The sequence below is a fragment of the Aeromonas sp. 600724 genome, from assembly GCF_049175135.1.
GTDB classification, from domain to species: domain Bacteria; phylum Pseudomonadota; class Gammaproteobacteria; order Enterobacterales; family Aeromonadaceae; genus Aeromonas; species Aeromonas veronii_A.
This window is the reverse complement of record NZ_JAAKUM010000008.1, coordinates 57,672-115,342: the sequence shown is the minus strand read 5'-3', so window position 1 is coordinate 115,342 and position 57,671 is coordinate 57,672. Positions and strand designations below refer to the sequence as shown.

General features: G+C 60.2%; 45 protein-coding genes and 1 tRNA gene (2 of these 46 cut by a window edge). 17 read left to right on the top strand and 29 right to left on the bottom strand.

Annotated features, from left to right (window positions below; genetic code table 11):
• Positions 1 to 580 carry the 3' portion of a GGDEF domain-containing protein gene (locus G5168_RS09530; RefSeq protein WP_421173156.1) on the top strand. The gene continues 554 nt to the left of window position 1, outside the view, so 580 of the gene's 1,134 nt are visible here — the last part of the coding sequence; its start codon lies off the left edge, out of view; its stop codon occupies positions 578 to 580.
• Between the two features lie 92 nt (positions 581 to 672).
• On the opposite strand, the gene G5168_RS09525 is transcribed toward G5168_RS09530, so the two are convergent.
• From G5168_RS09525 to G5168_RS09490, 8 genes are all read right to left on the bottom strand, one after another.
• A complete protein-coding gene (locus tag G5168_RS09525; RefSeq protein WP_421173157.1) occupies positions 673 to 2,007 on the bottom strand; it encodes an MFS transporter in 1,335 nt (444 codons plus the stop codon).
• 27 nt (positions 2,008 to 2,034) lie between these two features.
• Positions 2,035 to 3,555 (bottom strand): signal transduction histidine-protein kinase/phosphatase UhpB, encoded by a 1,521-nt coding sequence (gene uhpB, locus G5168_RS09520; RefSeq protein WP_227340821.1) that lies wholly within the window; start codon positions 3,553 to 3,555, stop codon positions 2,035 to 2,037.
• Positions 3,552 to 4,142 carry a transcriptional regulator UhpA gene (uhpA, locus tag G5168_RS09515; RefSeq protein WP_005334071.1) on the bottom strand — a complete coding sequence of 197 codons (591 nt, stop codon included), beginning with the start codon at positions 4,140 to 4,142 and terminating at the stop codon, positions 3,552 to 3,554. The genes uhpB and uhpA overlap by 4 nt, the downstream gene beginning before the upstream one ends.
• Before the next feature lie 192 nt (positions 4,143 to 4,334).
• Complete coding sequence (rnk, locus tag G5168_RS09510) at positions 4,335 to 4,730, bottom strand: nucleoside diphosphate kinase regulator (protein WP_005334070.1); 396 nt, start codon at positions 4,728 to 4,730, stop codon at positions 4,335 to 4,337.
• Positions 4,731 to 4,975: 245 nt separating this feature from the next.
• Entirely contained in the window at positions 4,976 to 5,713 is a 738-nt protein-coding gene (locus G5168_RS09505; RefSeq protein ID WP_421252135.1) for a substrate-binding periplasmic protein, read from the bottom strand.
• An 82-nt stretch (positions 5,714 to 5,795) separates the two neighbouring features.
• Entirely contained in the window at positions 5,796 to 6,482 is a 687-nt protein-coding gene (locus G5168_RS09500) for a hypothetical protein (RefSeq protein ID WP_421252150.1), read from the bottom strand.
• Between the two features lie 72 nt (positions 6,483 to 6,554).
• Positions 6,555 to 7,946: an alkaline phosphatase gene (locus G5168_RS09495; protein WP_421252134.1), complete on the bottom strand. Its 1,392-nt coding sequence runs from the start codon at positions 7,944 to 7,946 to the stop codon at positions 6,555 to 6,557.
• Between the two features lie 11 nt (positions 7,947 to 7,957).
• A complete protein-coding gene (locus G5168_RS09490) occupies positions 7,958 to 9,355 on the bottom strand; it encodes an alkaline phosphatase (RefSeq protein ID WP_421208172.1) in 1,398 nt (465 codons plus the stop codon).
• A 323-nt stretch (positions 9,356 to 9,678) separates the two neighbouring features.
• On the opposite strand from G5168_RS09490, the gene ylqF reads away from it, so the two are divergent.
• Positions 9,679 to 10,629 (top strand): ribosome biogenesis GTPase YlqF, encoded by a 951-nt coding sequence (gene ylqF / locus G5168_RS09485; protein WP_113738707.1) that lies wholly within the window; start codon positions 9,679 to 9,681, stop codon positions 10,627 to 10,629.
• Between the two features lie 158 nt (positions 10,630 to 10,787).
• Here ylqF and G5168_RS09480 read toward each other — a convergent pair whose 3' ends face one another.
• The 3 genes from G5168_RS09480 to dinG form a co-directional block, all read right to left on the bottom strand.
• Complete coding sequence (locus tag G5168_RS09480) at positions 10,788 to 11,684, bottom strand: histone deacetylase (RefSeq protein WP_421252133.1); 897 nt, start codon at positions 11,682 to 11,684, stop codon at positions 10,788 to 10,790.
• 99 nt (positions 11,685 to 11,783) lie between these two features.
• On the bottom strand, positions 11,784 to 12,443 hold the full coding sequence (locus tag G5168_RS09475; RefSeq protein ID WP_216954052.1) for a DUF2057 domain-containing protein: 660 nt from the start codon (positions 12,441 to 12,443) through the stop codon (positions 11,784 to 11,786).
• A gap of 142 nt (positions 12,444 to 12,585) precedes the next feature.
• Positions 12,586 to 14,658: an ATP-dependent DNA helicase DinG gene (dinG, locus tag G5168_RS09470; RefSeq protein ID WP_421252132.1), complete on the bottom strand. Its 2,073-nt coding sequence runs from the start codon at positions 14,656 to 14,658 to the stop codon at positions 12,586 to 12,588.
• 394 nt (positions 14,659 to 15,052) lie between these two features.
• Between dinG and G5168_RS09465 the strand changes: the two genes are divergently transcribed.
• Positions 15,053 to 16,102, top strand: a complete 1,050-nt coding sequence (locus tag G5168_RS09465; RefSeq protein ID WP_088869706.1) for a porin — start codon at positions 15,053 to 15,055, stop codon at positions 16,100 to 16,102.
• Between the two features lie 567 nt (positions 16,103 to 16,669).
• Here the strand turns inward: G5168_RS09465 and tyrA are convergent.
• From tyrA to hinT, 12 genes are all read right to left on the bottom strand, one after another.
• On the bottom strand, positions 16,670 to 17,797 hold the full coding sequence (gene tyrA / locus G5168_RS09460; protein ID WP_005334049.1) for a bifunctional chorismate mutase/prephenate dehydrogenase: 1,128 nt from the start codon (positions 17,795 to 17,797) through the stop codon (positions 16,670 to 16,672).
• Positions 17,798 to 17,929: 132 nt separating this feature from the next.
• Positions 17,930 to 19,003, bottom strand: coding sequence for a 3-deoxy-7-phosphoheptulonate synthase (locus G5168_RS09455; protein WP_021231016.1), 1,074 nt, complete (start codon positions 19,001 to 19,003; stop codon positions 17,930 to 17,932).
• Positions 19,004 to 19,412: 409 nt separating this feature from the next.
• A complete protein-coding gene (gene glgC / locus G5168_RS09450) occupies positions 19,413 to 20,714 on the bottom strand; it encodes a glucose-1-phosphate adenylyltransferase (protein ID WP_421252131.1) in 1,302 nt (433 codons plus the stop codon).
• Positions 20,715 to 20,997: 283 nt separating this feature from the next.
• On the bottom strand, positions 20,998 to 21,915 hold the full coding sequence (gene secF, locus G5168_RS09445) for a protein translocase subunit SecF (RefSeq protein ID WP_005334046.1): 918 nt from the start codon (positions 21,913 to 21,915) through the stop codon (positions 20,998 to 21,000).
• Positions 21,916 to 22,066: 151 nt separating this feature from the next.
• Positions 22,067 to 23,869 carry a protein translocase subunit SecD gene (secD, locus tag G5168_RS09440; protein WP_421252130.1) on the bottom strand — a complete coding sequence of 601 codons (1,803 nt, stop codon included), beginning with the start codon at positions 23,867 to 23,869 and terminating at the stop codon, positions 22,067 to 22,069.
• Positions 23,870 to 24,027: 158 nt separating this feature from the next.
• Positions 24,028 to 24,462, bottom strand: coding sequence for a hypothetical protein (locus G5168_RS09435; RefSeq protein WP_421252129.1), 435 nt, complete (start codon positions 24,460 to 24,462; stop codon positions 24,028 to 24,030).
• A gap of 96 nt (positions 24,463 to 24,558) precedes the next feature.
• Positions 24,559 to 25,416 carry a DUF6279 family lipoprotein gene (locus G5168_RS09430; RefSeq protein ID WP_160881458.1) on the bottom strand — a complete coding sequence of 286 codons (858 nt, stop codon included), beginning with the start codon at positions 25,414 to 25,416 and terminating at the stop codon, positions 24,559 to 24,561.
• Positions 25,417 to 25,419: 3 nt separating this feature from the next.
• Positions 25,420 to 26,265, bottom strand: a complete 846-nt coding sequence (locus tag G5168_RS09425; protein ID WP_330125176.1) for a phosphotransferase — start codon at positions 26,263 to 26,265, stop codon at positions 25,420 to 25,422.
• Positions 26,255 to 26,851 carry a penicillin-binding protein activator LpoB gene (gene lpoB / locus G5168_RS09420; RefSeq protein ID WP_421252128.1) on the bottom strand — a complete coding sequence of 199 codons (597 nt, stop codon included), beginning with the start codon at positions 26,849 to 26,851 and terminating at the stop codon, positions 26,255 to 26,257. The genes G5168_RS09425 and lpoB overlap by 11 nt, the downstream gene beginning before the upstream one ends.
• On the bottom strand, positions 26,851 to 27,249 hold the full coding sequence (locus tag G5168_RS09415) for a YcfL family protein (protein ID WP_021231011.1): 399 nt from the start codon (positions 27,247 to 27,249) through the stop codon (positions 26,851 to 26,853). Before G5168_RS09415 ends, lpoB begins: the two co-directional genes overlap by 1 nt.
• Positions 27,250 to 27,332: 83 nt before the next feature.
• Positions 27,333 to 28,727: a COG3014 family protein gene (locus G5168_RS09410; protein ID WP_421252127.1), complete on the bottom strand. Its 1,395-nt coding sequence runs from the start codon at positions 28,725 to 28,727 to the stop codon at positions 27,333 to 27,335.
• A 29-nt stretch (positions 28,728 to 28,756) separates the two neighbouring features.
• On the bottom strand, positions 28,757 to 29,107 hold the full coding sequence (hinT, locus tag G5168_RS09405; RefSeq protein WP_266133813.1) for a purine nucleoside phosphoramidase: 351 nt from the start codon (positions 29,105 to 29,107) through the stop codon (positions 28,757 to 28,759).
• Positions 29,108 to 29,356: 249 nt separating this feature from the next.
• Between hinT and G5168_RS09400 the strand changes: the two genes are divergently transcribed.
• On the top strand, positions 29,357 to 31,369 hold the full coding sequence (locus tag G5168_RS09400; protein ID WP_421252126.1) for a methyl-accepting chemotaxis protein: 2,013 nt from the start codon (positions 29,357 to 29,359) through the stop codon (positions 31,367 to 31,369).
• A 69-nt stretch (positions 31,370 to 31,438) separates the two neighbouring features.
• Here the strand turns inward: G5168_RS09400 and G5168_RS09395 are convergent, their stop codons facing one another.
• On the bottom strand, positions 31,439 to 32,314 hold the full coding sequence (locus tag G5168_RS09395; RefSeq protein WP_167558073.1) for a 6-pyruvoyl trahydropterin synthase family protein: 876 nt from the start codon (positions 32,312 to 32,314) through the stop codon (positions 31,439 to 31,441).
• 80 nt (positions 32,315 to 32,394) lie between these two features.
• On the opposite strand from G5168_RS09395, the gene G5168_RS09390 reads away from it, so the two are divergent.
• From G5168_RS09390 to G5168_RS09370, 5 genes are all read left to right on the top strand, one after another.
• Entirely contained in the window at positions 32,395 to 33,738 is a 1,344-nt protein-coding gene (locus G5168_RS09390) for a dihydroorotase (RefSeq protein ID WP_421252125.1), read from the top strand.
• Between the two features lie 112 nt (positions 33,739 to 33,850).
• A tRNA-Pro gene (locus tag G5168_RS09385) sits at positions 33,851 to 33,927 on the top strand.
• 216 nt (positions 33,928 to 34,143) lie between these two features.
• Positions 34,144 to 34,575 (top strand): CC0125/CC1285 family lipoprotein, encoded by a 432-nt coding sequence (locus G5168_RS09380; protein WP_421252149.1) that lies wholly within the window; start codon positions 34,144 to 34,146, stop codon positions 34,573 to 34,575.
• 204 nt (positions 34,576 to 34,779) lie between these two features.
• Positions 34,780 to 36,039, top strand: a complete 1,260-nt coding sequence (locus G5168_RS09375) for a dicarboxylate/amino acid:cation symporter (protein ID WP_005334018.1) — start codon at positions 34,780 to 34,782, stop codon at positions 36,037 to 36,039.
• 104 nt (positions 36,040 to 36,143) lie between these two features.
• Positions 36,144 to 37,763, top strand: coding sequence for a methyl-accepting chemotaxis protein (locus tag G5168_RS09370; protein ID WP_421252124.1), 1,620 nt, complete (start codon positions 36,144 to 36,146; stop codon positions 37,761 to 37,763).
• Positions 37,764 to 37,830: 67 nt separating this feature from the next.
• Here the strand turns inward: G5168_RS09370 and G5168_RS09365 are convergent, their stop codons facing one another.
• Positions 37,831 to 38,433 (bottom strand): DUF924 family protein, encoded by a 603-nt coding sequence (locus G5168_RS09365; protein ID WP_421252123.1) that lies wholly within the window; start codon positions 38,431 to 38,433, stop codon positions 37,831 to 37,833.
• 251 nt (positions 38,434 to 38,684) lie between these two features.
• Here G5168_RS09365 and G5168_RS09360 point away from each other — a divergent pair, with 251 nt between their 5' ends.
• The 3 genes from G5168_RS09360 to G5168_RS09350 all read left to right on the top strand — a co-directional run bounded on the left by G5168_RS09360 (position 38,685) and on the right by G5168_RS09350 (position 41,667).
• Positions 38,685 to 38,825 (top strand): hypothetical protein, encoded by a 141-nt coding sequence (locus G5168_RS09360; protein ID WP_021231002.1) that lies wholly within the window; start codon positions 38,685 to 38,687, stop codon positions 38,823 to 38,825.
• A 1-nt stretch (position 38,826) separates the two neighbouring features.
• Positions 38,827 to 39,747, top strand: coding sequence for a DUF808 domain-containing protein (locus tag G5168_RS09355; RefSeq protein WP_421252122.1), 921 nt, complete (start codon positions 38,827 to 38,829; stop codon positions 39,745 to 39,747).
• Between the two features lie 123 nt (positions 39,748 to 39,870).
• Complete coding sequence (locus G5168_RS09350; RefSeq protein ID WP_421252121.1) at positions 39,871 to 41,667, top strand: M3 family oligoendopeptidase; 1,797 nt, start codon at positions 39,871 to 39,873, stop codon at positions 41,665 to 41,667.
• Between the two features lie 63 nt (positions 41,668 to 41,730).
• Here the strand turns inward: G5168_RS09350 and G5168_RS09345 are convergent, their stop codons facing one another.
• Positions 41,731 to 43,137 carry a nucleobase:cation symporter-2 family protein gene (locus G5168_RS09345; protein ID WP_421252120.1) on the bottom strand — a complete coding sequence of 469 codons (1,407 nt, stop codon included), beginning with the start codon at positions 43,135 to 43,137 and terminating at the stop codon, positions 41,731 to 41,733.
• A gap of 510 nt (positions 43,138 to 43,647) precedes the next feature.
• Between G5168_RS09345 and ycfP the strand changes: the two genes are divergently transcribed.
• Both ycfP and G5168_RS09335 read left to right on the top strand, forming a co-directional pair.
• Positions 43,648 to 44,187: an alpha/beta hydrolase YcfP gene (ycfP, locus tag G5168_RS09340; RefSeq protein WP_005334000.1), complete on the top strand. Its 540-nt coding sequence runs from the start codon at positions 43,648 to 43,650 to the stop codon at positions 44,185 to 44,187.
• A gap of 74 nt (positions 44,188 to 44,261) precedes the next feature.
• Positions 44,262 to 45,554: an NAD(P)/FAD-dependent oxidoreductase gene (locus tag G5168_RS09335; RefSeq protein ID WP_421252119.1), complete on the top strand. Its 1,293-nt coding sequence runs from the start codon at positions 44,262 to 44,264 to the stop codon at positions 45,552 to 45,554.
• An 84-nt stretch (positions 45,555 to 45,638) separates the two neighbouring features.
• Here G5168_RS09335 and G5168_RS09330 read toward each other — a convergent pair whose 3' ends face one another.
• The 3 genes from G5168_RS09330 to G5168_RS09320 all read right to left on the bottom strand — a co-directional run bounded on the left by G5168_RS09330 (position 45,639) and on the right by G5168_RS09320 (position 50,167).
• Positions 45,639 to 46,280 (bottom strand): energy-coupling factor ABC transporter permease, encoded by a 642-nt coding sequence (locus G5168_RS09330; protein WP_005361550.1) that lies wholly within the window; start codon positions 46,278 to 46,280, stop codon positions 45,639 to 45,641.
• Between the two features lie 87 nt (positions 46,281 to 46,367).
• Entirely contained in the window at positions 46,368 to 47,165 is a 798-nt protein-coding gene (gene pflA, locus G5168_RS09325) for a pyruvate formate lyase 1-activating protein (RefSeq protein ID WP_005333994.1), read from the bottom strand.
• A 65-nt stretch (positions 47,166 to 47,230) separates the two neighbouring features.
• Entirely contained in the window at positions 47,231 to 50,167 is a 2,937-nt protein-coding gene (locus G5168_RS09320) for an EAL domain-containing protein (protein WP_421252118.1), read from the bottom strand.
• Positions 50,168 to 50,302: 135 nt separating this feature from the next.
• On the opposite strand from G5168_RS09320, the gene G5168_RS09315 reads away from it, so the two are divergent.
• The 3 genes from G5168_RS09315 to G5168_RS09305 form a co-directional block, all read left to right on the top strand.
• Entirely contained in the window at positions 50,303 to 51,991 is a 1,689-nt protein-coding gene (locus tag G5168_RS09315) for an FAD-dependent oxidoreductase (protein ID WP_421252117.1), read from the top strand.
• Positions 51,992 to 52,205: 214 nt separating this feature from the next.
• Entirely contained in the window at positions 52,206 to 52,865 is a 660-nt protein-coding gene (locus tag G5168_RS09310; protein WP_421231492.1) for a DedA family protein, read from the top strand.
• 165 nt (positions 52,866 to 53,030) lie between these two features.
• Positions 53,031 to 57,671, top strand: partial view of an alpha-2-macroglobulin family protein gene (locus tag G5168_RS09305; protein ID WP_421252116.1) — the 5' portion only. 243 nt of this gene lie beyond the right edge of the window; the window shows 4,641 of its 4,884 coding nt (coding positions 1–4,641); it begins with the start codon at positions 53,031 to 53,033; the stop codon falls past the right edge of the window.

The window sequence follows — 57,671 nt, the reverse complement described above, 5'->3', positions numbered from 1 at the left end:
CCCGTTCCAGCGTCAGTTGTTCAACGTGTTGCCCTATGTCTCCATGCTGGTGGGTAGCTCCATGCTTACCTTCGGGGTGCTGCTGCTCTGCAACCAGCACCGGGCGCTGGAGCTGCGCTATCAGGCCAGTCATGACCCGCTGACCGGCTTGTTCAATCGCCGTGGTTTTATGGAGCGTCTGGCCCGGGGACGCCCTGCACAACAGGGGGCGTTGGTGGTGCTCGATCTGGATGACTTCAAGCAGATCAACGATCGGCATGGTCATGAGGTGGGTGATCGGGTGCTGGAGCGGGTCGGGTTGGCACTGCGCGAGCTGGAGGGGGTATTGGCGGGCCGCTTTGGGGGTGAGGAGTTTGTGCTGCTGTTTCGCCATGTCGCCGCAGAGGAGGCCATCGCCCGTTGCCAGTCACTGCTGGTTCAGCTTGCGGCCAGCGAGGTGGAGGGGATTCATATCACCGTCAGCATGGGTATTGCTTACTGGCAGGGGGAGTGGCACTTTGACAGCCTGTTCAGCCGTGCGGATGACGCTCTCTATCGGGCCAAGCGGGAAGGAAAGAACCGGGTCTGTCAGGCTGCCTGATGCAGGAATAGGTTCAGGAATAAAATCAGGGCGCGGTGATCCGCGCCCTGATTGTTTCTGTTTGCCGGATATAGCTCGTCAGCTGCCGTCCATTACTCTGACGCAGCTTGAGCTGTTCTCGGTGCCTGCGCCTTGAGGAAGGGGAGCAGCAACAGGGCCGAGACGCCCGCTGCCACCGAGATCACCACGAAGAAGCCGTTCCAGTGCCAGATCTCCATCACCTTGGCCAGCGGATAGCCTGACAGCGCCGCCCCCATGTAGGCAAACAGGCCGACAAAGCCGGTGGCGGCCCCCGCCGAGTTTTTGTGGGAGCACTCCGCTGCCGCCATGCCGATCAGCATCTGGGGGCCGAACACGAAAAAGCCGATGGTGAAGAAGCAGGCCGCCTGCATCACGTAGCTGAAGAAGGGCATCAGCCAGAGCGATCCCACCGCCAGCAGGATCCCCACCGCAAAGATGAGGTTCATCGGGCCACGGTTGCCGTTGAACAGCTTGTCCGATCCCCAGCCCGCCACCAGGGCGCCGATAAAACCCCCTACCTCGAACATGGAGATGGCCGAGTTGGCGCTCATCAGATTGAAGCCGCGCTGCTCGGTCATGTAGAGGTTGCCCCAGTCGTTGATGGCGGTGCGCACCACATAGACCAGCACGTAACAGCAGGCCAGCAGCCAGATATAGGGGTTGCCGAGCACATATTTGCGCAGGATCTGGCGATGGGAGAGCCCCGCATCCTGGGTCTGCTGGGCCAGCTCCATGGCATCCTTGCGCCACTCGCCCACCGACGGCAGTCCCATGGCCGCCGGGGTATCCCGCAGCCGCCAGCAGAGCAGCAGACCGGCTGCAATGGCGATAAGGCCGGGCACTATCATGCCGTAGCGCCAGCCATGCTGCAGGGCCAGGGTGCTGACGATAAGGGGGATGAGCGCCCCGCCGGCGTTGTGGGCTGTGTTCCAGGCCGACCACCAGACGCCCCGCTCGCTGCGCGAATACCAGCTGGTGAGCAGTTTGGAGCAGGGTGGCCAACCCCAGCCCTGAAAGAAGGCGTTGGCCACCCAGAGGGCGGCAAACATCCAGAGAGCGGACGAGAGGCCGAACAGGATATTGATGACGCCGGTGGCCATCAGTCCGACACCCATAAAGTAGCGCGGGTTGGCGCGGTCACTGATGATGCCGGAGAAGAACTTGGAGCAGCCGTAGGTGATGTAGAACAGGGTCCAGAGCATGCCGATGTCTGACTTGTCCAGCATGTCGCTCGCCAGCATGTCCGGCATGGCGAAGTTGAAACTCTTGCGGGTGAAGTAGAAGACCGCATAGCCCAGATACATGGTCAGCAGCAGATGCAGCCGCCAGTGACGATAGGTGGCGTCGATCTCGGCCTGCTCGCGGATCGGCGGTTGCGCCGGTGCGCTTCTCATAAAGCTCAGCATGGGGCTCCTCCCTGATGAAGGGCGAGGTTACTCATGGCTCTCCTCCCGCTTGCGGCAGGGGAGATTGACCGTCAACTGGGTGCCGTGGACGCAGGAGAGCTGCAAGGTGCCTCCCAGCGCCTGCACCCGCTCGCGAATACCGAGCAGACCATAGCCCTGCGCCGCGCGGCTTTGCGGCAAGCCGCGACCATCATCCTCCAGCACCAGCTGCAGCTGTTCTTCACCGTGCCGCGTCCGGATTGTCACCGAGTGGGCGTTGGCATGCTTGACCACGTTGTTGAGCCCCTCCTGACAGACCCGAAACAGGGTGACCCGCTGGGCATCAGAGAGATCGCTGTCCGCCAGCTGCCACTCCAGCCGGGTGACGATGCCGTGGCGCTCCAGCTCCAGCTCTCTGAGCAGTGCCCGTACCGCTTGCTCCAGGGTCATGTCGTCGAGCTGGCGCGGGCGCAGGCGACCGAGCAGACCGCGCACCGCGTCGTAGATGCCAAGGGAGAGGGTATCGATCAGGGCGCTGCTCTGGCCCACACCCGCATTGTCGGGGGCGAGGCGGCGAACAATACCGGCCTGGGTACGAATGGCTGTGATGGTCTGGCCGATGTCGTCGTGCAGCTCGCGCGCCACCTCCTTGCGGATGCTCTCCTCGGTCTCCAGCAACCGCTCGGTGAGTTGGCGATTGTGGGCAAGCTGGCGGGTCAGCGCCTGATTGAGCTCGCGCTGGCGCTGGATCCCGGCGCCCAGCAGCAGGCCGGTGAGACTCTGGGCCAGCAGGGAGAGCAGCAGATCGAGGGGGTGATCGTGCCAGGCCTGGCTCGCCAGCAGGGCGATGGTGTTCATCAGGGTTGCGAGCAGCGCCCCCTGCCAGCCGTAGCGCCACGCCATGGCGATGATAGGGATGGCCAGACAAAACGGGGTAAATCGCACCAGCGAGTTGGGCAGTCCCAGCTGAAGCCATAGGCTCAGCACGAATAACAGCAGATACCAGACCAGATGGCGAAAGCGCCAGTCTACCGGCTGATCCACCAGTGCAGGACCGAGCGGCACCCAGGTGGCGCGGGTAAGGTAGTGCCAGATCAGCATGCAGGTGGAGGTGAGGGTGAGCCCGCCGGTGAGGGTGAGCAGCAGGGCCGAGAGGCCATCTTCTCCCGCCAGATGCCAGAGCAGGGATTGCAGCAGGGCTGCCACCGAGACGGTGGCGAGCAGCAACAGCAGTTGCTGCCAGTCGTTGCGCACCGGCTGGCGGCGGGCAATCAGCAGGGGGAGCAGGGTGAGCAGGCTGCCGGTCAGCAACCACTGCCAGTGGGGCAGCCCAACCTCCAGATTGATCCAGTAGAGCAGCCCCCCTTCACAGAGCAGCAGCGGCAGCCAGTAGCGACCGGGACTTTGCAACAGCAGGCCGAGACGCAGGCCGAAGGGGAACAGCAGCACCGCCAGTGCCGGGCCGCCCGCCAGATGCAGGCTGATGCTCCACAGGCAAAACCAGCCGGCGGCAAAGATGAAGCAGGCCGCCAGCGCGATGGCGACATAGCTGGCAAAACGGGAGATCACCAGCTATCCAGCATGCGGTGGGCCAGCTCGACGTTGTTGCTGACCTTGAGCTTGTCCATCAGGTTGGCGCGATGGACGTGAACCGTCTTGGGGGAGAGTCCAAGCTGCTCGGCAATGGCCTTCACCTCCAGCCCCTGTGCCAGCAACTGGGCAATCTCCCGCTCCCGATTGGTGAGGGGATCCCGGCTGCTGCTGGCCAGTTTCTGGGCGATGTCCGGCGTCAGATAACACCCCCCCTGGGCGGCGGTACGCACCGCGGCGATCAGCTCGTCCGGACTGCAGCGTTTGGAGAGAAATCCCTTGGCGCCGGTTTGCAGTGCCTGCTCGATGAGGGCCGGGCTGTCGTGCACCGAGAGCATCACCACGGCCAGACCGGAGGGGAGCTGCTTGAGCAGATCCAGCCCCGATTGGTCGGGCATCGAGATGTCGCAGACGCAGACGCGCGCCCCGCTGCCGGGCAGGCCGGCAAGGGCATCGCTGGCGGAGCCGAATTCGGCGACCACCTGCAGGTCGGGCTCCAGATTGAGCAGTTGGGCAAAACCGGATCGGACGATCTGGTGATCGTCGATGAGGGCAATTTTTATCATGATGTCAGCCTGAAATTCGGTGCGTCATGACCATGACGCGGCCAACAAGATACCTGCCCCCCGAGTCAGGCTCAAGCAGCAGCAGGAAAAGGGGCTAAAAACCGGGGGGCAAGGTGCGCAAAGCTTGATCGGGATCAGCTGGCAAGGGCAAGCAAGCGGGCTGATCAACAGCGGATGACCAGCCCGGGGGACTCAACGGTGCAGCTCGCCGGCGCGTTCCGGCTGATAGACCACTTCCAGAATTTCTACCTCGATGGTGCGACCGGCCGGGCCCGGCCAGGCGATGCTGTCGCCTACTTTCAAGCCGAGCAGGGCGCTGCCCACCGGCGCCAGTACCGAGATATTGCTCTCGTCGCCCTTGGCATCGCGCGGGTAGACCAGGGTGAGGCAGAACTCGTTGCCGCTGCTCTGCATCTTGAAGCGCACCTTGCTGTTCATGGTGACCACGTCCGGCGGCATGTCGGCCGGTTCGCGGATCTCGGCGCGGTCCAGCTCCTCTTGCAGGGCCAGATGCTGCGGATGGTTGCCGAGCAGTTGTTCGATACGGTCCAGATCAAGGCTGGAGATAACCAGATGAGGTTGTTTCATAAGATATTCCTTATCAATAGCGGATAGGCCCATACCGGCGGGTGCAGGTTGGCCATCACGCAAAGTGTTACAAAAATGGATTCAACAGGTTCAATCGATTGAAAATGCCATGCCCCCAAGCGACTCGCGGCCGAAGGAGCGAGGCGGGGGCTCAGCAGGGTGTGAGCAAATGCGAGGAAATAGCGAGTATTTTCATGGGGCTACCATAACCATTCTGGCCGGCCTTGGCAACCGTGATTGAGTGACTACTCAGGAGCCTGATAGTTGTACTGACGGATGATCCGCGCCAGTGTGCCATCATGGCGCATCTCGTCGATTACGGCTTGCCAGCGACGCCCTTCGGTGAAGGGAAAATCCTTGCTGGCCGCGATAAATAACTGGGTACGCATCAAGGATTCGCCTTTTACTATCTCATCGATGGAAAATCCGCCCGTCTGCTGGTTGTAGAGGATGACGTTCCAGGCTGCGACCCAGGCATCGATGCGTCCTCGTTGCAGTTTGAGGGCATTGAGGTCTTCGGTGGCGACGGTTTGGCTGGCGAGATTCAGCCTCTGCTTGAGCAGATACTGGCCGAAGGAGTGACGCAAGGTGCCCACCTTGAGTGAAGGAAGCGCGTTTATCATGAGCGGGGTGGGATGCTTGTGGCGATTGCTGACAATGAGGAACTCTTCATCAAGGATGGGGGAAACCCAGTAGTAGAGATGCTCCCGTTGAGAGCTGCGTACTGGCGGTATCAGCAGTACATCCTTGCGATGGGCGGTTTGGGTGAGGGCTCGGGCCAGCGGCATCAGCTCGATGGTGAGCGGCTCTTTGAGGCGCCGGGCGGCCTCCTCCATGATCTCGATGGCGACACCGCTTGGTTTGCCGTGAGAGGAGCGAATGACGTAAGGGGGCAGCTCGGCCGCCACCAGCACAATAGCCTGGGCACCGGTGTTCACCAGCAACAACAGCAGGGTTAAAAAGGGCAGGCAGAGAGCGCGCATCAAGGTCGTGAGCCAGAGTCGAATATGCAGAGTGTAACATTCCTGCCTGCGTTGTCGTTGTGCCCGCTGAGGGGTTGGGATCTCAGTCGAAGAAATCCCGCAGATCGCGCACTTCGTAATCAGCGAGTTGCTGCCAGGGGAGCTGAGCAGGCAGCTTGCGCAGGGTCACCTCCATCCGGTAGCTGCGATAGCCGTCGAGACTGGCTGACTCGACCACCAGCGGGATCTGCCACTGACTCGACCAGAGAATCCGGGTTCGTTGCTGCCCTTCGCGCTTTTCATACCAGCGGGCCTGCTCGGGGGCGGCCTCATCCAGCGGGGTCATCCCCTCGAGCAGCGCCGGGTTGACGAGATGGCGGAGCCGCGGCCAGTCGGGTTTGAAGGCCACCTGGCCATACTCTTCCACCGGCACCTCAACCAGTTGGTTGTGCCAACTGTCGGCATAACGCAGCTGAAGTTCACCCTCATCACTGCGACTGACCCAGCGGGCCGCCATCTGGTGGGTAAAGTGCTTGTGGCCGGGGGGGGCGTCGTGAGTGGCGTGATAGGCACGGGCAAGGGGGAGGGGAATGAGCCGCTGGCTCCACACCTGATTGCCCACGCGCAGCCACTTCTCTTGCCAGACACTCTCTCTGGCGATGCCATCGCTGCCGGTGTTCCGGTCGTGATAGCTGATCCGGGCGGCGAGATCCGGGGGCGTGTCGTCAGCATGCAGGGGGAAGGCGAAGGTGCTGCCAAGCAGCCATAACGAAAGCAAAAGTCGCATCATCATCTGTCGCTCGAAAGAGCCGGGGCCCGGGCCGCTGAGTCGATTGCTCAGATGCACCCGGGCCCCTGCTGCTTACAGGCCGAGCGCCTCCCGCAGTTTGCCAAACACCTTGGTGTTATCCAGCGTGCCCTTGAAGCGGTTGCTGCCGGCGCCATCGGCAAACAGCATCACATCGCCGCCGCCGTGGGTTTCCGATGTCAGTTTGACGCCGGTCTCCTGCAGATAGTCATTAGCCATCACCTGATCGCTGGTGAGGACGGAACGCACATCGGGGCGGTTGGGGCCGTTACCGAACACCAGGGTGGTGAAGGGCTTGCCATCCACGTCGTTCTGGGTCGAGCCGTCGCCATTTTTCACCAGATCCAGCACCGGATTGCCCTTGGCGGAGTAGCCGTTAATGGTCATGGTGTGGTCATGGTCGGCGGTGACCACGATCAGGGTATTGTTGAGGTCCACTTTACCCAGCGCCGTCTTGACCGCCTCATCCAGAGCCACCGCGTCGGTGAGTGAGCGCTTGGCATTGGTGCCGTGCAGGGCGTGATCGATACGGCCACCCTCTACCATCAGGAAGTAACCCTGGCTGTTCTGGCTCAGCAGGTCGATCGCCTTGGCGGTCATTTCGGAGAGGGAAGGCTGGGTATTGGCAGCCCCTTTGGCGATCCGATCCAGCTCGTAGTCCAAGTGGGATTTGCTGCTGAACAGACCGAGCACCTTGCCGCTGGTGAGCTTGGCCAGTTCACTTTGGGTGGTGACATAGCTGTATCCCTGCGCTTTCATCTCGGCGGTCAGGTCGCGGTTGTCATTGCGACCGCCCTTGTTGCTGGCGCTGTAGGGAGTCCAGTGGTTGGCACCACCGCCCATCAGCACATCGACCCCATCCTTGAGGGCACTGTTATAGCCAGCGCCTCCCGGAACAGCTTGTGCAGCGATGTCATAGGCGGCATCCCGATGGCAGATGTGGGCGTAGGTAGCCGCCGGGGTCGCGTGGGTCAACTCAGTAGTGGTGACGGCCCCGACTGATTTGCCTGCCGCCTTGGCCAGCTCCAGGATGGTGGGCACCGGCTTGCCGTTGTCGCTGCTGCAATTGTTGATGGTTTTGTTGCCATTGACGTCTTTGCCGGGGGCGACGGCTTTGGTGTCGCTGCTCATGGCGATCACCTCGTTATTCATCTTGACCCCGGTGGTGTAGGCCGCCATGGAGGGTGCCGAGTCGGTGGTCTGGGCATCGTTGGAGAAGGTCTTGATGCGGGCACTGCGCGGCAGTTTCATCATCTCCAGATTGCCCTCTTCTCCCACCTTGAACAGGCGGGTGGCGGTGAGCACGGTGGGGCCCATACCATCACCGATAAAGAGAATGACGTTCTTGGCATCACCGGCCTGTGCCTGGGAGGTTGCGCCCAGCGCACTGAACAGGGCGGCGCAGACCAGCGTGTGCTTGATGGATGTGTTCATCTGTTTGCTCATGAAAGTGCTCCTTACAGCTTGGCCGCAGCCTTGATCTTGCCGAACACGGCGGTGTTATCGAGTGAGCCATGGAAGCTGTCAGCCCCCTTGCCGATGGCGCCGAGGAAGACATCGGTGCCGCCGTGGGTCTCGTTGCCGATCTCGCCCACCTTGACCACCACTTCCTGGTGGTAGTCATTGGCGGAGACGGTGGCATCGTCGAGTGGGGCGACGCTGCTGCGCGGGCCATCCAGCCGGTTGTAGCCGTTGCCAAAACCTATGATGGTGTAGGGCATGCCTTCGCTATCCTTGCTTGGCTCGCCAGTCTCGTAGTTCTTCACCAGCCCGAGTACGCCGGGGTTGTCGGCAGTGGTCTTGCCGGTGCGCTTGGCATAGCCGTTGAGCACTAGCGTGTGGTCGTGATCGGCGGTGACCACGATCAGGGTGTTTTTCAGCTCGGGGTCGCTCTTTTTCACCTCGTCGATGGCGGCTTTTATGGCGTTGTCGAAGGCGATGGTGTCCTGCAGCGCCCGCTTGGCGTTGGTGTCGTGCAGGGCGTGGTCGATGCGGCCCCCTTCCACCATCAGGAAGTAACCCTTCTCTTTGCCCTTGAGCTGCTTGATGGCGGCCAGGGTCATCTGGGCCAGTGACGGCTCGCTGGCGGGACGGTCCAGGTCATATTTCATGTGGCTGGAACCAAACAGACCCAGCAGCGGCTTGCCCGCATCGGCCTTGTTCAGCTCATCCAGATTGCTGGCAAACTGGTAGCCCTTGGCCTGCATTTCGCTGATGAGGTTGCGGCCATCCTCCCGCTTGCCCTTGTCGGCTTTGGGCAGGAAGAAACTGCTGCCGCCACCGAGCACCACATCCAGCCCCTCCTTGAGGGCGCTGTTGTAGCCTTTGCCGCCCGGTACCAGCTGGACGGCGATATCTGCCTCCAGATCCCGGTTGCAGATATGGGCATAGGTAGCCGCCGGGGTGGCGTGGGTCACCCGGGTACTGGTTACCACGCCGGTACCGCGGCCATCGGCTTTGGCCAGCTCCAGCAGGGTGGTCACCGGCTTGCCGGCGCTCTTGCTGCAGTCGCTTTCATAGGTGGCGTCGCCGTCCATGCTGATGACGCCGTTGTTGCTCTTGACCCCGGTCATGTAGGCCGCCATGGAGGGGGCCGAGTCAGTGACCTGGGCATCGTGGGAGAAGGTCTTGATAAAGGCCGTCTCTGGCAGGGTATCGATGGTGAGATCACCCTCTTCGCCGACACCGTAGATGCGGGCTGCCGTCAGGGTGTTGAGGCCCATGCCGTCACCGAGGAAGAAGATGACGTTGGTGGGTTGGGCTGCGGGCTTGGTCGCCACCGTGTCATTGTCTGATTTGCAGCCGGCAGCCAGGGCGGCGCCGATCATCACTGCAAGTCCTGCCATTTTTCTCATTGGGGTTCGCTCCTTGTAAAACCTGAGCGCAGCCTAGAGGGGGCAGATGACACTTTTACTGACTATCGGTGACGGTTGTGTGAAAAAGTGATGAAAATGTTACACTATATCAATGTGTTATCTATCAATTGAGCCAGTTGGTCCGGTCGCTTCCTGCAAGGTTGCTCCGCCTCGGCGGTTTGCTGATTTGAGGAGGTGATGGTTAGAATGACCTGTCAAAAGAGGCCCGCAGCAGGTAAAATGCGCCCCCTTCGTTCGATGCCCGCGGCAGAGCGCCTGTTGTTCCATGCGCGCGCCCGCAGCCCCCACAGAGAGTAACGGATATGTCCATCAACTGGTTCCCCGGTCACATGCACAAGGCCCGCAAAGAGATTGCCGAGGTCATGCCCCAGGTCGATGTGATCATCGAGATGCTCGATGCCCGCATCCCCTTCTCCAGCGAAAACCCGCTGGTGCCCGAGCTGCGTGGTGATACCCCGGTGATCAAGGTGCTGAACAAGGCGGACCTGGCCGATCCGGCGATCACCGAGCTGTGGGTGGCGCACATGGAAAAAGAGAAGGGGATCAAGGCGCTGCCGCTGACGCAACAAGAGCCGGAGAAGATCAAGCAACTGCTGACTCTCTGTCACGAGATGCTGCCGGAGCGCAATTTTGAGCTGCGCGGCGTGCGGGCGATGATCATGGGGATCCCCAACGTGGGCAAGTCCACTCTGATCAATACCCTGGCGGGGCGCATCATCGCCCGTACCGGCAACGAGGCGGGGGTGACCAAGTCCCAGCAGCGGATCAAGCTGGATAACAACGTTATCCTGACCGATACCCCGGGTTTTCTCTGGCCCAAGCTCAATCCGCCCTCCTGCGGTTATCGTCTGGCCATCACTGCGGCCATCAAGGACACGGTTTTCGACTATGCCGATATCGCCATGTTCGCCGCCGATTACTTCATCAAGGCCTATCCGGAGCGGATCAAGGCGCGTTACCAGATTGACGAGTTGCCCGAGACCGAGATCGAGCTGCTAGAGATGATCGCCCGCCAGCGGGCGTTTATGCGCAAAGGGGGGCTGGCCGACCTGCACAAGGCGTCCGAGATCCTGATTAACGAGTTCCGCTCCGGCTTGCTTGGCCGCATCTCGCTGGAGACGCCGGAGATGGTGAGCGTCGAGATTGTCGAAGCCGCGGCAGAAGCCGAGCAAAAAGCCAAAGAGAAGGCCGAGCGGGAAGAGGAGCGTCAGGCCCGCGCCCGTCGCAAGTACGCCCGCAAGCGTCAGAAATAGTTATCCTCAGGCGTCCCGAGCTTGCCTGACAACGAGCGAGCTTGTGTGACCGAGAGGACGAAACACGAAGAGGCGACCCCAGGGGTCGCCTCTTCTGTTTTATCTGGTGAAGTGCCCGCCCGACTCTGATGGGGTGTCCGCGCTATAAAGCCATGCCATCAGCCAAAACGGTGGCGCGCTATTTCAAACAGCGACATATGAAGCGGGATCAGCTGTTGCCAGTCGCGGCGATAGCCGCCACCGGGCACTGCCGCGATGGGCACGCCGTGCAGCAGTGCACAGTCAAACACCATGGCATCGCGCAGGCGAACCCCTTCATCGCTCAGGGAGAGATAACCAAGCTCGTCGGCATGATGCACATCGACGCCCGCCTGATAGAGGATGAGATCCGGCGAATAGAGCCGCAGTGCCAGTGATAGCGCCTGTTGCAGTGTGGTGAGATAGGCATCATCCGTCATGCCGCTTGGCAGCGGAAAGTCGAGGTGAGAGGCGGCTTTGTGATGGGGAAAGTTATGCTCCCCATGGAGGGAGAGGGTGATGATATCGCGCCGTCCAGCGCACAGGGCCGCACTGCCATCTCCCTGATGCACATCGAGATCGACGATCAGCACCTGTTCACAGCGCCCCTCGTCGAGGCAAGCCTGGGCCGCAATCACCAGATCGTTGAACAGACAAAAACCGCTGCCGTGATCCCGGTGGGCGTGGTGGTAGCCACCGGAGATCTGCAAGCCGCAGCCCTGCTCAAGAGCATGGCGGCTGGCGGCAATAGTGGCACCCACCGAGCGCAAGGTGCGCTCCATCAGCATGGGTGACCAGGGAAAACCGATCTTGCGGATGGCGCGCTCTTCAAGCTGGCCACTCAGGGCCGCCGCGACATAATCAGCATCGTGAATGCGACAGATTTGCTCCCGGGTGGCCGACGGCGCTTCGCCAAGGGGGTAACCCTGCACCTGCAAGCGCTCAAACAGCCCCTGATACTTGGCCAGCGGGAAGCGATGGCGTTCGGGCAGGGTCAGGGAGGAGTAGAGGGGGTGATAGAAAATATGCAGTGACATCAGGGCATTGTTCCATCGATGCAGAGATGAACCTAGATATGAAAAAGGGGAGCCAAGCTCCCCTTGTCATTCCCGACGGGTCAGGATGATGTTTCCGGATTACTGCTGCTGGATAACCCAGATCTGGAAGGCTTTGCGGGTTTCCGCATCGGCCTTGTTGTACCAGTTTTGCAGTTGGGTCAGGGCTTCCGGATTGCTTTGCGCCTTGCTGGGCGCGGCTTGGGCCGGTGCGCTGGCGGCAGCCATCACGGCAGCAGAGGAGACGGCAACGGTTTTGGGCTGGTTGAAAGCTTTGCCCATGTTGATCAGCTCTTGCTGATAGTCACGGGTCAGCTGGAAGCCCTCTACTTTCGGCATTACGAACTGTTCACTGCTCACTTGCTGTCCTGTGACCTTGTCTTTCAGCGCCACTTTCTGATCTTTCAGGAACTGTTTGGCTTCTGCTTCATTGCGGGGCTTTTTATAGTCCAGCACCAGCTGCTGATTGTCGGCTGCAGTGAAGTTCAGCACCAGCGGCTCGGCGGTCACCAGCTTGATTTCGTTACGGCTGGAGTAGTTGCCTTCAAAGGCGACGACCAACTGGTGCTTGCCGGCAGAGAGGGGGAAGGTGCTGGTTTTGTCGAGCAGCTGGGGGTTGATGGATTGGCCATCAATCAACTGCACGATGTAAGGGGTGGATACTTCCAGTTTGGCATCAGCCAAGGCGCTACCGGCCCACAACAGACCAGCCAGCGCCGGTACCAGAACAGTCAGTTTCATTTCATCTCCTTGAACAGTCAGGCGATTGCCCACTGAAAACAGGGGCTCATTTTTACAGGTTTGGTCTACTGCGGCAATGGCTCTTTCTGGAGGTGTATGTTCGTGCAGTTGTCAGTTCATTTATCAATAACGGCATGCTTATTTATTCGATCCGCCGTGTAAACGGGGGGAGGGCATCAAGTAACCCCTTGCCATAACGTTTGGTCAGCAGACGCCGGTCAAGAATGGTGACTCGCCCCCGATCGGCCTCTTTGCGGATGAGGCGGCCACTGGCCTGGATCAGTTTGCGCGATGCCTCCGGCACCGTCAGTTGCAGAAAGGGGTTGCCTCCTCGCTGCTCCACCCACTCGGCGGTAGCCTCCTCGACCGGCGAGTTGGGCACCGCAAAGGGGAGTTTGGTGATCACCAGATTGGTGAGGTAGTGACCCGGCAGATCCAGCCCCTCCGAGAAGCTGCCGGTACCAAACAGGATGCTGGCTTGACCGCCATCGCATTTCTGCTTGTGCAGGGTGAGCAGGGCATTGCGGGAGGCTTCCCCCTGCACCAGCAGTGACAGTCCCTTGGCTCGCAAGCCAACGGCCACCTCATTCATCTGGCGGTAGGAGGAGAAGAGCACCAGACTCGCCTCCTTGCCCGCCAGAATACGTGGCAGCACGCTGATGAGTTCATTGGTAAAGGCTGGTGAGTTGGGTTCGTGCTCCATCTTGGGCAGATAGAGCTCGGCTTTCTGGTAGTCAAAGGGGGAGCGCAGGCGCAGATAGCGGGTACCGTCGTGCTCCTTGAGCCCCACCTGATGGCGAAAATAACTAAAGGAAGAGAGTGCTGTGAGGGTCGCGGAGACCAGTACGGCTCCCAGACATTTCGACCAGAGCCACTCCTCCAGCAGATAGCCCACCTCTATCGGTGAAGCGTGCAGCCAGATATCGCCGTCATCGCTCTTGGCCATCCAGCGGGCGAGCGGGGTTTTGCCGGTCGGCACATGGCGCCCCAGCATCTCCCAGAGGGCGCAGAAACTCTCCAGCCGCTGCAGATGAAAACCGCTCTCTGCCAACAGGGGTTCGGCCTCCTTGCGGCGGATCTCGCCATCTTTCAGCGCTTCACCTATGGCCCCTTGCATCCGATCCAGCGCTCGCAGCGCCTTCTTGCTCGACTCCTTGAGATTCTCCGCCAGCATGGGCAGGGGATCCGGCAATACCCCTTCGACGAAGCGGTAGTGGGGTTCCGTGCCAAACAGCCGATCGTTGGCGCTGAGCCACTGCTCGACCGCCTTCAGATCAGGCTGGATGGCGGCCAGTGCATCCTGCAGTTTGAGTTGGGGGTCGAGCAGGCTCTCCTTATTAAGAGTCCGCGCCAGCTTGCCTGCACTTTGTACCAGCTTCTCCAGCCAGCGACGCGAGCCTTTGACGCTGGCCGACGCTGCGCCGTGATCCCGGGCGATGGTGGGCAGGTGATGGGCCTCATCCAGCACATAGATGCACTCATCAGGGGGCGGCAGAATGATGCCGCCGCCCATGGTGAGATCGGAGAGCAGTAGCGCATGGTTGACGACAAGCACATCGGCGCTCTCCATGTCGTTGCGGGCGCGATGAAAGGGGCAGTGCTGGTGATGGCTCAGCGCCTTGTTGCAGGTGTGGCGGTCTGCGGCGATGCGATCCCAGCAAGTGTCGGGAATGGGCTCCGGCCAGTTGTCCCGATCCCCGTCCCACTTGCCATTGGTGTAGGCCTGCCACAGCGCCTGGTAGCGATCCTTGTCGCTGTCCGATGGTTTGGATTTGCTCAAACTGCCAAAGTCGAGCTCGAAGTTGGCCATCTCGGCGCCACTGGCTGCCTGCTCCAGCAGATGCTCGCAACAGTAGCGTTGACGCCCCTTGACCAGCATAAAGCGAAACGGAAGCTCGCTGTGGCGGTGGTAAAAAGGAAGGTCTTTGTGGATCAGCTGCTCTTGCAGGGCCACTGTGGCGGTGGAGATCACCAGCTTCTTCTGGGTGAGTCGCGCCACCGGAATGGCGCCCTGCGCATAGGAGAGGGATTTGCCGATACCGGTACCCGCTTCGGCAACCAGAATACGGCGTTGTTTGTCGTACTCGCCGGTCAGGGTTTTGGCTATCTCGGCCACCAGAAAGTTCTGCTCTTTGCGCGGCACAAAACCGGGTAATCCATCCGAAATCTGGCGATAGGTTTGACGAATGGTTGCTTTGAGGCGAGTAGAGAGCATGAAGAGAAGGCCAGTTAGGGGTTAATCGAAGGACAAGGATACCCGCAACCCCTCGGTGAGGTCGAGGCAACAGCCATTATCACGGAGTTTTACGCTGATCAGACCACTTTGGTTGTTTATCAGGTAGTTAGCGTCATTTGCATGCAAAATAGACTATTTGAGTCCAAATAATCAGCAGGATTCATTGTAAACGTTTTCCTTTTACCTTGCCGTCAGGTGAGACTTGGCTCACATTTTTGCCTCCATGACTATGGTTTCCGTAAAAAGTTCCAAGTTTTTTCATTGCGGTTCAAAAAATCCGGTGCTAGTCTCGGCGGCATAGTGATGCAAAGAACATCGCTAACACAGGGAATAACAACAACTTAGTGTTTAATTACAGTAGGCATTGGAAACTATGAAAAAGACAATTCTGGCTATTGCCATTCCGGCTCTGTTTGCATCCGCCGCTAACGCCGCGGTGATCTATGACAAAGACGGTACCACTTTCGACGTATACGGCCGTGTACAGGCTAACTACTACGGTGAGCACGATGATACCGATGGCGAGCTGATTGGTTCTTCCCGTCTGGGCTGGTCCGGTAAAGTTGCTCTGAACAACACCTGGTCCGGTATCGCCAAGACCGAGTGGCAAGTTGCTGCTGAAAACTCCGACAAGGGCAGTGACGGTAAGTCTAGCAAGTTCGATGCTCGTCATATCTATGCAGGCTTTGACGGCACCCAGTACGGTAAAATCATCTTCGGTCAGACCGACACTGCTTTCTACGACGTACTCGAGCCGACCGATATTTTCAACGAGTGGGGCGATGCGGGTAACTTCTATGACGGTCGTCAGGAAGGCCAGGTTATCTACTCCAACACCTTCGGTGGTTTCAAAGGTAAAGTTTCCTACCAAACCAATGACGACGTAGCGGTCAAGATCACTGACGTTGGTCAGAAGGTCAAAGAAGATGCCATCTTTGGTTCCGACGTTAAGCGTAAGAAAGCTTATGCCGTTGCCGCCGGTTACGATTTTGACTTCGGCCTGGGCTTCAACGCCGGTTATGCCTACTCCGACCTGCAAAACAAAGTTAACGGTCAGACTGGTAAGAAAGACGAGTGGGCTATTGGCGCGCACTACGCTATCAATGGCTTCTATTTTGCCGGTGTTTACACTGAAGGCGAAGTGAAGAACAAGAGCCTGGGTCTGAAAGATGACGGCCGTGGTTACGAGCTGGCTGCTTCTTACAACGTAGATGCTTGGACCTTCCTGGCTGGTTACAACTTCAAAGAAGGCAAGGCCAACGCTCAAGCTGCCGGTTCTACTTACAAGGATCTGGTTGACGAGACCCTGCTGGGTGTTCAGTACGCTTTCACTCCGAAGCTGAAAGCTTACACCGAGTACAAGATCCAGGGTATCGAGAAGCATGACGACGAGTGGACTGTTGCTCTGCAGTACAACTTCTAATAAGTTGAACAAGAGTAATATCCAGGCTTGAGTCTTTGACCAGGCTACAAATGGCCGAGATAATTTCTCGGCCATTTTCTTTTTTGGCGACAGCGGATTGGCGCCATGATAAATCGCCGGATTGCTGTGTTAAGTGATCTTTGGCAAACCATTTGTCTCGGTTAATCTCTCCTGCTTCCTGCTTCCTGCTTCCTGCTTCCTGCTTCCTGCTTCCTGCTTCCTGCTTCCTGCTTCCTGCTTCCTGCTTCCTGTTTATCTCTTTGATGGGGAGTACACCGTTCTCCTTTGCGTCGTACAGCCTTGCTCGCAGCAGTTTGGTTTGACCGTTAGAGTCTGGCAGCCCTTGCAAGGGGCGGTGCTATTTGCGCGGATTGCGTGGATATTGAGGGGGCATACTTGCTGGATGTGAGGCAGCGCCAGGGGAGGGTATTGAGGCCAGTCAGCTGTGGGGGCTCGACGTAGGGCCGAGCGTGACTGACGTCAGTGTTTAAATCGGTAACAAATAAAATGGGAAGATGCCCAGGCATCTTCCCATTCTGGCGATATGAGGTAGCTGCTTTTGCAGGATCAGCCGTGTTGGCGGCGGTCGTTGGCCTGGGCCAGTAGCATGCGGCTTTCACGCAGGAACTGGTCGGCATGCTCGCCGAAGAAACCGGAGACTTGCGAGAAGGCATCGATGAAACCGTCTCTGTCCCCTCGTTCCAGCAGCCCCAGCGCTTCGCCGAAGTTTTGGTAGTAGCGACGGATCATCGCCAGATTCTGCGGTGACGACAAAATGATGTCGGCATAGAGGTGGGGATCCTGAGCGAACAGCCGCCCCACCATGGCGAGCTCCAGCCGGTAGATGGGGGAGCTCAAACTCAGCAGGCGATCCAGATTGGCCTGCTCCCGGGAGAGGTGCCAGCCATAGGCAAAGGTGGCGAAGTGACGCAGTGCCTGAATGAGGGTCATCGCCTCATCGTGGGCCTTGGCTTCTACCTGTTGCAAGCGGGCGCCCCAGATGGTCATCTGATCCAGCAGCCATTGGCTGGCGGCGGGGTCACGACCCTGGCAGCAGACGATCACCTGCTTGGCGAGACTCGCCACATCCGGCCCGAACATGGGGTGCAGTCCCAGTACCGGCCCTTGGTGCACCGCCAGCATATGTTCGAGCGGCGCCGCTTTCACGCTGGTGACATCGACCAGCAGGCAGTGGGCGGGCAGGTTGCCGAGGCGGTCGATGATCTGGCAGGTGATATCGATGGGCACCGCCACCATCACCAGACCGGCTCCGGCGAGGATTTCGTCAGCGCGCGGCCAGTCGGCTTGTTCCAGCGTCTCGACCCGATAGCCTGAGAGGCTGAACATATGGCCGAACAAGCGGCCAAGCTGGCCCTGACCGCCGATGATGACCACCTTGCCAAGATCCGGCTTTATGCATTTGAAGCCGGTATCTTTCTCGCTGGCATAAGATTCACGCATCACCCGGCGCAGCACGTCTTCGATGAGATCGCCGGGCACCCCCAACTGCTCAGCCTCGGCGCGGCGGCGGGCCAGCATGCTCGCTTCCCGATCCGGTGCATAGATGGGCAGGCCGTGGCGGCTCTTTACCTCACCCACTTCTCCCACCAGGGCCAGACGGGCGGCCAGCAGATCGATCAGCTGCTTGTCCACCGCATCTATCTTGTCCCTGAGTACATTCAACTCTTCAGCCATATCCAGTCCCTGCTGGCGCCGCGAGCGGCGCCCTGAAAATCAAGATGCAACAAGGTATCACGGCATGAGCGGCCAGATGCCACCTGCGGTGATACCCAGATTGTTCAATAGGTTACGACAAGATACCACGGCTTACCGTGCAGTTCTGCCCTTGAGGGGGTCAGCCAGCTGGTTGTGGCAGCGGGCGAGCAGGGTAGCGGTGGTGTCCCAGTCGATGCAGGCATCTGTGATGGAGACCCCGTAGCGCATCTGCTCCTTGGGCTGCTCGCTGGACTGGTTTCCCTCGAACAGGTTGGATTCGAGCATCACCCCGATGATGGAGCGGTTGCCCTCCTGGATCTGGTGGATGACGTTGTCGGCCACCTTGGGCTGCAAACGGTGATCCTTGCTGGAGTTGCCGTGGCTGCAATCCACCACAAGGCTCGGCAGCAGGCCCGCTTTCTCCAGCGCCTCTTCCGCCAGCGACACGTTGACCGAGTCATAGTTGGGATGTTTGCCGCCGCGCAGGATCACGTGGCCATCCGGGTTGCCCTGGGTCTGCAGCAGCGCAACCTGGCCCTGCTGGTTGATCCCCATAAAGGCGTGAGGGGAGGAGGCCGCCTGCAGCGCATTGATGGCAGTCCCCAGGTTGCCGTCGGTGCCGTTCTTGAAGCCGACCGGCATGGAGAGGCCGGACGCCATCTCCCTGTGGGTCTGGGATTCGGTGGTGCGGGCGCCGATGGCTGACCAGGAGAAGAGCTCCGCCAGGTATTGCGGGCTGATGGGGTCGAGCGCTTCGGTGGCCAGCGGCAACTCCAGCTCCGCCAGCCAGCAGAGCAGCTCGCGGGCACGGTGCAGCCCCAGCTCCACATCGAAGGTGCCATCCAGATTGGGGTCGTTGATAAAGCCTTTCCAGCCGACCGTGGTGCGCGGTTTCTCAAAGTAGACCCGCATGACAATGTAGAGAGAGTCCTGGTAGGCATCATGCAGCGCTTTGAGTCTGGTTGCGTACTCTTTGGCGGCGTCCATATCGTGGATGGAGCAGGGACCACAGATCACCAACAGCCGGTGATCGCGGCGGTGAATGATGTCGGCGATGGTATTGCGGGCCCCTTGCACGAATGCCAGCGCCTTGTCGGAGATGGGTAACTTCTCCTTGAGCTGGGCAGGCGTGATCATCACTTGTTCGGACTGGATATGGATGTTGTTCAGGGGGTCTCTTTGCATGATTTCATTCTCTCTACTGTATTAAGCCAAAAGCGATTGTACCCATATATTTACACTGGTACCTGCTTTGTTACGCAACCGCCCTCACCTTACCAAGGAAAAACAAACAATCAAGTGAAACTAGTGGGTTTACCACTAAAAAGTCAGATAAAGGAGCTGCTATATAGCGCGAACAGGAATAATACAGAGGGTTTTTCGGAGGGTTAATGGTTTTTGTGTAATTTAATGTTTACGATTTGAGGGCGTGAAGGCTGCGTTGCACAGCTGTTAACCCACAGTAAATGGTATCTCTGGGAGACTGCAACGCGATGGCAGTGATGGTGTGAGGTGGCTATCTGGTCAGCCATAGAAAGAGGGAGCCATAATGGCTCCCTTTGCGGTAGGAAGGGGGATCCCGTCTGGCTGCGGATCAGCGCTTTTGTTTTCCCTGCAGCTCTTTGTTCAGGCGAGTGAGCATCCCCTGGGTGACCAGCACTATGCCCTGCTCGGAGCGGTGGAAGCGACGTGCATCTTCATCGGCGTTCTCACCGATCACCAACCCTTCCGGCAGCTTGCACCCCTTGTCGATCACTACCCGACGCAGCCGGCAGCCGGCACCAATCTCCACACCCGGGAAGATAACGGCCTGATCCAGAGTGCAGAAGGAGTCGACCCGTACATTGGTGAAGAGCACCGAGCTCAGGATGAAGGAGCCGCTGACGATGGTGCCGCCCGAAAACATCGAGTTGATGGTCATGCCGTGCTGACCGTTTCTGTCCTGCACGAACTTGGCGGGAGGGGTCATGTTCTGGCTGGTCCAGATGGGCCACTCCTGATCGTAGATATCCAGCTCCGGCGTGACGGAGGCGAGATCCATGTTGGCTTCCCAGAAGGAGTCCACGGTGCCCACGTCGCGCCAGTAGGGACGGCGATCCGGACAGCAGCCGACACAGGACATGCCAAACGGGTGAGCGAATGCGGTGCCCTCTTTCACCACGCGGGGGATCACGTCCATGCCGAAATCGTGATGGGACTGCTCGTTGGCAATGTCCTCTTCCAGCAGCTGATAGAGATACTCCGCATCGAAGATATAGACGCCCATGGAGGCCAGCGCGGTGTCGGCCTTGCCCGGCATGGCGGGCGGGTTAGCAGGCTTTTCGACGAAGGCGTTGATCTTGCGATCATCATCCACCGCCATTACCCCGAAGGCGCTTGCTTCACTGCGTGGCACCTCGATGCAGGCAACGGTCACCTTGGCGCCCATATTGACGTGGTCGAGCAGCATGGCAGCGTAATCCATCTTGTAGATGTGATCGCCTGCCAGCACCACCACATATTTGGGGGCGTGATCGCGGATGATATCCAGATTCTGGTAGACCGCATCGGCGGTACCCCGATACCAGTTCACCTCATCCACCCGCTGCTGGGCAGGGAGCAGATCGATAAACTCGTTCATCTGGTAGCGCAGGAAAGACCAGCCCGATTGGAGATGGCGCAACAGGCTGTGGGATTTGTACTGGGTCACGACACCGACCCGACGGATGCCGGAGTTGATGCAGTTGGAGAGCACGAAATCGATGATGCGGAATTTGCCGCCGAAATGAACGGCAGGTTTTGCACGGTTGTCGGTTAACTGTTTGAGGCGACTACCCCGCCCTCCTGCGAGTACCAAAGCCATGGTCTCGTTCAGCAACTGTCTGGATTTTGCTGTATTGGCAGGTTGTAACAACATCTCATATCCCTTTGTAGATAAATCACTACAATGTTGCCTCCTTTGAGCCCTCAAGAAAGTGCTTTCAGTCACATTTTATGGTTTCTGACGTAATAAAATGACCTTTTTGTTATTAAAAATGACGGGTTGAGCCGTCATTGCTTTCAATATGGTCAGTTGTCAATTGAAGCGAGCCGAACGACAAAATGGGCGGCGAGAGAGGAGGGATGAAAAAGCCCCTGCCAATGGTTGGCAGGGGGCCCGGTTTGTTGAGGCCCGGTGAGCCGGGCCTGGTTAACAAGGTTCAGGCTGCGTTGGCCAGTGGCTCCTCGCTCTTCTTCTGGTAAGCCTGCGGGGTGAGGCCCAGCAGCTCCTGCACGGTCGAGGCGACGGTAATAGAGGAGACGGTGCCCACCAGGATCCCGGCAAACAGGGTGAAGGAGAAGCCGTAGAGGGCGTCACCACCAAACAGCAGCAGAGCGCCCACGGTAAACAGGGTGGTGCCCGAGGTGATCATGGTGCGACTGAAAGTCGCCTTGATGGCCACATCGGAGCACTCGTGGATGCCCATCTGGGTACGCGAGCTCAGCAGATCCCGCAACCTGTCCGAGATGACGATGCTGTCGTTGAGGGAGTAGCCGATCACCGCCATTAAACCGGCGATGATGTTCAGATCGAATTCGATCTGAAAGAGTGACAGCAGCCCCAGCGCCACGATGGCGTCATGGACTACCGAGAGCAGGATGCCGATGGCCTGACGCCACTCGAAGCGAAACGCCAGATAGGCCGACATCGCCAGCGAAGCGACCAGCACGGCCAGCATCCCCTGCTGGAACAGCTCGGCACCCACCTGAGGGCCGACGATGGTGGTGCGCAGCAACTCGACCGGCATCCCCAGCTGTTGGGTCAGCATGGTGGCGAGATCCGCCGCGGGCCAGGGTAGTTCGTGGGGGGGCAGTTTGATCAGCCACTCGCCGGGAATACCGGCCGAGCTCAGCTCAACGGCTCCCGCCAGCGGGGAGACCAGCATGGCATTGAGCTCATGGGCCTCTTTCAGGGTCTGGATATGAAACTCCAGCAGGATCCCGCCGGTAAAATCGAGCCCCAGTGTCAGGCCGTTCACCAGCAAGATGGCGACGCTGGCCACGGTCAGCAGGATGGAAGCCCACAGGCCGATATAGCGCCAACGGGTCAGTCCCATGGCAACGATCATTCTCAACATAATTCTCTCCTTGGCCAGCCAGCATCAGGCTGTTGGCCCATCACGACGTGTCGCGACACGCCGGGAAAATAGTGTTCTGCTTTGGCCGCTCCGGCCATATCCATGGCCGATGGCGCAGTCAAAGCCGCTCATCAGAGGGACTGCTGTCCCGTTACACCTTCAGCGTGCGCTCGCTGCTGCGTCCCCACAGGGGGTTGATGATGGCGCGCGTCCCCCAGATCCCGGTGATCATGCTGGAGAGCAGACCCAGAATGAGGGTGATGGAGAAGCCCTGCAGCGGCCCGGAGCCGATGGAGTAGAGCACCACGGCGCAGATGAGCGTAGTGATGTTGGCATCGAAAATGGTGTGGAAGGCCGAGCGATAGCCAAAGTCGATAGCGTTGGCCAGTGAGCCCCCTTCTCGCAGCCGGTCCCTGATCCGCTCGAAGATCAGCACATGGGTATCCACCGCCATGCCCACCGTCAGTACCAGACCGGCGATCCCCGGCAGGGTCAGCACGGCACCCGGCAGCACTGCCAGCATGCCGACCTGCATCAACAGGTTGGCGACCAGCGCCGTGATGGCAACCCAGCCGAATTTGCGGTACCAGGCCATCATGAACAGCATCATGCCCGCCATGCCGAAGGCCAGCGCGGTGAAGCCCGCCTCGATATTCTGCATCCCCAGCGTCGGGCCAATACTGCGTTCTTCCAGGATCTTGAGCGGGGCGGTGAGGGCGCCGGCACGCAGCAGCATGGCCAGCTCTTGCGCCTCCGGCAGACTGCCAATGCCGGTGATGCGGAACTGGTTGCCAAGGGCGGTCTGGATGGTAGCGACGTTGATCACCTCGCTCTGGGCGCGCAGTTTGCCCTGAGCGTTGGTTTTGTACTCGGTGAAGACGGTTGCCATCGGCTTGCCCACATGCTGGCGGCTGAACTGGTTCATCTTGCTGCCACCCAGGGTGTCGAGCACGATGTTGACCTGGGGTTGACCCATCTCGCCCATGTTGGCGCGGGCATCGACGATGTGCTCGCCGGTGAGTACCGGCTTGCGTGCCATGCCGACGGCCTGACCGTTGCGATCGGCGATATAGAAATGGCTATCGGCTTTGGCCTCGTAGAAGGCCAGCGAGGCGGTGGCCCCGATCACCTCTTTCGCCTGCTTGGGGTTGTGCACCCCGGGCAGTTCGATACGGATGCCATCTTGGCCCTGACGCACCACCGAGGCCTCGACGATGCCGAGTTCGTTGATCCGTTTTTTCAGGATCGACAGGTTCTGGGTCACGGCGTTGTTGACCAGCAGGGTGCGCTCAGCATCGCTCAGCACCAGTTTCAGATCATTGCCGGAGCGGGTCAGCTTCCACTGATCCTGACGGGTACCGGCACTCTCTTTGATGATAGAGAGCCAGCTCTCCTGTTCGGCCACCTCCGGCAGGGTGACGGCTACGGCGCCCTGTGTCGTGCGCGTGACGCTGGCGCCGCGCAGGTTGGCTTCACGGAAACGGGTGCGCAGGGTATCCACCAGATTCTTGGTCTGACTGTCGATGACAAAGTCCACGTCCACCCCGATCAGCAGTTGGGAGCCGCCACGCAGATCGAGCCCCAGCCTGATGGGGTCGGCGCCGAGGCGGGTGATCCAGGCCGGCGCGTTGGAGTGAAACTCCAGGGTCAGGGCGGCACTGTCGACCCCTTGCTGCTCCAGCAACTGCTTGGCGCGCTGCTGTTCGCCCTGGCTGGCAAAGACCAGCTCGACTCGCTCGGGTTGCTCAATTACCTTGATCGGGGTCAGGTGTTTGTCGTTCAGCAGCATCTGTTGCTGGGTGGTCAGGCGCTGCTGTCCGTGCAGACCAAGGGAGGGCTGCTCACCGAAAAAGGTGGGCAGGGAGTAAAAGGTAAAGGTCAACAGCATCAACAGCAGCAGTGCGTACTGCCACTTGCTCATGCGGTTGAGAACGGTGCGATTGCTCTTTCTCATGGCAAACAAGCCTCTGTCAGGAGAATGGTGCCTAGGCCGATAGCAACAAGGCTCGGCAAGGCGCAAAAAATGGGATGCATCAGATGAGGATCAGGCAGCCGCCGGATCCGTCAGGAAGAGGAGATGAGCAAACAGTGGATGTGCCAGCCCCTCCGGGGTCAGGCGTTCAGATAGCTCTGGGTGAAGCGGTACTGCAGATGTTGGCGCTGTAGATGGCGCCGATGGATCGCACCGAAGCGATCGCGAAAACTCTGTTTGTGATAGAGCTCGGGTGCCAGCATCAGCCAGCCGAGCAGCAACAGCAGGATGGCTTGGGCCGACCAGCTCTGGATCAGCTCGTAGACCACACTCTTGGGCTGGTTGTCACTGCGCAGGGATTGCTCAAAACGCAGCAGGTGATTCTGGTTGGTCGCAACAAACTTGATGATGCCATCATCGCTGTCGCTAAGCTGATTGAACACCTGAGTCTGCTGCTGTTCACTCTGGGGAGATGCGGGTAGCAGCGGGCCTTCCATTCGGGCGATGGAACAAAGCAGGGTGAGGGCGATAACCAGAGTTACCAGCACCAGTTTTACTTTGTCGATAAGGCGCAAAAAGTTAATTCCCGATAAATAGAAAGGGCAAACTACCACATGCGCCCGGTTTGAACAAGGTTGCCCCGGGCGCATGGCACCATTCGGTGCTGGCTGTCAGCTGCCGCTCATCTGCTTGAAGTCGCGGGCATAACCCTTGAGCAGGGAGTAGAGATGAGCCCGCTGGGAGATATCCAGCGACTGGCTCATGGCGCTCAGCCAGTTGACGGTACGCTGGCGCGACTGTTCGGTATAGCCGGTAAAGCGGCCATCCATCAGCCCATCCCCCTCGGCCAGCAGGTCGGTCAGTTCACGGGTAAAGTCGGGACTCTGGCGCTGCTTCATCAGCCTGTCCAGCTCCTGGGTCCAGGACTCCTGAAACTCGAGCCAGGGGGGCATCAGCTCGTATTGCCATTCGGCCCACTGGGCCACCAGTGGCGCCTGTGCCGGTTTCACCTCACCAATCCAGAACTCGAGTCGCTTGTTCATCTTGTCGCGAAACTCTGCCAGCATCTGCTCTTTGGGCTCAGTGGCAAAGTCCTTTTGTCGCTCCTGTTGCCGCTTGACCCGATCGGTCATAAAGCGGGCCACCTGCTCGTCGGTCAGGGTGCGCGCCAGCCTGACCGCGCGGGGGATAGTGTTCTCCAGCGTGCGGGTCAGGCTCTGCTGCACCGCATCGAGATTGGTCGAGATCTGCTCCGGCGTCATGGGGCTGGCCACCGCCTTGGCCAGTACATCGAGATCCTTGGCGTAGCGCGGCAGCTCGTGCTGGCGGTGCCAGGCCATCAGCCCCTTCACTTCGCGGCTGAGCAGATCCTTCTGCGAATAGGAGAGGGCAAAGTAGTCATCCAGCTGCCAGATGATGGCGGTATCGAGCCAGTAGTAGATCACCCGGGTGGAGCAGCCGGTCAGCAGCAGGCCGATCAGCAGCAGACCCCAGGTTTTCGGCTTGTGCCAGCGCACCTTGTTTATCATCTGTTACTCCAGTCGTTGCCGGTTGATGGCGATCAGGGTGTCATAGTCGAGTGAGGGCTGTTGCTCTGCCATCAGCAGGGCCCAGAGCAGGCCGATATAGTCGACCCAGGGTAAAAATGCCTCGCTCTGAAAATCGGGCCACTGGTGGCGCGGCAGGGCCTGCAGATAGTGCGCTTCCAGCTCGTCGCGCCGCTCGGCGGGCCACTCATGGGTGCGCTGGATGCTGGCGAGCTCAAAGCCGGGGTGACCTGCCGCGCCATACTCCCAGTCGATGACCCAGGGTTTGCTTCCCAACAAGTTAGCCGGATTGAGATCATGGTGGCAAGGGCGCCAGCAATCATTTGGCTCACTGCTGGCGAGCAAGCCCCGCTCCAGGGCGGGCAGCCAGGAGGGAATGTGGGCCAGTCGGGCGCGATAGCCCGCGGCGTGGGCTCGCACCGCCATCACCACCGCAGGCAGCGGCAAGCGATGGAGCTTGCGCAGCACCTCAGCCAGCAGACGGGGCTGATCGACTGCCGGTGGCGCCGCGTGTACCCAGTTTGGCTCATCGCACCATTCGAGCAGCATCAGACCGCTGGCGGGATCGCCATAGTGGCAAGGCAGCGCCAACCCTTCGGCCATCGCCCCCTGATAAAGCTGCCACTCGGTGGGACGGTCGATACCAAGGCGCACCGGGTCGGAGTGGCCCTGACGCAAAAAGTAACTGCGCCCCGAGGGGAGGCGCAGTCGATAGTTGCAGTTGGTCAGGCCTAACCCGAGTGGTTCCAGCTGCCCCTCCCGCCAGGGGGCGGGCAGGCTGGCCAGTAGCGGAGCACAGTTGCCCGTCAGAGGGAGCCTGTTACCAGCCAAAGGTGGATTTCTTCGCCTGTTTGCGGAGCTCTTTCTGATCGGCCCACAGCAGTTCGCCGTTTTGCAGGTCCATCAGGTTCATGGTCATCTGGTAGTAGACATCCTTCACCTTGCCATTGTCCTTGACGATGCTGGCGAGGTTGCCATAAACCATGTAGCGGGCACCGGTCTGCTTGCCCAGGCGCACCATGGAGGCAGGATCCACCATGCCGCTGCTCTGCTGGTATTCGAGCTGCTGCTTGACCGCCGCCACCTTGCTCATGTCGACGAAGCGGAACTTGCCGGCGCGCAGCAGCTTGGTGCGGATGGTGTCGGTGATGGCCTCGGTGTCGATGTGCTCGGAGGTCTTGTTGCGGATGGAGTCCATGAACATCACCGGACGGCCGCCGGCGGTGATCTCGCTGGTGGCAGGGGAGGCGAGCATGGAGTCCGCCATCTTGTCGGCGATGGCCTGCAGATCGCTGGAACCATAATCGACGGTGACGGTTTCGGTTTCGGTCGGATCGCCATAGCTGACGGTGGTGCTGGAGCAGCCGCCCAGCAGCAGCGCGCCGGTCAATATCAGCAGGGCATGATTCATTTTCATCAGTAGGATTCCTCAATCACTTCGCGTACGTAAATCCGGTAACCCTGCGCCGCCGGGCTGGGCGCCAGGGCCGAGAGGGTGCGGGTCTGATAGCCATGCAGCTTGATGGGGGTCCAGCCGCGGCCATCGCTGGCGACCTCCTGACCGGCCTCATCATACCAATAGAAGATATATTGCAGCTTGTTATCGCCGCGCTGGGTGCTGGCGGCGGCCACATTGACCTGCAGCAGGCCATTTTGCTGGCGGCGGCTCAGCTCGGTCAGGGTGACGTTGACGTTTTGATGCTGCTCCAGCGTGGGAGCACCGCCCGCCGGGCCATAGAGCGCCACGCCTGAGGTGTTGGTGGCGCAGCCGGTCAGCAGCAGCGCGAGCCCGAGGGCCAACCCGTATGATTTCATCTTGCTCTCCTTGATTGGAGGGATTTGGGCAGCACTGAGGGGCTGCCCGTTAATGGTCTTGCTCATATCTCTTCGCCATCTGCTCAGAGCGGCATCACCCGGGTGGTCAGACCGGCGCCGAGGCGTTGTACCCAGACCAGGGTGGTGCGGCCCTTGTGGATGGTGAGCGGCAATTGCCGCTGCGCTGCCCCCGCGCCCAGGGTGAGATTGATGTCACCTGCCGGCACCATCCCCTGCCAGCTCGATGCCTGAGCTGGCAGCGTCAGCCAGCTGCGGGTATCGGCCCGCTCCGAGAGAGTGTTGAAGATCCCCACCAGAATATTGCCCACATCGCCCCCCTCTTTGGCGGCGGTGCGGCGCATCTGCTCCTTGGCCACTAGTCGCAGCGCCTGGCGGGTCAGCATGCCGGACAGCCGCTCCTGCAGATCTTTGGCGGCCAGCGCTTCCAGCCTGACCAGCTCGCTGGTCTGCTCGACCCGCTTGCCGACTTCCACCGTCAGCGGGCCGGTGTCGCTGGCCCGATTATCGTAATAGGGGATGGCGACGGTAAAGGTGCGAAAATCGCCGCGGGAGGTGGAGATGGGGAGTGGCAGGAACAGTTCGCGCCGTACCGGGATCAAACCATCTTCAAACAGCACCACCAGTTGGCCTTGATCTTTTGCAAGCGGCGGTGCTTTGCGGCCTATCTTTTTCTCGGTCTCGCGGATCTCGTCCGGTGAGCCACGCAGCCGCGCCAGACGCAGCAAGGCATCTTGCAGGCTGCGGTTGTCTGGCGCTATCTGGTAGCCGCGCTGATAGTCGACCCAGGCATCGTTGAGATCCCCGGCCGCCTCATAGAGCACGGCGGAAAAGTAGAAGGTGTAGGCGTTCTGAAAACCGTTCTTGACCTTGCCGATCAACCGGTCGAGATCCGGTGCGCCGCGCGACATCAGCTGGCGTATCTCGCCTTCTGCTTCGGCCTCTTCGCTCTCATCCTTCGCTTTGCGTACCTCATCGGCTCGCCGTTTCAGGGCCTGCTCCTGCACCTGATTGGCCCGGCGTACCTCCACCAAGGCGCCATCGGCATCTCCCCGTTGCAGGTAGTTGAGGGCCAGATAGTGGTGCAGCATGGTGCGTTCGTAATCGGGGGTGAGATAGGCCATCGACTGGTCGTTGGTAAGCAGGCTGCCCACCTGATCGAGCCCGTGACTGAGCCGGTATTCGGCCTGATTGTCTTCCCACTGAAGGCGGCTGTCGGCGGCGGTGAACGCCTGCTTGCTGTCCGCATCTTGCCCCGCCAGCCAGGCGATACGCCCCTGTTCAAGGCGATCGAGGACAAAGGTGTCATCGCCGAGGGTGGAGTCGCGCACTTCGGGCAGCGCCTCGGCGGCATGGCCCAGCAGCAGCTGGTTGCGCAAGGGCACCATCTGGTCGGAGTAGGAGACAAACATATCCTGCCAGTGGGAGGCGCAGCCTCCCAGCAGGAAACTGGCCAGCATCAGGCCGGCCAGTCGAATGCTCGGGAGTATCACAGGCTGAGCAGGGGGCCCAACGGCTCGCCGCCGACCAGATGCAGGTGGATGTGGTAGACCTCCTGCCCACCGTGGCGGTTGCAGTTCATGATGAGGCGGTAGCCATCTTCGGCGATGCCCGCATCGCTTGCCAGCTTGCGGGCCACGGTGAACATCCGGCCAAGGGCCAGTTCATGTTCGGCTTCCACGTCATTGACGGTGGGGATCAGCACATTCGGGATGATCAGGATATGGGTCTTGGCCTTGGGCTGGATATCCCGGAATGCGGTGACCAGATCGTCTTGATAAAGGATGTCGGCAGGGATCTCTTTACGGATGATTTTGCTGAAAATGGTTTCTTGCGCCATGGCTAACTCCCTTATATGAAAAAGAAAATTGAACTTGCATCCCAAGCGGCTCCCGAAAGAAGGCGAGCAGCGCGTCAAGTGTGACACAAGCCGAGATTTGACACAGCTGATGTCCCATTCCCTTCAGTTATTGTTAAGAATACCGATAGCCAGAGGGACGTCATCTGCAGCGCCTGTTCAGGGGTCTGCAGGGTATCAAAAGGACGGGGTACTCAGGCAAGGGACTTTTGCATATACAGCGGGACAATAATGAAACAAACAATGTCGGATCTCTCCATCTTGCAGCGAGTCTACCTTGGCTTCGCGATCCTGGTGGCCGTGATGGTGGCCAGTTCACTACTCACATTTCGTAGTCAGAATACTCTGGGGGGAGCGCTGGAACAGGTGACCCGGCAGTCTATGCCGCTGGTGATTGCCAGCAGCCAGACCCAGATCACCCTGCTCAGTGCCAACAAGTGGCTGGGGGATGTGCTGACCGAGCAGGACCCCAAACAGCTGCCTGCCGAAGTGGCCGAACTGAAACAGGCCAAGGCCGCGGTGGGCAAGAGCCTCGATGCCTTGCGCCAGCAGGTCGCCCACCACCCCGAACTGCAAGGGGAGATGGGCACTCTGAGCCAGCAGGTCGACAGCTACCTGCAACTGACCGATACCCTGCCGGGCGAACACGAGGCGCTGCTCACCCGATTGCACAAGGTCAATCTGGCCAAGGGGCAGTTTCAGGTCAGCTTGCCCCAGTTCAAGAAGAGTCTGGGGGACATGATGATCACCATCGACGACAGCTTCATCAAGATGCTCTCCGAGACCCTGACCACCAAGCTCTCCGCTATCGAACTCTCCACCATGGATGCCCTCAACCAGAGCATTCCGGCCCCCATTGAAGCTGCGCTCAAGCGCAACAGGATGCAGATCGAGGGGTTCAACAGCACCATCAAGGATCTGCAGGGTGAGCTCAAGGATTTCGACAACAACATGGGTCACTACGTCCACGGTTTCGTGCGCGATACGACCGGTAATGAAGGTGTCCTGGCCCAGTATCTGGCGCTGATGCAACAGCAGGAGCAGATGCGGGAGAAGAGCAAGCAGGCGAGTGCGCTCATCGTGGCAATTCAGGATCGGCTTGAGCGGATCACCGATCAGAGCCAGCAACTGATGAACCAGAGCATTCAGCATGCCAAAGCCGCACAGAGCCAGAGCACCCTGACTCAGGGAGCCAGCATAGCGGTCGCCATCCTGATTGCCATGCTGGTGGCTTATACCCTGGGCAAGGCCATTCGCCGTCCGCTCAGGGAGTTGCTGCGGGTGCTGACCGAAGTAACCCAGGGCGACATGACCCAGCGCATCGGTTTTCAGAGCAAGAATGAATTCGGTCAGCTGGGCAGCCAGATCAACCTGCTGATTGCCCAGATGGGGGAGGTGCTGGCACAGCTTTCACAAGCGTCTGCCCAGCTTAACGATGCCGCCCACGGCAACCGTCGCACCACCGAATCGGTGCGGGCGGATCTGGAGAAACAGCGGCAGGAGACCGCCTCGGTCGCCGCCGCCATGACCCAGATGGAGGCATCGGTGCGGGAAGTGGCGCAGGCCGCCAACCAGACTCTGGAGCGAGTGATGGATGTGGAGAAGGCCTCCGAGATGGGACGCAAGGTGATGGCGGGCAATATCACCACCACCCATCAGCTGGCGGGCAAGCTGCAACAGACCGGCAAGGTGATTGGTGATGTGAGCGCCATGAGCAGCCAGATAGGCAACATCCTCGATGTCATTCGCGGCATTGCCGAGCAGACCAACCTGTTGGCTCTCAACGCGGCCATTGAGGCGGCGCGGGCCGGCGAGCAGGGGCGCGGATTTGCGGTGGTGGCGGATGAGGTGCGCAGTCTGGCGGGCCGCACCGCCCAGTCCACAAGCGAGATCCAGACCATGATCGAGAACCTGCAGCAGGGGGTCGCCAAGGCGGTAACCGTGATGCAGGAGTGCTCCCGCGAGATGGACAGTTGCGTCGAACAGAGCTCCCACGCCAACAACGCCATGGAGGAGGTGCAGGGGATTGTGGTGCTGATCAGCGACATGTCGAGCCAGATCGCCTCTGCCGCTGAGCAGCAGCAGGCCACCAGCGCCGATATCGCCACCAACCTCAACCGCATCTCCGATATCTCGGATCTCAACTATCAGGGGATTGAGCGGGTAGCCGAGACCAGCCAGCAGCTGGACTCCCTTGCCGAGCAGCAGGAGAGCCTGGTCAAGCGCTTCCGCCTCAGCGCCTGATGGTCGAGAGTTGAAACAACAAGGCCCCGCAGATGCGGGGCCTTGTTATTGCGGTAGTCAACGCAGGAATTACGCGTAGGCGATGGCGCCCTTGCCGACCCCTTCATAAGCGACAATCTTGACGAACTTGTCGCCCACCATCTTCTTCACTTCGCGGGCGATGTAGCAGGCCAGCAGCTCGACCGTGGTGTCGGTGTCGATCATCTCTACCTCGGCGGTGGGGATGGCCAGCTGGAACAGCCCCTGGGGCGCCATATATTTGAAGCCGGTGTGATGCTCGCCAAGCTGGGCATTGGCGCGGGGGCTCAAGGTGAGCTCGGTCAGTGCCACCTTGTCCTCTTCGGTGCCGAGGTAGATATCGCCCCAGCGTTCGGCCCAGTTGAACTCAAGCTCCTGGTCGCGCTCACCATCGACGTGGATCTCGATGGGGGAGCGGTGGCCGTGGGCGATGCGCTGGCAGTTGCCATCGTGCTTTTTCAGGCCGTGGCTGTAGTGGTAGAAGGCACCGGTGATCGCCTCCTGACGCAGGGTCAGGGAGAGATCCTTGATATTGCCCGGCAGCCGTTTGGCCAGTACCGCCAGCAGGTAGCGGGTCACCGACTCTTTATCAACTTGCGGTGCCGGGATAAAGGCGAAGCCCTGGGATGGGCAGCGCAGATGGATGGAGCGCCCCTGGCGCAGCAGATCCACTGTGCTTTCGTCACCATCCAGTGTCTCGACGTGGATCAGCGGGCACTCTGTCGGCACCAGCAGCTTGTGGTCCACCTCTTCATCGATGATCGACTTGATCAGCTTCTTTACCCGGCCAAAGTCCAGCAGCATGCTCATTTCGTTCAGCTCACCGCTCATTTCGATATCTACCAGCCAGCTCTCGCCCACCATGCCGCGGCGTTCGCACAGGTAGCTGGAGTCGATCACGGTCAAATCTCTTACAAATAACTTCATCAGTCAGGCCTTGCTACAGAGAAAGGGCAGTTTTGCGCTATTATGACCCGCGATTATCGGCAAAGGAACTGGAACCCCCCATGAACAAACTGCTTATCAAAAATGCCACCCTGGTCAACGAAGGCCGCATCTATGCCTCCGATGTGTTGATCGAGGGGGAACGGATTGCCCGCATTGCCCCGGATATCGAGGCGCCCGATGCGCTGGTTATCGATGCGGCAGGTCGCCACCTTATCCCCGGAATGATCGACGATCAGGTCCACTTCCGGGAGCCGGGATTGACCCACAAGGGGACCATCGCCAGCGAATCCCGCGCCGCCGTCGCCGGTGGCACCACCAGTTTCATGGAAATGCCCAACGTCAATCCCCAGACCACCACCCTCGAAGCCCTCGAAGCCAAATACCAGATCGCCGCCAACTCCTCCGTCGCCAACTACAGCTTCTATCTCGGCGCCACCAACGACAACCTTGCAGAGATCAAACGTCTCGACCCCAAGCAGTCCTGCGGGGTCAAGGTGTTTATGGGCTCCTCGACCGGCAACATGCTGGTGGACAACCAGGAGACACTGGCGGCCATCTTCCGCGAGAGCCCGGTGATGATCGTGACCCACTGCGAAGACACCCCGACCATCGCCAAGGCGGAAGAGGTGGCACGGGCCAAGTGGGGCGAGAATGTGCCGATGGGCGAGCACGGCCGCATTCGCAGCGACGAAGCGTGCTACAAATCCTCCAGCATGGCGGTGGCGTTGGCCAAGCAGTACGGTGCCAAGCTGCATGTGCTGCATCTGACCTCGGCCAAGGAGTTGTCGCTGTTTACCGCCAGCCACGACCTGAGCGAGCTGAAGGACAAGAACATCACCGCCGAGGTGTGTGTGCACCACCTCTTCTTCAATGATGCCGATTACGAGACCCAGGGCAGCCTGATCAAGTGCAACCCTGCGGTGAAGAGTGCTGCCGACCAGCAGGCGCTGCTGGATGCGGTACGCAACGATGTGCTCGATATCATCGCCACCGACCACGCCCCCCACACTTGGGAAGAGAAGCAGAACAGCTACTTCAAGGCGCCGTCCGGCGTGCCGCTGGTGCAGCACTCTTTGCAGGCGCTGCTGGAGCTCTACCACAACGGCGTGTTTACCCTGGAGACTATCGTCAAGAAGACCTCCCATGCTGTGGCCGAGCGCTTCCAGGTGCAGGATCGCGGTTATATCCGCGAGGGGTATTTCGCCGATCTGGTGTTGCTGGATCTGGGCAAGCCCTATGTGGTCAACGATGACAACATCCTCTACCACTGTGGTTGGTCGCCCTTCAACGGCTACCGCTTCCACAGCACGGTCGAGATGACGTTGGTGAATGGCCAGATCGCCTGGCAAAACGGGCAGGTGACTGACCAGATCCTGGGCAAGCGGCTGACCTTTAACCGCTGATTGTTCGCAAAGCAGGCGAACGCACCGTGGCCGAGGAATTGGCGGCGTTTCCCTGTTGACAGGGCAGGGTCATCTCCATAAACTCTGCCCCCGTCAGCCGAGCTGACTCCGTCGGTGTGTAGCGCAGCCAGGTAGCGCATCTGCATGGGGTGTAGAGGGTCGGAGGTTCGAATCCTCTCACACCGACCAAATTCCCCGGTAAAGGCCTTGTCAAACGACAAGGCCTTTTCTTTTGCCTGCGATTTGCCGCACAGGCGTGAAGCCAGTGGTGATGCACGCTGGTCGCTGCTGGCGTGAGCAGATTGTACTGCCACCGCGCTTTATGGTGTAGTAACGACTCTGTTGCTCATTTGCCTGGCGAGGCCTCTCGTGTCTGCATCCGTATCTAAACCCTGTTGTCTGCTGATGCTCACCCTGCTGCTGGTGGGCTGCGCCACCCCTTACGAGAGTGAAAAGTCATTCTGGAACGGCCAGACCGGTTTTTCCCAGACCCGGCTTGGCCCGGACAAGTGGCAGCTGGAGTTTGTCGGCAACGATCTGGTGGACAGGGAGACCGCCCGCAAATATGTGCTCAAGCGGGCAGGGGAGCTGGCACTGGCAGAGGGTTACTCCTGGCTTAAGGTCGATGAGCTGACCATTAACCGTGATGCCGTCAGGGTGTCCCCATCACGGCCGATCTTCGGCTTTGACGAAGATGAACCGGATCTCTTTATGGCCCAGATGCAGGTGCTGCATACCATCTCGGCGCTGCTCACTTTTCGCCTGTTGCCACGGGCACTCGATGAGCGAACTCTGAATGCGAAATATCTCGCCGAAATCAAAATAAACAGTGATTAATATTGGTGGTTTGCAAGATCTATATCACATACACCTAATGGCAGGATAAAATTCTGGAGAAAGCCTCTAGATTTACCCCCTGCTTTTAGGCATTCTCCCAGCATACCAGCCGCCAGGAATCAACGGCTCGGATCACAAAAACGGACTGTTGTGGCTCCCATGCCACCGTTTACGGCTTGCACCAATCAAAACCGGGACTCCCCCATGAAAATGAATAAACTGACGGTCGCCATCCTCATCTCCATGATGTTTGGCATCCTCACCGGCCAGGGCTATCGCATGTTTGCCGCAGATCAGGCTGCGGATTTTGCCAATAACATCACGATCCTGACCGATATCTTCCTGCGACTGATCAAGATGATCATCGCTCCCCTGGTCTTCACCACCCTGGTGGTCGGTATCGCCAAGATGGGCGACACCCGCACCGTGGGGCGTATCGGTGCCAAGACCCTCGGCTGGTTTATGCTGGCCTCCCTGATGTCCCTGAGCCTGGGTCTGGTGATGGTTACCCTGATGCAGCCGGGTGTGGGGCTTTCGCTCTCCCTGCCCAATGACACCGCCAGCTCGGGCATTGCTGCCGGTGCCATTACCCTGAAAGATTTCGTGACCCACGCCATCCCCAAAAGCGTGGTAGAGGCAATGGCCACCAACGAGATCCTGCAGATCGTGGTCTTCTCCCTCTTCTTCGGTCTGGCCGCCGCTGCGCTCGGCGATCTGGCCAAGCCGGTAGTGGTGCTGATGGCCAGCGCTGCCGAGATCATGCTGAAAGTGACCGGCTACGTGATGAACTTTGCGCCATTCGCGGTGTTTGGTGCCATCGCCGCCATGGTAGCCAAAGAGGGGCTGGGTATTCTGGTTACCTACGGCAGCTTTATGGCCCAGTTCTATATCGCGCTGGCCTGCCTCTGGCTGCTGCTGATCGCCATGGGCAGCGTCTTCCTGCGTGGTCGCGTCATCAAACTGCTGGCGATGATCCGCGAACCCATCCTGCTTGCCTTCTCGACCGCCAGCTCCGAAGCGGCCTATCCGAAGACCCTGGATCGTCTGGAGAAGTTCGGCTGTGACAAGCGCATCGCCAGCTTCGTGCTGCCGATGGGTTACTCCTTCAACCTCGACGGCTCCATGATGTACTGCACCTTCGCGGTGATGTTCATTGCCCAGGCGTATGGCATCGAGCTCTCCATGGCCCAGCAGATCACCATGCTGCTGCTGCTGATGGTCACCTCCAAGGGGATGGCCGGGGTACCGCGCGCCTCTCTGGTGGTGATTGCCGCCACCCTGAATCAGTTCCATATTCCGGAAGCGGGCATCCTGCTGCTGTTGGGGATCGACCACTTCCTCGACATGGGCCGCTCTGCCACCAACGTGCTGGGCAATGCCATCGCCGCCAGTGTGGTTGCCAAGACCGAAGACAGTCTGGGTGAAACCGTCGCGCTGGGCGAGAGTGAGCCAGCCAAGGCCTGATCACAACGCTATGAAAAATAAACAACAACGGCCCGCCAATGCGGGCCGTTGTTGTTTATGGCTCGTCTACACTGCTAGATAGTTTTCATCTGGAGTGTACGGTTATGAATATTGCTCGTCGACTGCAACTGATCGCGCTGCTGGTGATGCTGACGCTCATTTTTCTCAGTTGGTTCAGTATCAACCGCCTCGATTCGGCCAACCGGGATTTAGGCTATGTGACGGACAATACGGTGCCCAGTATTTCGCTGATTAAGGAAGTGCAGGCCGATTTCTATGAATTGCACTCGCTGGTGCAGACACATGTGCTCAATACCGACACCGGCAAGATGCAGCAGATCGAAACGGGTATCACCGAGATACAGGGACAGATCACTTCACTGCTCGACAAATACAAAGCTGAGATGCTCTCCAATGATGAAGATCGGCGCCTGACCGACGATGATCAACGTATTGTCGCGCAATATTATCAGGAGATAGACAAGGTTCTGCAGCTCTCCAGACAAAACAAGAACGATGAAGCGCGAGACATGCTGGCGGGAGAAGCCACCAGAGTGTTCCAGCAGTTTGCCAAGGCAATCGAGCTTCACGTCAACTTCAATATGGATTTGGGACTGGCGCTCAAGAAGCAGGGCCAGGAGAACTACGACAACAGCCTGCAAACCCTGCTGTTTATCGCCGGTGGCACCATTGTGCTGACGATGGGGTTGTTTGTCTGGTTGTTCAATCAGGTGGCCAATCCTCTTCGCACCGCCATGGATACCCTGACCCGGATCCAGCGCGACCTCAACTTTACCCTCAGAGCGGATGTGAAACAGCAGGATGAGATTGGTCTGACCCTCAATGCGGTCAACCGGTTGCTCGATACGCTGCAACAGACATTTACCGAATTTTCCGTCGGCAGCTTGCAGATCAAGAGCACTGCCGAATCCCTCTCTCAAGCGGCGCAGCACCTCGCCAGCTCGGCCAGTCAGGCCAATGATGCTACCAGTCTGATCGCCGCCGGTGTGGAAGAGATGACTGTCAGCATCACAGATATCTCCCAGCGTACCCAGGAGACGAGCCGTATCACCAATGAGTCAGGGCAGCTGGCTAGCGAAGGAAGCAGAACCATAGATCGTACCGTTCATGCCATCAACGAGATCGCCGACTCCATTCGGCAGGCCTCGGCCGAGGTCATTGCGCTGGGTGAGGGCATTTCGCGCATTGGCGGTGTGGTCAACGTGATCCGTGATGTGGCGGGGCAGACCAACTTGCTGGCCTTGAACGCGGCCATTGAGGCGGCGAGGGCCGGGGAGTCCGGCCGTGGCTTTGCGGTGGTGGCAGATGAAGTGCGCAAACTGGCTGAGCGCACAGCCCAATCCACTCAGGAGATATCTGCCACTGTAGAGGCGATCCAGCAGGAGTCGAACAATACGGTCTCCCGCATGCATCTGGTGGAGGAGAAGGTGAGCCAGGGGGTCACCATGGCTACCGAGAGTGGCGCCATTATTGCCGAGATCCGCAGTGCGTCGCACCGGGTGATGGAGCAGGTGGGCGAGATCACCAATGCCATCCGCGAGCAGAGTTCGGCCGCCGAGTCGATCGCTCACCAGGTAGAGCAGATTGCTCAGGTCGTGCAGCAAACCAGCAGCACAGCGGAGGAGACCTCAGCCGCAGCCGAGGAGCTCAATGTCACCACCGAGAGCATCCACCAGCAGATATCCCGCTATCGCATTCAGTAACGCCGAGAGTTGTTATCCATCTGCTATCCCCGCCAGCTAGCTGGCGGGGATTTTTTATATGGCCTGCTTAGAAGCCCGAGCCCGGTTGCTGCAAAAATGTCGCCTCTTCCGGTGTGCTGGTGCGACCCAGAATGTCGTTGCGGTGGGGGAAGCGGCCAAAGCGTTCGATGATCACCTGATGGCGGCGGGCAAAGTCGGCAAATCCGGCAAAGGTCGCCTGCGCCGATGTGCCAGCTTGCTCGGCAGCCAGTGCCTCGAACAGCGCCACACTTCTGGCCTGCTGCTCCCGGGATTCGGCATGCTCCAGCGGCAGATAGAAGAAGACCTGCTCCAGTGGTGAGAGGGATTTGTCCGCCCCGATGGACAGCCCTTTCAGGCAGAGATCCCGTGCCAGCGGATCCCGGGCAAAGGCTGCAGGCGTGCCGCGATGGATATTGCGGGGCAACTGGTCGAGCAGCAGGATCAGCGCCAGCCGACCGCTGGGGAGATCGGCCCAGTGGGCGAGACTGCCCTTGGCTGCGGCCTCTGCCAGCTCGCCAAAGCGGCTGGCCAGCAGGGCATCCGTTTCGCTGCTTTTTCCCCACCAGAGCGGGGCTTGCCGTGTGGCCCGCAGGACGTCATCGGCTTCGTCGCCAAACCAGAAATCGATCAGAGGTTGCCAGGGTGGCATGGGAACTCCTTGATGTGATTCAGAGGGAACCAGGAACAAATGGCTCAGGGGTGCTGCCGAAACGGCAGCTTCTCGTTACACTGTGCCATCTTTTGCCCGAAAGACGTAACCCCCCGATGGCGAGCGCCGGATTCTTGGCTCGGCCGATGATGGCCTGCCATCGCCATGAGGTGGCCCTCTTGACCCCGGTGGTTATCGGGACGTACACCTCTCTCCCGGGGTTGTTCTCACTGATATAAGGAATCTCTGATATGGCCGGAACCAGTTTGTTGGCCCTGCTCGACGATATCGCCAGCGTGCTTGATGACGTGGCGCTGATGACCAAGGTCGTGGTGAACAAGCGCGAGACATTTTTCGGGAAGACGTTTCTCACTGATATAAGGGATCTTTGATATGGCTGGAACCAGTTTGTTGGCCCTGCTCGATGATATCGCCAGCGTGCTTGATGACGTGGCGCTGATGACCAAGATGGCGGCGAAGAAGACTGCCGGGGTGCTGGGGGACGATCTGGCCCTCAACGCGGAGCAGGTTTCCGGAGTGCGTGCCGAGCGGGAGCTGCCGGTGGTGTGGGCGGTGGCCAAGGGCTCATTTCGCAACAAGCTGATTCTGGTGCCCGCCGCCATCGCCATCAGTGCGCTGGTGCCCTGGCTTATCACGCCACTCTTGATGCTGGGAGGTGCTTACCTCTGCTTTGAGGGGGCCGAGAAGCTGGCCCACAAGTTCCTGCCTCATGAAGTGAGCGAGGGTGAGGCACATACAGCCCCCATTCCTGATGATCTGGTGGCCTTCGAGCAGCAGAAGGTAAAGGGAGCGATCCGCACCGATTTTATTCTCTCTGCCGAGATCATCGTCATCGCCCTTGGCACGGTACAGGGAGCAAGCCTCGCGCTGCAGCTCTCGGTAGTGGCGGGCATCGCCCTGCTGATGACCATTGGGGTCTACGGGTTGGTGGGGCTGATCGTCAAGCTCGATGACATCGGTCTGCATCTGCTGCAAAAGCCTGATGGTAGCGCCCTGCGCCGCGCGGTGGGGCAGGGACTGCTGGTGACGGCGCCCCGCCTGATGCACCTGCTGGCACTGGTCGGAACCATCGCCATGTTTATGGTGGGCGGTGGCATTCTGGTGCATGGCTGGCCTTTTGCCCATCACCTGATTGAAGGCGCAGCCGCTGTTGTCGCCACCCTGCCCACAGTAGGGACCGTACTGGCGGCGGTGACGCCGACGCTGCTCAACGCCGTGGCCGGTGTGGTGGCGGGTCTGCTGCTGGTTGCCGTGATTACGCTGGTGAGCCGTCTTGCCCCGGCCAAGGGATAAGCGAGCTTGCGGGCCATGTTCTCTTTTTTCCTCTCTTCATTTTTTGGCCAGCGGGACGCTCGGTCTCAGACTTGCTGCCCGCAGGTCTGTTGTGCCTCCCGATAAAGGTCTTTGCGAGAAGTTATGTATCAACAACAGTGGAATAATGACCATATCTACCCGGGCCTCGACAGCCCAGAGCTGGAAGCGGACATGCGCGCCGCCCGCCACGCGCTGGAAGAGCTGACCAGCTATATGGCGGGTCTGGACGGGGTACGCGACGATGCAGCTGCGCTGCTGGATTTCTTGCGGGAAGTGCGGCTGCGCGCCCGTGATATTCGCCATATCGGCTGGAACGTCGCCATTCTGGCCGGGTGCCGCGGCAGTCAGGATGCGCGGGATCCGCAGGCCAAACAGCTGGCGTCCCGTGCCCGCGCCCTTAATGCCGATCTGTTCAAGACGCTGGCGCCGGTGGAAGATCTGATGCTGGCGTTGCCGGAAGAGAAATTCGCCGCGCTGATGAGTGATCCGCTGCTCGGTGAGGAGGCGTTCCGCCTGCGCCACGAGCGTCGTTTGCAGGATCAGCGCCTGCCGGTGGCGGCGGAGCAGCTGGTGATCGGTCTGGGCACCGATGGCCTGCACGCTTGGGGCAACCTCTACAACGATCTGGTGGGCAAGATCCGCTTGACCATTGATGGCCGCGAGATGGGGCTGGCCGAGGCGAGCAATCTGCTCTCCAGCCCGATACGTGCGCTGCGTTTAGAAGCCTTTGATGCCATCAGCGCCGGTTGGGAAGGGGAGCAGGAGACGGTTGCGGCTATCCTCAATGCCCTCAACGGCTGGCGGCTGGAGCTGGCCCGTCAGCGTGGCAACACCCGTGTGCTCGATGCGCTGGATCTCTCCTGCCATCAGAGCCATATCGAGCGAGCCACCCTCGATGCCCTGATGAGCGAAACCTGGCGAGCCCGTGGGTTGGGTCAGCGCGCCCTGGGGCTGATGGCCGAGCGCCTTGGTCTCGACGATCTGGGGCCGGAGGATCTCTTTGCGCCGCCGCCTGCTTCCAGCAGCCGCGACATTCCTTTTGATGAGGCGATCGAGTTGATTGCCGATGCCTTTAGCCGATTCGATCCCGAGATGGGGGCGTTTGCCCGTATGATGGCCGAGAAGGGGTGGATTGATGCGGCGCCCACGCCAAATCGCCGCACCGGTGCCTACTGCACCAAGTTTGCCGAACCGGTCGAGCCGCGGGTCTTCGTCACCTATGCCGGCACCATGGACAATGTCATTACGCTGGCCCATGAGCTGGGTCACGCTTGGCACAACTGGGTGATCCGCGATCTGCCGATGAGTCAGCGCAGCTACCCCATGACGCTGGCGGAGACTGCCTCCATCTTCGCCGAAACCCTGGTGCGAAGCGCCCTGTTCGAGCAGGCGCAAAGCCCGGAAGAGCAGCTGGCCATCACCTGGGCCGAGGCCGACGGTGCGGCCACCTTCCTGGTCAATATCCCGGCTCGCTTCGATTTCGAGCAGGCCTTGGTGGCCGAGCGGGCGCAGGGTTATGTGTCGGCAGAGCGGCTCAAGGCGTTGACCGACGAGGCGTGGGGACGCTGGTATGAGGGGAGCCTGACCCGCTATCACCCCATGTTCTGGGCGGCCAAGGCGCACTTCTCCATCGCGGGGCTGGGCTTTTACAACTATCCCTATCTGTTCGGTTATCTGTTCAGCCTCGGGGTCTATCAGCAGTTGATGAGCCGCAAGGCGGCGGGGGAAGAGGGCGTGGCCGAGGCGTATCGCGCCTTGTTGCGCGATACCGGCCGGATGAGCGCCGAAGATCTGGTAGCCAAGCATTTGGGGCAGGATATCCGTGAGGCCGCCTTCTGGCAGGGGAGTCTGGCACAGGTAGCGCATGCGGTTGAGCGCTTCGCGCAGTTGCCTGCCTGATTGGGTCTGCGGTGATATGAACAACAGGCCCCCGGACAGTCTCGCTGTCCGGGGGCCTGTTTGTTATGCCTGCTTTTGTTGCGGTTTGATGGGGCCAACGAACAGGGGGCGGGTCTGGTGAGTCAGATCCGGCTGATAGCCGTTGAAGAAGAGGTTGAGCAGCACCGAACTGATGGTGGCCAGCAGGATACCGCTATGAAAAAGCGGTTGTAGCTGCGCCGGAAGCTGCTGGAAAAAATTCCCGGAGACCGTCGGGATCATGCCAATTCCGAGACTGATGGCGACGATATAGAGGTTGTGGCGGTTGCTGTTGTAATCGGTGCGCGCCAGGATGCGGATCCCGGTTGCCAGCACCATACCGAACATGACGATACCGGCGCCCCCCAGTACGAAGGGCGGGATGGAGGCGACTAGCACCGACATCTTGGGGATGAGGCCAAAGGCGAGCAGTATCCCCCCCGACATCACACAGACCCAGCGACTAGATACTCCGGTCACGCTCACCAGACCGATATTCTGGGAGAAGGAGGTGTGGGGGAAGCTGTTGAATATCCCACCAATAATGGTGCCGATGCCATCCACCCGCAGCCCGCGCACGATATCACCGCGCCTGGCCGGATGGCCGACGATGTCGCCAAGGGCCAGAAACATCCCCATGGATTCGATAAAGGTGATGAGCATGATCACCGTCAGGGTGGCGATGGAGATGGGATCGAAGGTGGGCCAGCCGAAGGCGAAGGGCACTATGGGGGCAAACCAGGCTGCCTCGCCGAGGCCATCGAGGCTCACTTCGCCCATGGCGATGGCCACCACGAAACCGAAGATGATCCCGAGCAGCACCGAGATATTGCTGAAAAAGCCCTTGGTGAAGCGGGTCACCAACAGGATAAAGACGAGCACCAGGAAGCTGGTGCCGATATAGCGCAGGCTGCCATATTCCGGATTACCCTTGCCCCCCGCCATCCAGTCGATCCCCACCTGCATAATGCTGATCCCGATGGAGGTGATAACCACTCCGGTCACTACGGTGGGGAAGAGCGGCATCAACCTACCTATCAGCGGCACCAGCAGGGTCGAGATGATACCGGCTGCAATGGTGGCGCCGAAGATGCCCGTCAGCCCCAGATCCGGGTTGGCTCCGATGGCCAGCATCGGCATCACGGCGGCAAAGGTGACCGACATGATGACCGGCAGCCGGATCCCGGCAAAGCGGCCAATCCCGACACATTGCAGCAGGGTGACGATGCCGCAGCAGAAGAGATCCGAACTGATGAGGTAGGAGATTTGATCCTTGGGCAGCCCCAGACTGCCGCCAATCACCAATGGCACCGCCACGGCGCCGGCGTACATCACCAGCACATGTTGCAGGCCCAGGGTAAAGAGTTGGCCCATGGGGAGCATGCGCTCCACTTCATCCACCGGGTGCTTGCGCGCACCCGGTCGGGGGGAGGGGGGATTGGTCTCGTTCATGAACAGATCACTCCTTGAAGCCCGCGCAACTGCTACAGGCAAGATAGTGAAAGCCGCAGCTTTCCCGGTCATTGATGTTATCGAGTGCGTGGATCGCTGGACTCATCGGGATGGGTAAGAGAAAGGGATCCGGTGCAGGCCATGGTCAGTGCACAAAACATGCACAACGCTGCTCACGAGAGAAAACGTTTGGCGATAACGCCTTGTTTTTGCGGGATGAGTCACATACCGGCCAGATAAGTGTCCGGCTACTGGCAGGGGAAGGAGGTGAGGGCATCTCAGATTGGTAAGGGATTTATCATTATTGGTCTGGCGATCTCACTTTGATAGCCAGGCACCAGAGGGTTGCTCGCAATGCGCCCCTCTGCATGTGACGGCGCTCGCGGGCTGCTGGGCGCAATCGGGGGCGGGGGCGTGATCCAAAGCAAGAAAGTTGGATGTTTTGGTGGCGCACGGGGCCGCCGCTGGGGTAGTTTCGATAAAACCGACACAGATCCTGAGGTCTTATCCATGATCATCTATCTGCATGGCTTTGATGCCACCAGCCCAGGCAATCACGAGAAAGTGCTGCAGTTGCAGTTTATTGATGATGATGTGCGTTTCGTGCACTACAGCACGGTTCACCCCCGTCATGATATGAGCCATCTGCTCAAGGAAGTGAAAAAACAGCTCGATATGAGTACTGATCCCAAACCGCTGATCTGCGGCGTGGGTCTTGGTGGCTACTGGAGCGAGCGGATCGGCTTTCTGTGCGGCATTCGCCAGGTGATCTTCAACCCCAACCTCCATCCGGAAGAGAACATGCAGGGCAAGATCGACCGGCCGGAAGAATATGACGATATCGGTACCAAGTGTGTAACTGAATTTCGTAAGAAAAATTCAGGAAACTGCCTGTGTATCCTTTCCGTTCAGGATGAAGTGCGCGATAATCGGGACACTGAACGTGAATTGAAGAACTATTACGACATCGTGTGGGATGAGCGCGAGACTCATAAGTTCAAAAATATCTCGCATCATCTGCAGCGGATGAAGGCCTTCAAAGAAGCCTGATCCATCACGTCGACCGATTTCGTTTTAGGGAGCCAATGGCTCCCTTTCGTTTTGAGGAACCGAGGAAAATCATCATGATGAATATTGTCGTTGTAGGCGGCGGCGCCGGTGGCCTGGAGCTGGCCACCACTCTGGGTCGCAAGCTTGGCAAGAAGAACAAGGCCAAGATCACTCTGGTCGATCGCAACCGCACCCACCTGTGGAAACCCCTGCTGCACGAAGTGGCCACCGGCTCCATGGACGCGGGCATCGATGCTCTTAGCTACCAGTCTCACGCCAAGAACCACGGTTTCGACTTCCAGCTCGGCACCCTGACCGACATCAAGCGTGACGATAAACGCATCGTGCTGGCACCGATCCACGACGACAATGGCGACATCGTGGTCAACGAGCGCGAACTGCCCTACGACTATCTGGTGATGGCCATCGGTTCTGTCTCCAACGACTTCAACACCAAGGGCATCAAGGATCACTGTATCTTCCTCGATAGCCCCTCCCAGGCGCACCGTTTCCACAACAGCATGATGAACCGCTTCCTGCAGTTCGCCACCGAATATAAGCCGGGCGACAAGGTGAAGATTGCCATCGTCGGCGGCGGCGCAACCGGCGTAGAACTCTCTGCCGAGCTCTACAACGCGGTCGAGCAGCTCTACGCCTACGGCTTCAAGAACCTCACCACCGACAGCCTGAAGGTGACCCTGGTGGAAGCGGGCCCGCGCATTCTGCCGGCTCTGCCGGAGCGCATCAGCGGCGCCGCCCATCAGGAGTTGGTCAAGCTGGGTGTGGACGTGCGTACCGCCACCATGATCACCGAAGCGACTGCCGAAGGTCTGCACACCAAGGATGGCGAGCTGATTGAAGCTGACCTGATGGTGTGGGCGGCCGGTATCAAGGCACCTGACTTTATGAAGGATATCGCGGGCCTTGAGACCAACCGCATCAACCAGCTGGTGGTGAAAGAGACCCTGCAGACTACCCGTGATGAGAACATCTTCGTTATCGGTGACTGCGCCGCCTGCCCGCAGCCGGATGGCAAGTTCGTGCCGCCGCGCGCCCAGTCTGCCCACCAGATGGCCAGCCAGGCGTTCAAGAACATCCTGGCCAAGATGAACGGCGGCGAGATGAAGCCCTACCTCTACCACGACCACGGTTCGCTGGTCTCCCTCAGCCGCTTCTCCACCGTGGGCAGCCTGATGGGCAACCTGATGCGCGGCTCCATGATGGTGGAGGGCTACATTGCCCGTCTGGTCTACATCTCCCTCTACCGGATGCACCAGATCGCCCTGCACGGCTACGTCAAGACCGGCCTCATCATGCTGGTGGGTCGCATCAACCGGGTACTGCGCCCGACCCTGAAGCTGCACTAAGCCGGGATTTGGCACCATGTTGAATACCAAAAGGAGAGGCGATGGCCTCTCCTTTTTTATGGGCGCAGATCAGGAAAGAGAGAGCTACTTGCCCAGATAGGTGCGGTCGAAGAAGGTATTGACCCAGTGAGGGCGGTAGATGGCCAGCACCGTCATCGCCATGCCGTTGAGCAGCGCTTCGGGGAACAGCAGCAGTGGCCAGATGGAGAGGTAATCCGCCGTGATGGTGTGCCAGGGGTAGCTGTCACTTAGCCCCATCAGCAATGCGCTGGCGGCCACCTTGACCGAGATGGTGATGGCGCCGCCGAGAAAGGCGGCCACGAAGATATAGACAAAGAGATGGCGCGGCAGCCAGGCCCAGCTGGCCAGAAACAGCAGCCAGCTGGTGGCCACCGGCAGGGCGATGCCAACCAGTGCCTGCCAGCCAAAATCGGCCAGATTGGTGACGCCGAAGTAACCGAGCACCAGCAGGGTCAGGCAGGGGGCGAGCAGTGCCAGCCGCCAGCCAAGCAGCAGGGTGAGGGAGGTGAGCCCGAGAAAATGGACCTCCAGCCCCTCATGCAGACCGGCCCTTAGATACCAGAGCGGCACCAGCGCGATGGCACTGCCCAGCAGCAGGTGCTGATAGAGGGGGTTGTCATGGAGGGTCTGCCACAGGGAGCGGCGCAGGCTGAAGGCCAGTAGTACCAGCCAGATCAGGAGGGCAGCGAGTTGTCCTTCACTCATCTTGTCGTCCATTCATGCAGTAGAGTCCGGGCGGCCTTCCCAACCGCCCATAGCAGAGCAGGCTGACGAGTCAGCCTGCTTTTACCATCAATATTTGACGTTGTTGTGGTACTTGCCGAGGATGCCCTTGACCCGTTCCATGGTCTCCTTGCTGGGGGGCTTGATCCCGCTCAGCTCGTACGGGTCGCCCAGTACGTCCCACTTGTGTTTGCCCAGCTCATGGTAGGGGAGCAGCTCCACCTTCTCCACGCTCTCGCCCAGCTCGGCGATGAACTGGCCCAGCCCTTCGGCGCTCTCGTCGTCGTCGCTCCAGGTCGGTACCACCACGTAGCGGATCCACATGGTCTTGCCTTTGGCTGCCAGATAGCGGGCAAACTCCAGGGTGTATCTGTTGCTGACGTGGGTCAGCGGAATGTGTTTCTCGTCATTGATCTGTTTGATGTCGAGCAGCACCAGATCGGTCTGGTCGAGCAGCTTGTCCACTTGTTCGTCGAGATGGCGGACGAAGCCGTTGGTGTCGAGACAGGTGTGGATCCCTTTCTCTTTGCAGGCGGTAAAGAGTTCGGTAATGAAAGCCGGTTGCAGCATGGCTTCACCGCCGGACGCTGTCACGCCACCGCCGGAGGCATTCATGAAGTGGCGATAGCTGGTGATGTCACTCATCAACTCCGGTACGGTCACTTCGCGGCCACCTTCGGTATCCCAGGTATCGCGGTTGTGGCAGTACTTGCAGCGCATCAGGCAGCCTTGCATGAATACGATAAAGCGTATTCCCGGGCCATCGACAGTGCCGCAGGTTTCGACGGAATGGATCCGGCCAACGGTGCCGTGAGCTCCGGCTGGCTGGCTGATTTCAACGGCAGGGATCCGATTAATGACAGACATAAACAACTCCAACGATTCGAGCAGGCCGTTATTTTATTACATAAACCCCTATTGATCCTACACCTTTAGTCCGGCGCCCGGCTGCCAAGCAGCTGCTCCAGCCCCTTGACTGTGAGCGGCCGACTGGTGAGAAACCCTTGATAATGCTGGCATCCCAGCGCTTTGAGGATGGCCAGCTGCGCCTCCTCTTCCACCCCTTCGGCGGTGACGGTAAAACGGAAGACCTGGGCCAGATCGAGTATCGCCTTGACGATGGCTCTGTCCTGTTCGCTGTGTACCAGGGTCTGAATGAAGCTTCTGTCCAGCTTCACCTCATCGGCGGGCAGATCCCGCAGATAGGCCAGCGACGAGTAGCCTGTGCCGAAGTCATCGATGGAGATGAGGATACCGAGCTCCTTGAGCTGGCGCATTCTGGCAATACTCTCCTGCCGATTCTCCAATACTACAGATTCGGTCACCTCCAGCAGCAGGCGGGAGGGGGGCACACCGGTATCGCGCAAGATGTACTCCACCTGTTGTACGAAGCCCTGGGTGTGGAACTGGCGGGCACTGACGTTGACCGACAGATGGGGGATCTGCAGGCCACGGTTGAGCCAGAAGCTGTATTGGGCGCAGGCGGTCTTCATCACCCAGTAGCCGATCTCGAGGATCAGGCTGGTCTCTTCGGCGATGGGGATAAACTCCCCGGGCGGCACCATGGTGCCGTCGCTGCGCTGCCAGCGCAGCAGCGCCTCGATACCCGACAGCGAGCCATTGTCGACCCGGTATTGCGGTTGATAGTGGAGTTGCAGCTCGTGATGACGCAGGGCATCGCGCAGCTCATTGGTGAGGGTCAGCCGGTTCTTCTCATGCTGGGCCATCGCCTCGGTAAAGAAGACGTAGTGGCCCTGACCGGCGCGCTTGGCCATGTGGGTCGCGGTGTCGGCCTGTTGCATCAGGACCAGATGATCCGTCTCGTTGCCGGAGAAGAGGCTGATCCCCACCGAGGCGCTGCAGTGCAGTTTGTGATCGCCGATGTCGAACGGGGTGCGAAACAGCCCCATCAGCTCGCGGGCGAAGTGCTCCGCCAGAATTTTGGCGGTGACTTCCCCTTGTCCCAGCTGGGTAAAGAGCAGGGCAAACTCATCCCCCGAGATGCGCGCCTGCACCAGATTGTCCTGGGGCAGCTCCCTGAAACGCTGCACCACGGCTTGCAGCAGCAGATCGCCGCAGGCGTGACCGAGGGAGTCGTTGATCGACTTGAAGTTGTCGAGATCCACCAGCAGCAGGGCACCCCACTGGCCGTTGGAGGCGCTCAGGGTCTGCTGCAAAATATGGTTGAGGCTGCGCCGGTTGTGCAGACCGCAGAGATCGTCGTAGTAGGCGAGCTGCTCGATATGTCTGGCCGCCTCTTTTTCCTGGGTGATGTCGTAGAAGCTGCAGATAAAGTGGCTGAGCTCCCCCTGCTCATCCTTGACGCCGTTCACCATCAAGCGCACCGGAAAGAGGTGACCATCCTTGTGCAGGCAGCGCTCTTCCCCAAGCCAGAACTCCTGCTCGTTGACGGTGCGGCTGACATCCTCCTTGAGATGATCCCCGTAGTAGGTGGGTCGCAGCTTGCGAATGGAGTGACCGATCACCTCTACCTCGCCAAATCCGGTGATCCGGCTGAAGGAGTGGTTGACCTTGAGGATGATGCCGTTGTGATCCATCACGATCAGCCCATCGTGGGTATTGAAGGCCACTTCCGCCAGCCGCAGGGCATCGTCGGTGGCGAGGCGCTTGAGCTCGATGGCTGCCCGCTCGTGCTGGCTGCTCAACAGATCCAGCAGCTGCTCGGGCTCCCCAAGAGGGGTATCGAGCAGCAGGGTGATCTGGCCAATGGGGGCGCCGCTCTGGCCATGGAGTGGAATGCCGATGTAGGCGCTGGCGTTGAGGGCCAGCAGCCGGGTCGCCTTGGGATAGCGCACGGGCAGATCTTCCACATAGATGGCCTGACCATGCTGGAACAGCTCCTGAGCGGGGCCGGGGTCGAGCTGGATGGGCTTGAGGGTGGAGCAGATCTCCTCGTTGATGACGCAGCGGGGGATGATCCAGAGATCCTGACCGCGGGGCTGGAACTCGCCGATCCAGCCCACCCGGGCACCGCTGGTGCTCATGGCCCAGCTTACCAGCGTCTTGCAGTAGTCGATGCCGGTCTGCTGGTGCAGCTCGGGCGGGAGGGCCAGCTCGGCGCGGTGCTCTTCCGGTTGCGGCTGCCAGTGACCGAGCAACTGGGCGCTGCTGCGCACCAGTTGCAACATCTCCTCGCTGAGCGGGGTGGGATCGAGATACTCCAGACTCAGCACCCCGAACAGCTTGTCCTGCTCCAGCAAGGCACCATCGAGGCGTGAGCGCACACCGGCACTGGTCAGATAGAGGTGATTGCTCAGCATCGGTTGGTGGGCCGCCTCCGAGAAACTCAACGATTTGCGGGTACGCAGGGCGCGGATATATCGGCTGTCGCCTCGAATGGGATAGATCGCCTCGACCCCCAGGGTGAACACAGGGGTGAGTTGCTCGCTGCCGAGATCGCCGTTGGCCTGATAGTGCCAGAGGATGAGCCGATCGGCCCCCAAACTCTCTTTAAGGGCCTCGAGCAGGGGCGCATACTGTTGCTGGCTCGCCATCTGGCTGAGGCGCGGCAGTTGCAATGCCAGATCGGCGATGGGCTCCTGGCGAAGGTTCTGCAGACAGATGAGCCAGAAGCCATCCTGCTCGTGAGCGAGGGCGATGTGCCAGAGCTGGCTGGCAAAGCGCACGGTGATCTTGCCGCCATGGCCGTTGGCCAGCAGTTGTTCGATGGGCAGGCGCAGGGCATCGGGTAGCTGGGCAGGCCAGGGGGCGCGCGGTTCGTCGAGCCAGTAGAGCGGGGTTTGCATCACGTCGGTCAGGGCGACCAGCCGTTGACTGCGCAGGTCCAGACGGAAAAAGAGCGGCGTCTGGAGGGCAGGAGGAAGATGACTGAGTGCGGTAGACGACATGAACAAACAACATCCTGTTAAGCAACCGTCGGGGTTGCAAGAATACTGCAAAATGGTGTGAAACAAAATTTCATTGAATTCTAAATTAGAAAAGTCTAATTTATTGCCCATTATCATGTATGAGGAGTCTTGCAGATGAAACGGATCCTGATTATCGGTGGGGTTGCGGGGGGCGCATCGGCGGCTGCCAGAGCACGCCGGCTGAGCGAAGAGGCGGAGATCGTGATGTTCGAGCGGGGCGAGTTTGTCAGCTTCGCCAACTGCGGTCTGCCCTACCACATCGGGGGCGATATCCCCAATCGGGATGCCTTGCTGCTGCAGACTCCCCAGAGTTTCAAGCGCCGTTTCAACGTCGATGTGCGGGTCTTCCACGATGTGATTGAGATCGACAAGGCGGGCAAGACCTTGCTGGTGCGCAACCTGCAAACCGGTGAAGAGCAGCGCGAGCATTACGATGTGCTGCTGCTGAGCCCGGGGGCGGCGCCGATCCGTCCTCCCTTCCCCGGTATCGACAGCCCCCATGTCTATACCCTGCGCAACATCCCGGACATGGATCGCATTCTGGCGGCCCTGCACCACGATCAGCCGCGCCACGTCACTGTGGTGGGCGGCGGCTTTATCGGGCTGGAGATGATGGAGGCGCTGCACCAGCGCAAGCTGGATGTCACCCTGCTGGAGCTGGCCGATCAGGTGATGGCCCCGGTGGACAAGGATATGGCCAACATGCTCCATGCCCGCATCCGGGAAGAGGGGATCGACCTGCGCCTGCGCACCGGCCTCACCGCCATCGAGAGTCTGGATCTGCCTGCCGAGAAAACCTCCGCCGTGCCGACTGCCAAAAGTGGCGGCCTGCGCCTGACCCTCAATGACGGCTCCCATCTTGATACCGGTCTCTTGATCCTCGCCATCGGCGTCAAGCCGGAAACTCTGCTCGCCGCCAAAGCGGGGCTGGAGCTGGGGCCGCGCGGCGGCATCAAGGTGGATGCCGGGATGCGTACCTCGGATCCCTTCATCTACGCGGTGGGGGATGCGGTGGAAGAGATAGACTTCGTCACCGGCGAATCTGTGCTGATCCCGCTGGCGGGCCCGGCCAACCGGCAGGGGCGCATCGCCGCCGACAATATGCTGGGCCGAAGCGAAACCTACAAGAAGACCCAAGGGACCGCCATCTGCAAGCTGTTCGATCTGGCGGTGGCCAGCACCGGCCTCAACGAGAAGCGACTGGTGCAACTGGGATTGCCGTTCGAGAAAGTTTATGTCCATCCGGGCAGCCACGCCGGTTACTACCCGGGTGCCCATCCGGTCAGCCTCAAGCTGCTGTTTGCCCCGGATGGCAAGATTTATGGCGCCCAGGCCATCGGCAAGGATGGCATCGACAAGCGCATCGATGTGCTGGCAGTGGCCCAGCGCGCCGGTCTCACCGTGTTTGACCTGCAGGATCTGGAGCTCACCTATGCGCCGCCCTTTGGATCGGCCAAGGATGTGATCAACATGGCGGGTTTTGTGGCAAGCAACCACCTGAAGGGGGACACCCTGCTCTGCCACGTGGCCGAGGTACAGGCTCGTAACCCCCATCAGCTGGTGGTGGATGTGCGCAATGGCCCGGAGCTCGACAAGCTGGGTCGCATTCCGGGGGCGCTGCATATTCCCCTCGACGAGTTGCGTGGTCGCCTCCATGAGTTGCCCAAAGAGAAAGAGCTGCTGATCAGCTGTCAGGTCGGGCTGCGCGGCCATGTCGCCTGCCGCTTGCTGAGTCAGCACGGCTTTAAAGTGAAGAATCTCTCCGGCGGCTTCAAAACCTGGCAGATGGCCACCGCCGAGTAACCGTTTTATTTCTGTGCCTGTTTGCCCCTCTCCCTTGTGCGTGCAAGATGAGGGGCTTTTTGTTTCTGCTTTTCGCCCTCCTTGCATTCCCTAATTGCAGCAATATTTCGACACACTTTATTTCCTGTGCCGGACAAAATTAACGTTTTGTTCAGGGGATGGGTGCTATAACCCCAGCCTCGTTCATGATGAACCGTGTAGTAGGGAGAGTGACATGCTGGATATGCTGATGGCCATTTGGCATCAGGATTTTGACGCCCTGGTTCAGATGCAGGCGGTACCCCTGCTGATCAGTTGCCTGATGCTGGTACTGCTGCTGGAGTCCGCATTCGTCTTCCTGCCCCTGCCGGGGGACAGCCTGGTACTGCTGGCCGGTGGGTTGGTGGGCATGGGGGTGTTTGGCCCCGAAGTGACTCTTGTCTATCTGCCGTTGGCTGCTGGCGTAGGTTCTGTGCTCGCCTACTGGCAGGGACGGGCACTGCAGCGCACCCGCTTTATGGATCATATCGAACGGATGTTGCCTCCCGACAGCCTGCCCAAGGCGACCCGGTTGCTGAAAAAGTACGGTTTTCTGGCGATGTTCTCCTCCCGTTTTATCCCGTTCGTGCGGGTGCTGACCCCCATGCTGATGGGGATTGGCCGCCTGAGCGTGCTGCGCATGTGCGTGGCCAGCTTTGCCAGTGCCTTTATGTGGGCGCTCTGCCTCAGTTTGGTGGGCAAGCTGGCGATGAATACCCCCTTCTTTCTCCACCACAGCGAACTGTTGACCCGGGCCCTGCTGATTACCTCGCTGGTGCTGTTTCTGGCGGCCGTCATGGCCATCCTGTTTCGCTGGTTCAAAGGCGGAGCAAAAAACGAGACCAGCCACGACTAGATGACAACCCTTGCCGCACGGAATCAGTGGGCAAGGGGGTTCTCGTGCAGTAGGGGCGCGGAATTGTGCCCATTCGGGTAATGAGCTTTGTGTCGGGTGAGCAGGATGCCTTATCCTGTTTCCAGCCACGCTGCGTTTGCAGCGCTCCAACTCGGGATGGAACCTATGCGCCTCTTCGACTCTCCCTCTGCTTTTCACCGCTCTACCGCCGGAACCGGCGCTCTGCGCCGCTGCTGGTCGGCCCTGCTGCTTTGCGGGGTGGTCGGTTTGCTGTCTGGTTGCGGCCCTGACAAGCCTGCCAGCCAAATATCGACCACAGAATCCACAGCGCAGCAGGAGGCCGGGGCGCCAACTTCTGTAGTGCAGGCCAATGCCCGCCAATATCGCGATGCGCCAGCACTGGCGCTGGTCTTCTCCGGCCCCTTGGTGCCCAAGCCCAATTGGCAGAGCTGGCTCGGGGTCAGTGAAGGTGGCAAGCAGGTGCAGGGGGAGTGGATCCTCGCCGACGATGGTCGCACCCTCTATTTCCCGAACGTCCAGCCCGACAAGAGCTATGAAGTGAGCCTCAAGGCGGGGTTGGGCCCATCCCCCCAGAGTTGGACCCTCAAGACCCGCCCGCTGGAGGCGGGGGCCTCCTTTACCGCCAGTGGCATGGTATTGCCGCTGCGCGACGAGCTGCGCCTGCCCATCAGCGCGGTCAATGTGGATGAGGTCAATATCGACTTCTTTCGGGTCGATGCCGAATACCTGCCCCGTTTTCTGGCCGAGTATCGCCCCGGTGCCGGCATGGGCAACTGGGAGCTCGAGCAGATCACCAAGCGGGCCAAGCGGGTGTTCAGCGGCCGCTATGCGCTGGAGCTTGATGCCAACCGGCGCGAGACCCGCCTCATCAATGTGAAGGAGCCGCAGCTGGCTGAGGCTGGCGTCTACTTTGCGGTGATGTCCCCCCTTGGCAACTACGACTGGCGCAAGGAGACCACCTATTTTGCGGTGAGCGACATGGGGCTCAGTGCCCGCCGTTACCGCGATCAGCTGGAGGTGTTCGTCAGCTCCCTGGCCAGCGCCGACCCGCTCAAGGATGTGCAGCTCTCCCTGCTCGACGAGAAGGGTAACCGGCTGCAGGTGCAAACCACCGATCCGCAGGGCCATCGTCGCTTCGATCAGGTGCAGGGGGCCCGCTTGCTGCTGGCCGAACAGGGCAACCATCTGGCGGTGCTGCGCCTCGATGGGGCGGCGCTCGATCTCTCCACCTTCGATCTCGGCACCCAGCCCTGGCAGGCCCAGCAGCTCTATCTGTTCAGCGGGCGCGATCTCTATCGTCCCGGCGAGCGGCTCGACAGCGAGATCCTGCTCAAGGGCCAAGATGGCCAGCTGTTGCCGGGGATGGCGGTGGAGCTGGAGGTGAAACAGCCGGACGGCCAGCTGCTCGAACAGAAACGGCTGCTACCGGACAATTTGGGCGCGGCCCACTACGGTCTGCGTTTGCCGGACGATGCGCCGCTCGGGCGCTGGACCATCAACCTCAAGACCGCCGCTGGTAGTCGCTTCGAGTGGCCCTTTTTGGTGGAGGAGTTTTTGCCGGAGCGGCTCAAACTGCAGCTCGGCAAGGGGCCGGATGGTGAAGTAACGGATCTGGACGCCGCCCTGACTATGCCACTGCAGGGGGACTATCTCTACGGTGCGCCTGCGAGCGCCACCAAGGCGAAGGCGGAGGTAAAAATCAGCCGCGCCACCATGCCCTTTACCCAGTGGCAGGAGTTCACGCTGGGTGACGTGCTGCTCGCCGAGCAGGCCAAGGATCTCGAGGCGCGCAGTCTCACCCTCAATGCACAGGGGCAGGGGACCTTCTCGCTGGCTGATGAGCTCGACGGGGTGCGCGCCCTCGGGCCGCTGGAGGTGGCCTATCGGGTGTCGCTCGCCGAGCCCGGTGGCCGCGCCGTCAATCGCAGCCGCACTCAGTATGGCTGGCCTGCGGGCAGCCAGTGGCCGGCACTCAAGGCCGACTTCGTGGCCGATCGTGTGGAAGGGGGCAAGCCTCTGCCCTTCCAGATCCTCAACCTCGATGAGCAAGGCCAACCGGTGGCGGGGGCGGTGAAGGTGCGCCTTATCAACGAGTACCGCGACTACTACTGGCACTACGCCGATGGCGAGGGGTGGAAGTACGAGTTCAACAGCCAGCCTTATCTGGAGCAGGAGCAGACCCTGCAGCTGGATGGCAAGGGGCCGACCCCCCTAAGCTTGCAACTCGCCGCGGGCTGGTATCGATTGGAGGTGGAGAACAGTCAGGGCCATCAATCGAGCCTGCGGGTGGAGATCGGCAGTTACGCCTGGGGCGGCGGTGGCGAGCAGGCGCGGCCTGACAAGATTGCCATCACCCTCGACAAGCGCGCCTATCAGGCGGGCGACAAGGCCAAAGTGACGCTGGTGGCCCCGCGCCCCGGCAAGGGGTTGTTGCTGGTGGAAGGTGGCGACGGCCTACGCTGGTGGCAGCGTATCGAGCTCAAGGGGGCCGGCGGTGATGCCAAGGATGCCCGCGGCGAGTTCGAGATCCCGGTCAGTCCCGAGTGGCAGCGCCATGACTTGCATATCTCGGCCCAGATCGCCGCACCAGACAGCGCCTCCAAACCGGTCAGCAGCCAGCAGGGGCAGAGCCTGCGCTCGGTCGGTCTGGTGCCGCTCACCCTGGATCGGGAAGCGCGCCGTCTGCCGCTCACCCTGAGCGCACCTGATAAAGCGGTGCCGCTTACCCGGCTGGAAGTGACCGCAACCTCCACCCCCAATAGCCAAGGCCGTGTGGTGCTGGCGGCGGTGGATCGGGGCGTGCTCAATATCAGCGATTATCAACCCCTCGACCCGTTCGAGATCTTCTTTGGCCGCAAGCGCTTCGCCCAAGATTTGTTCGACAACTACGGCCAGGTGATCCCGCCGCAGGATGGCAAGCCGGCCCGCCTCAACTACGGGGGCGATCGGGCGCCGCTGAAAAAGGGTGGCGCGCTGGAGAGCCGGGTCGAGATAGCCGCACTGTGGAGCGGCGAGGTGAGTTTTGACCAGCAGGGTAAAGCGGTGATCCCGCTCGAACTGCCCAACTTCAACGGCGAGCTGGCACTGATGGCGCTGGCCTGGAATGAGCAGCAAGTCGGTGAGGCCGAGCGCGCCGTCAAGGTGGTGGCGCCCTTGGTGGCCGAGATTGGCTGGCCGCGCTTTGGCGCCAGAGGCGATGAGACCCGGGCGCTGGTGCAGCTGCGCAACATGAGCGGCGAGGATCAGTCCCTCTCCCTTGTCTGGACCCTCAACGGTGGGCTCAAGGCAAACGGCGAGCTGCCCCGCACCCTTGCCCTTAAAAACGGCGAAGAGCAGTGGTTGACCCTGCCGCTCACCGTGACCGGGGCGAGCGGCGTGGCGAGCCTGCAGTTGGCGGCCAGCGGCAAGGATTTTGCCATCAGCCGCGACTGGACTTTGCCGCTGCGTTCCCCCTGGCCTGCCGAGACTCGCCAGCGCTATCAGATGCTGTCCCTCGGCCAACAGATGAGCTTTGCGCCAGCTGAGCTGGTCGGGCTGGATCGCGCCAACCTGCAGGGGCTGCTCAGCCTCTCCGGTACTCCCCCCTGGGATCCGGCTGCCCAGTGGCAGGCGCTGGCCGATTACCCCTATGCCTGTCTGGAGCAGACCTTGTCCCGTGCCTGGCCCTACTTGCTGACCACGGCCGATGAGCGGGCCGCTTGGCGCAAACCCGCAGAGGGCAAGAAAGCGGCGAGCGAGGCGGATGTGCAGCGCGCCCTGCTGCAACGGCTGCAGCGGTTGCAACTGCCAAGCGGTGGCTTTGGCCTCTGGGATGGTCGCTCCGACGAGGAGCAGTGGCTCACCGCCTATGCCGCTGACTATCTGCTGGCCCGCAAGGAGGCGGGCGACGCAGTGCCGGAGGCGATGCTCAATCAGGCGCTGAACCGGTTGCAAAGCTATCTCACCGACAGCCAGTATGGCGAGCGCTGGAGCAGTGCCCCCGAGCACAGCCGGCTGGCCTATCAGGCCTACAGCGCCTATGTGCTGGCCCGGGTGGGCAAGGCGCCGCTCGCTACCTTGCGCCTTATCTGGGAGCAGCAGGCTGATCACGCTCGCTCCGGTTTGCCGCTCTTGCACCTCTCGCTGGCGCTCTCGGCCATGGGGGATGAGCAGAACGCCGCCAAGGCCCTCAGCCGGGCATTGGCGACCGAGCGTGGTGACGACTATCTCGGGGATTACGGTTCGCCGCTGCGTGACCAAGCCCTTGAGCTCTCCTTGCTGCGCCAGCACAAGCTGGCTGTGGAGCGCTGGCCAGCCCTCAGTGCCAAGGTGGCAGATACCCTGGCCCATCGTCAGTGGCTCAGCACTCAGGAGCGGCTCGCCCTGCTGCGACTAGCCCGCTTCGATCCGGCCGTCGACTGGCAGGCCAAGGTAACTTCCTCTCTTGGCAGTGGATCCCTGAGCGGTTCGGCTCCGTTGCAGCAGGGTGCCCCCGAGGCACTGGCCGCGAGCACCGTCACCAACGAGGGCAAGGGATCCCTCTATGTGCAGCGCACTCTGGTAGGTTACCCCGAACAGGCTCCGGCACGGATCAGCAAGGGGATGAGCGTGACCCGCAGCTGGTTCAATAGCGACGGTCAGCCGTTTGATCCCGCCAAGGTGAAGGTGGGTGATCTGGTGGTGGTGCGGCTCAACGTCAGCAGTGAATCGGCGGTGCCCGATGCCCTGCTGGTAGAGATGGTGCCCGCCGGCTTCGAGCTGGAGAACCCGGCCCTTGGCAACAGCATCAAGCTGGAAGAGCTCTCC

Bases quoted from the DNA above. Each gene is read 5' to 3' on its own strand.
- G5168_RS09415 (WP_021231011.1), bottom strand. From the start codon at position 27,249: ATGAAATCATACGGGTTGGCCCTCGGGCTCGCGCTGCTGCTGACCGGC.
- G5168_RS09400 (WP_421252126.1), top strand. From the start codon at position 29,357: ATGAAACAAACAATGTCGGATCTCTCCATCTTGCAGCGAGTCTACCTT.
- dinG (WP_421252132.1), bottom strand. From the start codon at position 14,658: ATGCTCTCTACTCGCCTCAAAGCAACCATTCGTCAAACCTATCGCCAG.
- G5168_RS09455 (WP_021231016.1), bottom strand. From the start codon at position 19,003: ATGCAAAGAGACCCCCTGAACAACATCCATATCCAGTCCGAACAAGTG.
- G5168_RS09320 (WP_421252118.1), bottom strand. From the start codon at position 50,167: ATGTCGTCTACCGCACTCAGTCATCTTCCTCCTGCCCTCCAGACGCCG.
- G5168_RS09395 (WP_167558073.1), bottom strand. From the start codon at position 32,314: ATGAAGTTATTTGTAAGAGATTTGACCGTGATCGACTCCAGCTACCTG.
- uhpA (WP_005334071.1), bottom strand. From the start codon at position 4,142: ATGATAAAAATTGCCCTCATCGACGATCACCAGATCGTCCGATCCGGT.
- G5168_RS09525 (WP_421173157.1), bottom strand. From the start codon at position 2,007: ATGCTGAGCTTTATGAGAAGCGCACCGGCGCAACCGCCGATCCGCGAG.
- glgC (WP_421252131.1), bottom strand. From the start codon at position 20,714: ATGTTGTTACAACCTGCCAATACAGCAAAATCCAGACAGTTGCTGAAC.
- G5168_RS09345 (WP_421252120.1), bottom strand. From the start codon at position 43,137: ATGAACGAGACCAATCCCCCCTCCCCCCGACCGGGTGCGCGCAAGCAC.
- G5168_RS09330 (WP_005361550.1), bottom strand. From the start codon at position 46,280: ATGAGTGAAGGACAACTCGCTGCCCTCCTGATCTGGCTGGTACTACTG.
- G5168_RS09505 (WP_421252135.1), bottom strand. From the start codon at position 5,713: ATGCGCGCTCTCTGCCTGCCCTTTTTAACCCTGCTGTTGTTGCTGGTG.
- secD (WP_421252130.1), bottom strand. From the start codon at position 23,869: ATGAGAAAGAGCAATCGCACCGTTCTCAACCGCATGAGCAAGTGGCAG.
- G5168_RS09390 (WP_421252125.1), top strand. From the start codon at position 32,395: ATGAACAAACTGCTTATCAAAAATGCCACCCTGGTCAACGAAGGCCGC.
- ylqF (WP_113738707.1), top strand. From the start codon at position 9,679: ATGTCCATCAACTGGTTCCCCGGTCACATGCACAAGGCCCGCAAAGAG.
- pflA (WP_005333994.1), bottom strand. From the start codon at position 47,165: ATGTCTGTCATTAATCGGATCCCTGCCGTTGAAATCAGCCAGCCAGCC.
- G5168_RS09480 (WP_421252133.1), bottom strand. From the start codon at position 11,684: ATGTCACTGCATATTTTCTATCACCCCCTCTACTCCTCCCTGACCCTG.
- tyrA (WP_005334049.1), bottom strand. From the start codon at position 17,797: ATGGCTGAAGAGTTGAATGTACTCAGGGACAAGATAGATGCGGTGGAC.
- ycfP (WP_005334000.1), top strand. From the start codon at position 43,648: ATGATCATCTATCTGCATGGCTTTGATGCCACCAGCCCAGGCAATCAC.
- G5168_RS09350 (WP_421252121.1), top strand. From the start codon at position 39,871: ATGTATCAACAACAGTGGAATAATGACCATATCTACCCGGGCCTCGAC.
- G5168_RS09500 (WP_421252150.1), bottom strand. From the start codon at position 6,482: ATGATGCGACTTTTGCTTTCGTTATGGCTGCTTGGCAGCACCTTCGCC.
- lpoB (WP_421252128.1), bottom strand. From the start codon at position 26,851: ATGAAAATGAATCATGCCCTGCTGATATTGACCGGCGCGCTGCTGCTG.
- G5168_RS09315 (WP_421252117.1), top strand. From the start codon at position 50,303: ATGAAACGGATCCTGATTATCGGTGGGGTTGCGGGGGGCGCATCGGCG.
- G5168_RS09360 (WP_021231002.1), top strand. From the start codon at position 38,685: ATGGCCGGAACCAGTTTGTTGGCCCTGCTCGACGATATCGCCAGCGTG.
- G5168_RS09430 (WP_160881458.1), bottom strand. From the start codon at position 25,416: ATGATAAACAAGGTGCGCTGGCACAAGCCGAAAACCTGGGGTCTGCTG.
- G5168_RS09490 (WP_421208172.1), bottom strand. From the start codon at position 9,355: ATGAGAAAAATGGCAGGACTTGCAGTGATGATCGGCGCCGCCCTGGCT.
- G5168_RS09355 (WP_421252122.1), top strand. From the start codon at position 38,827: ATGGCTGGAACCAGTTTGTTGGCCCTGCTCGATGATATCGCCAGCGTG.
- rnk (WP_005334070.1), bottom strand. From the start codon at position 4,730: ATGAAACAACCTCATCTGGTTATCTCCAGCCTTGATCTGGACCGTATC.
- G5168_RS09335 (WP_421252119.1), top strand. From the start codon at position 44,262: ATGATGAATATTGTCGTTGTAGGCGGCGGCGCCGGTGGCCTGGAGCTG.
- G5168_RS09310 (WP_421231492.1), top strand. From the start codon at position 52,206: ATGCTGGATATGCTGATGGCCATTTGGCATCAGGATTTTGACGCCCTG.
- G5168_RS09365 (WP_421252123.1), bottom strand. From the start codon at position 38,433: ATGCCACCCTGGCAACCTCTGATCGATTTCTGGTTTGGCGACGAAGCC.
- G5168_RS09495 (WP_421252134.1), bottom strand. From the start codon at position 7,946: ATGAGCAAACAGATGAACACATCCATCAAGCACACGCTGGTCTGCGCC.
- G5168_RS09465 (WP_088869706.1), top strand. From the start codon at position 15,053: ATGAAAAAGACAATTCTGGCTATTGCCATTCCGGCTCTGTTTGCATCC.
- G5168_RS09475 (WP_216954052.1), bottom strand. From the start codon at position 12,443: ATGAAACTGACTGTTCTGGTACCGGCGCTGGCTGGTCTGTTGTGGGCC.
- hinT (WP_266133813.1), bottom strand. From the start codon at position 29,107: ATGGCGCAAGAAACCATTTTCAGCAAAATCATCCGTAAAGAGATCCCT.
- G5168_RS09370 (WP_421252124.1), top strand. From the start codon at position 36,144: ATGAATATTGCTCGTCGACTGCAACTGATCGCGCTGCTGGTGATGCTG.
- G5168_RS09380 (WP_421252149.1), top strand. From the start codon at position 34,144: ATGCTCACCCTGCTGCTGGTGGGCTGCGCCACCCCTTACGAGAGTGAA.
- G5168_RS09410 (WP_421252127.1), bottom strand. From the start codon at position 28,727: ATGCTGGCCAGTTTCCTGCTGGGAGGCTGCGCCTCCCACTGGCAGGAT.
- G5168_RS09375 (WP_005334018.1), top strand. From the start codon at position 34,780: ATGAAAATGAATAAACTGACGGTCGCCATCCTCATCTCCATGATGTTT.
- secF (WP_005334046.1), bottom strand. From the start codon at position 21,915: ATGTTGAGAATGATCGTTGCCATGGGACTGACCCGTTGGCGCTATATC.